Below are 57,671 nucleotides of genomic sequence, written 5' to 3'. Positions count from 1 at the left end.
GTGGTGGTCGACCTTGTCGGTCGGGCAGTCGATGATCATGCCCTGCTTGGTGGCGGAGGTGAGCTCGTCGTTGTCCGGGGTGGCGAGCATCTGGACCTGCCAGTCGCCGCCGGTGTTGTCATGGCCGTTGGCCCAGCGGTGGCCGGTGTAGTAGAACTTGAGGTCGCCGTTGTCGTCGATGACGGCGGAGCCGGAGAACACGCCGTCCTTCTCCTGCTCGAGCGAGGGGGCGAACATGATCGGCTCGCGCTTCCAGTTGAGCATGTCGGTGGAGGAGACGTGGCCCCAGTGCATCGGGCCCCACTGGGTGCCGTACGGGTGCAGCTGGTAGAAGACGTGCCAGCGGCCCTTGTAGTAGCACAGGCCGTTCGGGTCGTTGATCCAGCCGCCGTTGGAGGCGATGTGGAACTTCGGGTACCAGCGGTCGTTGCGCTTGGCGGCCTGGGCGGCGACGCCGGCCTCGGCCTTGGCGAGTTCCTCGGCGTGGTCGCGGATGGGGATGAGTACGGGGGTTGCGGGGGTGAAATCGGTCATGGCACGTCCTTGTGGGTCGATTGGTTGGTTTGGGTTGGGGTGAGGAGGAATGGAGGGGAGAAAGCGAGGATATGGGGTTGCGGCGGTCGCTACGGGAAAAAGGGGAAAACCGTGGACGATCGCCGCAACAGGTTCGGGGATTGCGCGGGATGGCCGGGATTCGGGGCCCCGCCCGCTCGGGAGAGGGAAGGGGCCCCGGCCGGGAAGGCGATCAGGCCTTGGCGGCCTCCATGGCCTTGAGCTGCTTGTCGGTGTAGAACGGGTCGCCGCCGACCTCCTGATCATCGCGCTTGATGATGAAGAAGCCGTAGATCAGGGCGAGCAGGACGATGCCGGAGATGCACCAGAAGGTGATGCGGGAGCCCATGTCGTTGGCCGGCATGAGGTTGGTCATGTAGTCGTGGAAGGCGCCCATCGGGGTGGAGAAGATGACCTGGCCGATCTGCGAGGCGATCTGGAAGCCGACCATGTACAGCGTGGCGGACAGCTTCGTGTCGAAGTGCAGGGTGAAGTAGCGGAACGCCGGCAGGCAGAACAGCGGGACCTCGATGGAGTGGAACAGCTTGACGATGGAGACGGTGATCGGGTCGTGGAACACGCCGCACAGACCGATGCGGGCGAACATGACGAACGCGCCGAGCAGCAGGGCGTTGCGCACGCCGATCTTCTTCATGATGATCGGGACGACGCCCATCATCGCGGACTCGAGGAAGACCTGGAAGCTGTTGAGGACGCCGTAGGTGCTGTTGCCCATCTCGGTGGTCGGGAACAGGCCGGCGTAGTAGTTCGGGAACATCTGCTGGTCGAACACCACGTAGAAGGTGTTGGTGAAGAGCATGAAGACGACGAGGATCCACAGGGTCGGCATCTTGAGGACGCTGAGCATCTCCTTGAAGGACGGGTTCGTCGGGGCGGCGTTCGGATCGGCGGCCTTCTTCAGCTCGGCCTTCTGCTCGGCCGGGACCCAGAAGGCGTAGACGAGGAGCATGCCGAGACCGCAGGCGGAACCGACCCAGAAGTTGATCAGCGGGTTGATGTTGAACAGGAAGCCGGCGCACAGGGCGACGATGGCGTAGCCGAAGGAGCCCCAGGCGCGGGACTGGCCGTACTCGAAGCCGAACTTACGGGAGTAGCGCTCGGTGACCGCCTCGAAGAGGGAGCAGCCGGACATGAAGCCCGCGGACAGCACGATGGAGCCGATCAGGACGCCCAGGAAGCGGGTGGTGCCGCCGGCGACGAGCATCGGCATGTAGATGAACTGGACGAACGGGCCGACCAGCGCGGCGATCACGGAGATGAAGATGACGAGCTTGCGCTTGATGCCGAGCTGGTCCTGGATGATGCCGTAGACGAACATGATGACCAGCGTGGCCAGCGAGTTGATGGAGTAGATCTGGCCCTGCTCGGCGGACGTCATGCCCAGGCCGTGCGTCGGGTCGGTGAGCCACCTGGAGAAGAAGGACCACCAGATGCCCCAGGAGCAGAAGAACATGAAGATGCCGAACGAGCTCTGCAGGTAGGAGGGGTTCCTCCATGCAGACTTGGATGCGCTTGCCATGCGTATTCCCTTGTCTCTCTCATCCGCGGCTGCGCGGATGACCTTGTGTATGGCGTTTCTTTCCTGTTTGCGACTTGCGTCGTCGTTGTCGGGTCGTCGCCTCCTCATGGAGGTTCCGGCGGGGTTCCTCCGCGGCTGCCGCGCCGCGTGGGGAATCGTGTTGACAGTTATCAATATAGCGCATCAAACGATTTACGTCAAACGTTATACGCAAACCGTTTCGATACGAGTGATTCCAGTACGTCAAACGATTGATTTACCGCCGTTTTTGGGGCATGTTCGGCGCACGTCGTCAGCCCCCTTCGGCGTGTCGCCCCCGTGGGATGCGCGTCCCCGTCAAAGGGGGTCGACGACGGCCGACCGGTGCATGAGGCGGAGAGCGACGGATGCCTCGCTCCCCACACCGTTTTGCGGCCGGCTTCCCGGAGAACGGAGCCGGATGGATAGAATACGGAAAGACCCCTCGCCGGGGTGCGAGGGGTCCGTGATGTCCGTAATCCATTGCGGTATGCGCTGATCCGCGTTCACCGCACGACCGACTCCTTCTCGATGAGCCGGCAGTGGATCTTCGCCGGGATTCCCGCGTCCAGCGGCGGCATCGGCGCCGTCGTCGACGGCCACTCGGACTCGTCGAGCGAGCGGTCCTCGATCAGCGAGATCAGCTTCGCCGCTGCCCAGTAGCCCATCTCGAAGTGCGGCAGCTCCACCGTCGTCAGCTGCGGGGAGAGCGTCTCGGCGAACACGCGGTGGTTGTCGACGCCCACGACGGACAGGTCGCGGCCCACCGTGAGCCCGCGGCGCGCCGCGCACTCGTACACGTACCATGCGCGCGCGTCGTTGAAGCAGAAGAAGCCGTCCGGCCGCTCCCAGTCGAACAGGTCGGACACGGCCTCGAGCGCCGGGCCGTTGTTGAGCACGTTGACGACGAGCCGCTCGTTGAACTTGCGTCCCGCGTCCTCGATCGCCGCACGGTAGCCGGCCAGTCGCCCCTGCTGGGCGATCATGCCCCCCTCCGAGCAGCCGACGTACGCGATGCGCCCGCAGCCGGCGTCGAGGAGGCGCCGCGTCGCGTCGTAGGCGATGCGGTACTCGTCCGGTTCGACGCTGGGGACGAGCCCGTCCGGATCGGTCGCGTCGACGAGCACCAGCGGGCAGTCGTTGAGCCGCCTGGGCACCTCGGTCACGCGGTTCGACATCTTCGCGTACAGGAAGCCGTCGGCGCCGTAGCGCTGGAGCGCCTCGATCTCCTCGTCCTCGTCCATGCCGCCGTCGGTGCTGACGGTGATGAGCATGTAGCCGTACTGGCTCGCGGCCGACTGCGCGCCCAGGATCATGCCGCCGGCGTACGGGGTGGTGGCGACCTCCTCGCTGATGAAGCCGAGGATGTGCGTGCGGTTGGTGCGCAGGGAGCTTGCCATCGGATTGACCCGATAGCCCAGCTCATCGGCCACCGCGCGCACGTGCGCCGCGATCGCCGGCTTGACGCGCCCCTCGTCGCGGTGGTTCATCACCAGCGACACCGTCGATACGGAGACCCCCGTCCGCTCCGCGATCTGCTTCATCGTAACCATATGTCAAACGATACACCCTGTGCGGCGTCCCGAGGCCGATTTCGCCGAGATGTGTACGAACGTACGCATATGTCCGGCATGCGTGCCCGCCCGCGGGAGATTCGTGCCACGTCATGGCGAGAATCTCCCATTGGGATGCCCGTCAGTGGGAGGTTGGTGCCGACATGTGGCAGGGATGTACCGCTGATGCGCCGGCGGCTACGATGGCGGCATGAGAAGTTTTCTGACGCAATGGCTGATACTGACGATCGCGGCGGCCGTGATGGTGGTGCTCCTGCCGGGCATGACGACGGTGGGAGAGCCGCCGATCCTCGGCGTGGCCGCGTTCTCCCTGTTCATGGCGCTCATCAACGCTTCCGTCAAGCCGGTGATGCACCTGATCTCCCTGCCGATCACGATTCTTACGTTCGGCGTCTTCTATCTGGTGGTCAACTGGCTGTGCATGCGCCTGGCCTCCTGGCTCGCGCTGAGCCTGTTCGGCGTCGGCGTCTACGTGCACGGCTTCCTGTGGGCGACGATCGGCTCGATCATCATGGCGATCGTCTCGGGGATCGTCGGCTCCATCGTCGGCGAGTGACCCATCCCGGTTCCCGATTCTCGGCCCCGTGGAATCGGGAACCGGACCCCTGTGCGATCGCACACCGGAATCCGCGGAATCATGCCGAAGTCCGATTCCGCGCGTGTGCGATTCCGTGCGTTTCGGGTTCCCGATTGCAAAGGCCGAAAAATCGGGAACCGGCGAAGACGACGATGGCCCGCCGTGGGTGCTCCACGGCGGGCCATCGTCGTCCAGGGCCTATCGATCAGGCGAGGCCGGAGAGCCTGTTGATGAGCTCCGGATCCCTGGTCGCGCCCTTGTCGGCGGAGCGGGCGAAGGCGGCGTAGGCCTTGAGGGCCTGCGAGACCTTGCGGTCGCGGTGCGCCACGTAGCCGTCGCCGGCCTCGAGCTCGGCGCGGCGCTCGGCGAGCTGCTCGTCGGTCAGCTCGACGTTCACCGAACGCGCCTCGATGTCGATGTTGATGATGTCGCCGTTCTTGATCAGGGCGATCGGGCCCTTGTTCGCGGCCTCGGGGGCGATGTGGCCGATGGCCAGACCCGAGGAGCCGCCGGAGTAGCGGCCGTCGGTGAGCATGGCGACCTGCTTGCCGATGCCCTTGCCCTTGACGAAGGAGGTCGGGTAGAGCATCTCCTGCATGCCCGGGCCGCCCTTCGGACCCTCGTAGCGGATGACCAGCGCCATGCCCGGCTTCAAGGTGTCGTCGAGGATGACCTTGATGGCCTCCTCCTGGGACTCGACGACCAGCGCCGGTCCGCGGAACTTCCAGATCTCCTGCGGCACGCCGGCGGTCTTGACGACGCAGCCGTCGGGCGCGAGGTTGCCGCGCAGCACGGCGAGGCCGCCCTCGTGGATCTCCGGGTGGTCGATGTCGTGGATCGCGCCGTTGACGCGGTCGGTGTCGAGCGAGTCGAACAGCGTGGTGTGCGTCCACGGCTCCGGGGAGATGATGTGGCCCGGAGCGGCCTTGTACATCTGCTTGGCCTCCTCGGTGCAGGTCGGGCGCATGATGTCCCAGTCGTCGAGCTTGGCCTCGAGCGACGGGTAGTCGATCGAGTGGACGTTCTGGTGCAGCTTGCCGGCGCGGTCGAGCTCGCCGAGGATGCCGGTGATGCCGCCGGCGCGGTGCACGTCGGAGATCTCCCACTTGCCGGACGGCGAGGCCTTGCAGATGCACGGCACGGTGTGGGAGATGCGCTCGATGTCGTCGAGCGTGAAGTCGACGTCGGCCGACTGCGCCATCGCGAGGATGTGCAGCACGGTGTTGGTGGAGCCGCCCATCGCGACGTCCATCGTCATGGCGTTCTCGAACGCCTCCTTGGTGGCGATGGAGCGCGGCAGCACGGAATCGTCGGAGTCGCGGTAGTACTGGTTCGCGATCTTGACGACCTGCTGCGCGGCGCGCTTGAACAGGTCCTTGCGGTAGGAGTGGGAGGCGAGGATCGTGCCGTTGCCCGGCAGGGCCAGGCCGATGGCCTCGGTCAGGCAGTTCATCGAGTTGGCGGTGAACATGCCGGCGCAGGAGCCGCAGGTCGGGCAGACGGTCTTCTCGTAGTTGAGCAGGTCCTCCTCGGAGACGTTGTCGTCGGCGGAGGCGTACATCACGGAGATGAGGTCGGTGTTCTTCTTGACGGTGCCGTCGGCGAGCACCGTGGTGCCGGCCTCCATCGGGCCGCCGGAGACGAACACGGTCGGGATGTTCAGGCGCAGCGCGGCCATGAGCATGCCCGGGACGACCTTGTCGCAGTTCGGGATGCAGATCAGGGCGTCGGCGCAGTGCGCGTTGCACTGGTATTCGACGGTGTCCGCGATGATGTCGCGGGAGGGCAGGGAGTACAGCATGCCGGTGTGGCCCATGGCGATGCCGTCGTCGACGGCCATGGTGTTGAACTCGCGCGGGATGCCGCCGGCCTCCTTGATGGCCTCGGAGACGATGCGGCCGACCTTGTTGAGGTGGACGTGGCCGGGGAGGAACTCGTCGAAGGAGTTGGCGATGGCGATGATGGGCTTCTTGCCCATGTCGTCGCCGCTGACGCCTGCGGCACGGTAGAGGGCGCGGGCGCCTGCGAAGACGCGGCCCGACATCAGTTTTGAAGATCGCATTTCAGTCATGGCATCTATTCAAGTCCCTAATCGGGACACGCGTTTTGTCAAGAGTCAGTATGTGGAATTCACGAGGATGTTACGTTGGCGCGGGGTTCGGCGGACGTTCCGGTCGACGCCTATGGAGCCCCGCGGATGGACGGAGGATGGACGCTCGACCCGGGGTGTCGCCTCGACCCGCGACCGCCGCGCGACTACACTGGTTCGCGTTTGCGAAACGAATCGCGTCCCGGCCGGCGAAGGAGAGCGCCGGCGGGGAAGTACGGGGCGCGGGGGAGTCGTGAATCGTGGCGGCAGCGATTGCCGCGCGCGGCGAAGGAGAGCGCCGTGCCAACCACAGGCAAACAATCCGAAGAAACGGTGATCTCCTCGTCATGTACGTCGATCCGGGAATCAACCAGAACAAGGGCAACGTCCGTTGGATCCTGCCCTACTGCACACCAGACCTGCCGCGCGTCGTCGGCGCGCTCGTCCTGTTCATCGCCAACAACGCGATGGCCCTGTCCATCCCGATCATCTCGGGCCTCATCGTCGACCGCGTCATCGTCGGCGGACGCACCGGCGAGCTGCCGGGCTTCTGCGCGCTCATGATCGCGATGACCATCATCCGCGTCGGCGCGCGCTACGGCTACCAGATGTGGATGGAGCGCTTCGGCCAGAACTCCGTGTACCGGCTCGTCAGCGACGAGTACGAGAAGCTGCATGAGCTCGACTTCACCTACTTCAACCACACGCGCACCGGCGACATCATGAGCCGCATGACCTCCGACACCGACGCGATCCGCCACTTTCTGAGCTGGGTCGACTATCAGATCGCCGACTGCGTGGTCATGTTCGTCGGCGCCCTGACCGTCATGTTCGCGATCGATTGGCGCCTCGCCCTCGCGCTCGCCTGCGTCACCCCGTTCATCTTCATCCTCACGCGTGGGCTCTCCTCGCATGCCCACCCGTTGTTCTTCGCGATCCGCAACTCGCTGGCCGAGCTCAACTCGATGGTCGAGGAGAACATCGAGGGCAACCGCGTCGTCAAGGCGTTCGCCCGCGAGCCGTACGAGACGCGCAAGTTCGACGAGCGCAACGACGACTACATGGAGCGCAACATGGCGCTCGCATACAACTCGCGCCGGTACATGCCCTGGCTCGACGGCCTCGGCTTCTGCCTGCAGCTCATCACGCTCGGCTTCGGCGGCTACCTCGTCATCGCCGGCGACATGACGCTCGGCAACCTCGTGAGCTTCAACTCCTTCCTGTGGATGATCGACGGGCCGGTGCGCATGTGCGGCTGGCTCATCAACGACTGGCAGCGCTTCAACGCCAGCTGCATCAAGATCAGGCGGCTCCTGACCGAGACGCCCCGCATCGTCGAACGCCCCGACGCGGCGCGGTCGGTCGTGGAGCAGTCGGGCGGCTCGGCCGTGGCGCGGACGGCGGCGGAGGGCCGGACGACGTCCACGCCCGCGGCTCCCGACCTGCGCATCCGCGGCGACGTCCGCTTCGACCACGTCTCCTTCGCGTTCCCCGACGACCCCGACACGCCGATCCTCGACGACATCGACTTCCACGTGCCCGCCGGATCCAAGCTCGGCATCCTCGGCGAGACCGGCGCCGGCAAGTCCACGCTCGTCAGCCTCATCTCGCGCTTCTACGACCCGACCGCCGGCCGCGTGCTCATCGACGGCGTCGACGCGCGCGACTGGCCGCTGGCCACCCTGCGCTCGCAGGTGTGCATCGTCGCGCAGGACACGTTCCTCTTCTCCGACACGATCGAGGGCAACATCTCCTTCGGCGCCGGCGGCGCGCCCGGGGACGAGACCGGCGGGCGCACCGGCTCGGGCGACGGCGTCGACGACGAGTTCATCCGCCGCATGGCCCGCATCGCCGGCGCCGACGGCTTCATCCGCGCGCTGCCCGACGGCTACGGCACGATCGTCGGCGAGCGCGGCGTCGGCCTGTCCGGCGGCCAGAAGCAGCGCCTGAGCCTGGCGCGCGCCTTGGCGGACGACCCGTCGATCCTCATCATGGACGACACGACCTCGGCCGTCGACATGGAGACCGAGGCCGAGATCCAACGGCATCTGCGCGAGATGGACGGCGACAAGACGATCGTGACGATCGCGCACCGCATCTCGTCGGTCAAGGACTCCGACCTGATCCTCGTGCTCGAGCGCGGGCGCATCGTCGAGCGGGGCACGCACGCCGAGCTTGTCGCCGCGCACGGGCGCTACTGGAGCATCTATTCGAAGCAGCTCGGCGCCCAGTCCGGCGCCGCGCAGGGATTCTGAGCCGGGGAAGGGGAGTCCGTCATGGCACAACGCAACACGTTCCGCGAGGACGAGGAGCTCGAGGAATCCATCAACCTGCACGACATCGCGCGCGTGGGCGTCTATCTCAAACCGTACCTGCCGGCCGTGGCCCGCATTCTGGCGGTCGTGGTCTCGATGAGCTGCATCACGGTGAGCGTGCCGTACCTGACCAAGATCATGATCGACGACGCGATCCCGAACAAGGACCTGGGGCGGCTGGGCCTGCTCGCGGGCGTGCTCGCGTGCCTGATCGTCGTGTACGAGCTCGCGCTGCGCTACCGCACGGTGGCGATCACGCGCGTCGGACAGCTCATGCTCAAGGACATGCGCCGCGACCTGTTCACGCACATCCAGACGCTGCCGTTCAGCTACTTCGACTCGCGTCCGCACGGCAAGATCCTCATCCGCGTGGTCAACTACGTCAACACCCTGTCGGACACGCTCTCGTCGGGCCTGATCAGCGTGTTCGCCGACGTGTTCACGTTCCTCGTCACGCTCGTGGTGATGTTCGCGATCGACTGGCGGCTTGCGCTGTGGAGCCTCGTGCTCTTCCCGGCGCTGATCGCGTGGGTGCGCGTGCTGCAGTACTTCCAGCGCCGCGCCTACCAGAAGCTGTCCAACAAGCAGAGCAACCTCAACGCGTTCATCCACGAGTCGATCGCCGGCGTCAAGACGACGCAGACGTTCGCGCGAGAGAAGGCGCAGTTCATGACCTTCCAGCAGCAGCAGGACGACGTGCGCACCGCGTGGATGGCGGCCAAGCACATCGAGTTCCTCATGTGGCCGGGCGTGCAGACGATCTCCGTGATGACGATCGCGTTCATCTACTTCGTCGGCATCACCGGCTTCGGCGGCGTGGACGTGACCACCGGCATGCTCATCGCGTTCGTCGGCTACGCGAACAACTTCTGGAACCCGGTCATCAACATCGGCAACTTCTACAACCAGCTGGTCACCTGCTCGGCGTACCTCGAGCGCATCTTCGAGACCCTCGACGTCCGGCCCGAGATCGAGGACCGTCCGGGCGCGCGCGACCTGCCCGAGATCCGCGGCCGCGTCGACTTCAACGACGTGGTCTTCCGCTACGAGGACGGCGGGCGCAACATCCTGAACCTCGTCGACTTCCACGTCGAGCCGGGCCGCACGATCGCGCTCGTCGGACCGACCGGCGCCGGCAAGACCACGATCGTGAGCCTCCTGTCGCGCTTCTACGACGTGACCGAGGGGTCGGTCGAGATCGACGGCCACGACGTGCGCGACGTGACGCTCGCCTCGCTGCGCCGGCAGATGGGCGTGATGCTGCAGGACACGTTCATCTTCTCCGGCAACGTGCGCGAGAACATCCGCTACGGCCGGCTTGACGCCACGGATGAGGAGATCGAGGCGGCGGCGAGGGCGGTGCACGCGCACGAGTTCATCATGGAACTGCCCGACGGCTACGACACGGTCGTGGAAGAGCGCGGCTCGACCCTCTCGGCCGGCCAGCGCCAGCTCATCGCGTTCGCGCGCGTGCTGCTGGCCGACCCGAGGATCCTGATCCTCGACGAGGCGACGTCGAACATCGACACGCGCACCGAGGAGGCGCTGCAGGCGGGACTCGCACACCTGCTCAAGGGGCGCACGTCGTTCGTCATCGCGCACCGCCTGTCGACGATCGAGAACGCGGACGAGATCCTCTACATCGACCACGGTCGGATCGTCGAGCACGGCTCGCACGCCGAGCTGCTCAGGGCCAAGGGGTCCTACTGGCGCCTCTACGAGTCCCAGTACGCCGCCATCCGGGCGTGAGAGCGGGCCTATCGCGTCGATTCGCGCACGACGAGGCGGGAGTTGGCGATGATCGCGTGCGGTGCGGCGTCGTCGCCGTTGATGCGGTCGATGAGCGCGTCGACCGCCTTGCGCGCGAAGTCGTCGAAGTCCATGGCGAAGGTGGTCAGCGACGGCACGCAGCACTCGCCCTCCTCGATGCCGTCGAATCCGACCACCGACACGTCCTGCGGCACGCGCACGCCGCAGTCCGCGAGTCCGCGCAGCACGCCGATGGCCGATTCGTCGTTGATGCACACCACGCTGTCGAAGTCGAGGCCTGTGCGCACGGCCTCGACGATGGTCTCGCGTGCGGATCGGCGGTTCCAATGCCGTTCGGGCAGGAACTGCCAGGGCTCCGGCGTGATGCCGTTGCGCAGCAGCGCCCGCTGGAATCCGGCCACGCGCTGCCATTTGGAGTCGGCGGAATCCCTGATGTCGTCGAAGTCCGCGTAGCGCGAGCAGTAGAACAGCGGCCTGCGGCACCCGCGCGAGAGCAGATAGGACGTGGTCGTGAAGATGCCCTGCTCGCAGGCGACCAGCATGGTGTCGTAGCTGTGGTTCTCGCACACCGGGCTGAGCAGCACCGACGGCTTGCCGTTGAGCTGGGCCATGATCTCCCTGACGTTCAGCTTGGACGGGGAGAAGATCACGCCGTCGCACATCGAGCTGACGATGTGCTGCAGGATCTCGGCTTCGGCGTCGCCCTCGTAGAAGGTCTGCTGGATGATCGTCTGGTATCCGCGCCGCCTTGCATACACCGAGATCGCGTCGGCGACCTGCGTCGAGTAGGGGTTGTGGAGGTCCTGCAGGACGAGGCCGATCGCGTTGGTCCTGCCGGAGCGGAGCGTGCGCGCGGAGACGTTGATGGAGTAGTTCAGCCGCTGCGCGACCCGCAGCACCTTGTCCCTGGTGGGCTTGGAGATGCTGGGGTCGTTGTGCAGCACGTATGACACGGTGGCCTGGGAGACGCCGGCTTCCCGGGCGATGTCTCGCATGGTGACCATTGGGGCTACTCCTTGCATGGATGAGGCCCGGCCGGGCTCATACATCGTCGTCCGTATACCGGGGCGGATTGATCGGTTATCAGTATAGTTCGCGCGTCGCCATCGCTGTTGAAACGTATAGGTGATCTATGACACGCCGACGTAAGTAGCCTATTTAAACGAATCAGCCAGTTTTTCAAGCCGTGCCTATCGCACCCGTTTGACAGCCATAATTGGTTGCGATAACATCTTTGCATGTCAACGGCTGATACGTATCAGTAAACAGTGGCTGTCAAGGTGTCACCGTGACAGGCTCCGGCGTGGTAGCCGGATGCACAGAGGAGCGATTTGGAACACAGGAGGTTTCAATGAAGTCTGGAATGAAGAGGATCGTCACCGCGGGCATCGCCGCTCTGGCGTCGCTGACGATGATCGGCTCGCTGGCCGCCTGCGGCTCCGACACCGCCGCCAGCAAGGACCTCGTCCTGACCATCTGGGGCGGCGACGTCGACAAGACCACGATGCAGCAGCGTCTCGATCTGGCCAAGAAGAAGTACCCGAACATCAACGTCAAGCTGCAGTACATCGCCAAGGACTACGACACCAAGATCCAGACGATGTTCTCCGGCGGCACGGCCCCCGACATCCTCGAGATCGCCGAGAACGTGAACGCCTACTCCACCCGCGGCCAGCTCGCCGACCTGACGTCCTCCTTCCCGGACGCCAAGACCGAGTTCGGCAATGCCAACGTGAACGCCTACTCCTACGACGGCAAGATGTACGCCGCCCCCGACCGCTCCGCCCCGGGCGTCGTGTACTACAACAAGGACATCTTCGACAAGGCCGGCGTCGAGTACCCGTCCGAGAGCTGGGACTGGGACACCTTCCTGACCAACGCGCAGAAGCTCGTGAAGAAGGACGGCGACACCACCACGCAGTGGGCCTACTGCGAGGGCGACTGGTGGGCGTGGTACATGACGTGGATGTACCAGAACGGCGGCAGGCTCCTCGACGACAACGGCAAGGCCACCGTCAACTCCAAGGCCAACGTCGAGGCCATGCAGTTCTACCAGGACCTCATGTACAAGTACGGCGTGATGCCCAAGCCGGAGCAGATCACCGACACCGGCGCCGACCCGCTGTTCCACCAGGGCAAGCTGGCCATGGAGGTCACCGGCTTCTGGAACATCAGCGCCCTGCAGGACGTCGACTTCAACTGGGGCATCGCCCCGATGTGGCACGGCAAGGACACCGCCGTCCCGATGTTCTCCAACGCGCTCGCCGTCTCCTCGCAGTCCAAGCACAAGGACGACGCCATCAAGATCGTGAAGTTCCTGACCTCCAAGGAGGGCCAGAAGCCGATCGCCGAGAACGCGCTCGACGTGCCCGCCAACCTCGAGGCCGCCGCCGACAAGTCCTTCACCGAGGCCAAGTGGAACAAGAACGGACTTGATCTGAGCGTGTTCTCCAAGTCCCAGTCCATGACCTACGCCCCGCCGTTCATCCCGAAGTGGAATCAGCTGACCCAGGCCATTTCCGACGGCATGTCCCAGACCTGGAACGGCAAGCAGAGCGTCAAGGCGGGCCTCGACAAGGCGCAGAAGACGGTCGAGACGGCGCTCAGCGAGTAGTTCCGTCGCGGATCGCACAGGGCGGCCGTCCGGCCCGTCCGGACCCGTCGGCCGCCCATCCCGCCCTCCGGCCCGTCCGTGCCGGAGGGACGCAATCCACATCGAACATGTCGAGTATTTCGAGTCAGAGGTCATTCTCATGAGTGCATTCACCAAAGCCGCCAAACCGCGCAAGGAGCGCCGCGGCATGACGCGCAGGACGCGCGAGGCCATCGCCTTCTACGCATGCGTCTCGCCGTGGATCTTCGGTTTCGTGGTGTTCACCGCGATCCCGATGGTCGCCTCCCTGTATCTGTCCTTCACCGACTGGGATTCGTTCCAGTCCCCGAACTTCGTCGGATTCGCCAACTACATCAAGGCATTCACCCAGGATCCGCTGTTCTGGAAGGTGCTGGGCCACACGTTCTACTACGCGCTGGTGTCCGTGCCGCTGTCGCTGCTGATCGCCCTGTACCTGTCCAACCTGCTGGCGAACAACTTCCGCGGCAAGCGTGCGTTCCGTACGATCATCTACCTGCCGTCGCTGGTGCCGCTGGTCTCCGCCGGCCTGATCTTCAAGTGGCTGCTCAAGCCCGAGGACGGCCCGATCAACGCCTTCCTGTCCATCTTCGGCATCAAGGGCCCCTCCTGGCTGCTCGACACCCACTGGGTCATCCCCGCGATCATCCTCCTGTCGCTGTGGCAGGTGGGCGGCGGCACCATCCTGCTCATCTCCGCGATCAACGGCGTGCCCAAGGAGCTGTACGAGGCCGCCGAGATCGACGGCGCCGGCCACTACCGCATGTTCTGGAACATCACGTTCCCGATGATCACGCCGATCCTGTTCTTCAACCTCGTGACCGGCATCATCGGCGCGTTCCAGGTGTTCGACCAGGTCTACATCCTGACCGCGGGCGGCCCGGACAACGCCAGCCAGATGATGGTGCCCTACATCTACACCACCGCGTTCAAGAACTTCCAGATGGGCTACGCCTCCGCGCTGGCGTGGATCCTGTTCGTCATCATCATGATCATTTCCGCTCTGGTGCTGCGTTCGTCGAGCGCCTGGGTGTTCTACGAGTCCGAGGTGAAGAAGTGAACAACAACTACAAGACCCCGGGTGCGAAGGCCCGCCGCTACGCCATCCTGACCGTCGTCTCGGCGATTCTGTGCGCCCCCGCTGGTGTTCGTGGTGTCGATCGCCCTGTCGAGCGACGCGACCACGAACGCGATGAGCTTCTCCTTCTTCCCGACCGAATGGCATTGGGAGAACTTCATCCGCGTGTTCGACTCCGGCCTGCCGATCGGGCGCTTCATCGTCAACTCGCTGTGCATCGTGCTGCCGGCCTGCCTGTTCATGACCCTCTCCAGCGCGCTCGTCTCCTACGGCTTCGCGCGACTGCGCGCGCCGGGCAAGAACGTCCTGTTCCTCATCGTCCTGTCCACGATGATGATCCCCGGCCAGGTGCTCATGATCCCGCAGTTCATCCTGTTCCGCTCCCTCGGATGGGTGAACACCCTGCTGCCGCTGGTCATCCCCAACCTGTTCGCCAACGCGTACAACGTGTTCCTCATGCGCCAGTTCATCACCCGCATCCCGACCGAGCTGGACGAGGCCGCCGAACTCGACGGCCTGGGCTACTTCGGCATCTTCACCCGCATCATCCTGCCGATGATGACGCCGGTGCTCGCCGCGGTGTGCGTGTTCACGTTCTCCGCCAACTGGGGCAACTTCTTCGGACCGCTCCTCTACATCAACGACGAGGAGAAGATGCCGCTCGCGCTCGGCCTGCAGGTGCTCTCCGCCCAGAGCTCGGGCGCGCAGACCCCGCCGTGGAACATGATCATGGTCGGCTCGCTGATCCTGATCATCCCGGTGCTCATCGTCTACTACTTCTCCCAGAAGTACATCTACGAGAGCGGTCTGGGCGTCGGCTCCGCCGGCATCAAGTAAAAGACCTCGGCGCCCCCGCGCCGATGGGCACGGCCCCGCACGGTGTTCTCTCCTACCGTGTGGGGCCGTGGTTTTCCTCCGTAACCGGGAAGGTCGATCATGAACGAATCCGTATATCTCGATCACAACAGGCTGGTCATCGACGGGACGCCGCGCGTGCTGCTGTGCGCGTCGCTGTTCCCGTTCCGCGTGCCGCGGGAGCAGTGGGGGCAGCGCCTCGAGGCCGTCAAACGCCTCGGGTACCACGCCATCGACGTCTACATCCCGTGGAACTTCCACGAGACCGCGCCCGGCGTATGGGATTTCTCCGGCCGACGCGACATCGACGAGTTCCTGCGTCTGACCCACGAGGCCGGACTGTACGCGATGGTGCGTCCCGGCCCGTACATCTGCTCGGAATGGGACGGCGGCGCGATCCCCGCATGGATCGCCACCGACCCGGCGCGCGGCGGCGGGGACGCGCTGCGCCAGAACGATCCGGCGTTCCTCGACGCCGTGCGCGGCTGGTACGACCGCATCCTGCCGATCATCGTGCGCCGGCAGTACGGCCACGGCGGCCCGGTCATCGCCGTGCAGGCCGACAACGAGCTCGACTTCTTCGCCTGCCGCGATCCGCGCGGCTACATCGGCGCGCTCGCCGGCATGATGCGCGAGGCCGGCGTCGACGTGCCGATCGTCGCATGCGCCGGTCAGGGCGACATGGCGCGCGCGTTCGGCGGCGCGGACGGCGTCGTGCCAGCCGTCAACCTGTACGCCGACGACGACGGCGTCGACATGGACGCGCACGTCCGCTACTACCGCGCGGCCGCCGACCGGTACGACGCGCCGCTGATCGTGACCGAGACGAACCGCCTGCACCGCACGCTGCGGCGCATGGTCGGCTCGGGCGCGCGGTTTGTCGGCCCGTTCCTGCAGGTGTCCGGCTGGGACTTCGACTACGGTACGTCCGTGAACAACTGGGGTGCGCTCGAATCGTACATGACGCACGACTACGACTTCGGCGGCGTGATCGATCCGGCCGGCCGGGAGCGTCCCGATGCGGACGAGGCCCGACGGCTCTCCGCGATCATCGCGGCGCTGGGGGAGCGGCTCGCGGAAGCCTCTCCCGCCGCGGACCAGACGGTCGGGTGCCATGAGGCCGTCTCCCCGTGCCTCGACGGGTGGGACGGAACACCGCCGGACGGCATCGTCTCCCGCGACGGCGGGGACGGCGAGCTCGGCGTCGGCGTCCTCGACCTGGCGGGTGGAGGCCGGCTGCTTACCCTCACCAACGTCTCCGGATGCGATCTCGCGGTGTCGTCCGGATCCGCCGCCGTATCGACGCCGTCGATGCCGGACGTCGTCGTGCCGGCCGGCGTCGGCGTGATGGTCGTGAGCGACCTTCCCGTGGACGACCGTCTGACGCTGTGCGCGACCAACGGGGAGCTGATCGGACTGGACGTCGCCGACGAGGGCGCAAGGATCACGCTGTCCCCGCCGGTCACGCGCGAGGACGGCGTGTGGGCGACGTTCGTCTCCGGCACGGGCGCCGACGTGATCGCCGTGCGCGAGCAGACCGGCGACACCGAGACGCGCATGTGCGGGGACGTGCTGTTCGTCTCCGGAAGCGACGGCAGGATCTCCTTCTCCGCTGACAACGGCGAACGGGTGTACGAGATCGTCATCTCGCGGCCCGACCGCCGGTACGTACCGTCGTCCGCGCCGCTCGCGACGGTCGACGAACTGGACTCCTCCGGCGAACGTCCGGCATGGTCGCCGGTCGCGGACGGCACCGACGGCGGGCGCGCCCTGCCGGCGGAGGACGTCGGCGTGTACGCCGGCGCCGTGCGGTACACGGCCGACGTGGACGGCGCGACGACCGGCGTCGTGCTGCGCGACGCCGCCGACACGATCAGCGTGCGGTGCGGCGGCGTACGCACGGCGTGGCGGGCCAACGGCGGCGCCGCGCTGTACGTTCCGTTCGACGATGCCGATCGGACCCATGCGGCGCCGGACGATGTCTCCCCGACGACGCGCACGCTGGAGGTGACCGCCCGCATCTGGGGCCACAGCAACTTCGACGACAGCCGGCTGCTGTCGCTGCGGTTGACCGCCAAACGCGGCATCACCGGCGCGCTCGCGGTGAGCGGCGTCCACGACCTCGGCTCCGGCTGGCTGACCGGGTACGATCCCCACGATCCCGCGTATGCGCGGTCGCTGCGCGACGCCGGTCTGGAGATCGGCGAGGATCCGCGTCCGCGCGGCGGGTTCGGCGGTTGGTCCACCACCACGTGGCCGCATCGGCTGGCCTACATGCGCACGCTGCACGTCGGCGACACGGTCGCGGCTCTGCATGTGGACGGCGGCCGGGCGCGCTGCGACGTGCGGCTGAACGGCCGCGACATCGGTTCGATCACCCCGCTGCGGCCGACCCTGTGGCTCGGCGACGTGCACGACGGCGACGAACTCGCCGTCATCGTATGGCGCACGTGGGGCGAGGACGCGGGACGTGCGACCCTGCTCACCGGCCGCGAGGTCGTCGGCTGGACGATGGCCGCGCAGGGCCTGTCCGAACTGCGCGCCGCGGCGGACGCCTTCGCCGGCGCCGGCGACCGAGACGGCGAACCGGCGACGACCCGTACGACGCTGCCGCTGACGGTGGAGCCCGGCGCGGCGATGTGGCTGCGCGTGCCAGCCGCGGCGCTCGCCGAATCCGCATGCTCGATGAACACGGTGGTGCGCTTCGACGGCGACGGCCTGCAGCTAACCGCGTTCACCGACGACCTGTGCCTCGGGCGCGTAGTGCTCGGCGGTCTGCCGGGGACCACGTTCGCCGGCGGTCGCGGCGACCTGTTCCTCGTGCCGGAGCATGCCGGCGATCTGCTGCTGTACGTCGAGGCCACGCGCGACGTCGCCGGCCGTCTCGACGCCGTCACGCTCGGCGGTCCCGTCGACCGTGGCTGATGGTCACCCACCCATGCGGCGTGCCGCGCGATGGCGGCATCGCGTGGTGCGCCGCATGCCCCCCGTTTTATTTGGAAAGGCAAATCCAATCCCATGAAGACCCCCATCGATCTCAATGACCCGTACGGCTATCTGCTGGTGCATTTCATCGAGGACCCGGCGCACTACACCGAGCGCATCTACCTCGACCTGTCCGAGGGCGACGATCCGGAGCGTTGGCATCCGCTCAACGGCGGGCGCCCGATCCTCACCTCGCCGCTTGGCACCAAGGGCGTGCGCGACCCGTACCTCGTGCGTAACCCGGAGACCGGCCGCGTGTACATCATCGCCACCGATCTGCAGGTATTCGCCGGTGGCGGCGGATCGGACTGCGGCAGCGACTGGTACGCGTTCTCGCACCACGGCAGCACGAACCTCATCATCTGGCACTCCGACGATCTGGTCCACTGGAGCGAGCCGCACGCGTTGGATGTATCCCGTAGGACGGACGGCACGCATGCGCAGCTGGGCATGGCGTGGGCGCCGGAGGCCCTGTGGGTGCCGGACTACTATCCGGCGGGCTCCGAGACGAAGCATGGCGGCGGGCGCGGGGCGTTCGTCCTGTACTGGTCGAGCACGCTGTTCGACGACTCCGACGTCGATCATGCGGACCCGGACGTCTACGACCGCGTCCTGTGGGGCGCGACCGCCGATTTCACCGACGCCACGTTCGAATTCGGCGGCGTGCTGATCGACCGCGGGCATGCGGCGATCGACACGACGATGCTTCAGCGTGTCCTGCCCGACGGTCGCGTCCGCACCTACCGCGCGACCAAGGACAACGGCCCGGACTCGAACATCTGGCTCGACGCGACCGATGCGCCGCGTTGGTGGGAACCGGGTGCCGAATGGCGCGTCATCCAGAAGGACATCGGCGTCGGGTGGGTGCCGGACGGCAATCCCGGCGGCGTGGAGGGGCCGGCCCTGTTCGCATCGCACTCCGACGACCGCGTGTTCCTGTACGTGGATGTGATCCCGTCGATCGGCTATCGGCCGATGGTCACCACCGATCCGGACAAGGGGTTCGACTACCTGCGTTCGGACGGGTTCTTCATGGCGCCGCACACCAAGCACGGCGGCGTCATGTCCCTGACGCGTGCCGAATACGATCGGCTCAGGGCCGCCGACGGCACCATCGGGTGAGCGCGTACGCCTGGGATGGGCGTCCGGACGGGACCGGGCGTGGTCGGTTCTTCGGCGAGGCGTACACGCCCGCAGGCGGGTGTCCGGACGGGGCCGGGGCGTGGGCCGGGCTGGACGTCGCGTCCGGGGCGGAATCGGTCCTTCCGGGTGTCGGGTTGACTTTGTTTAACGTTAACCATAGGATGTGATGTGAGCGGTAACAACCGGCGGATGACGGAGCCGCCGGCTGCGACGCCCGGTCCGATGTCATGCCCGGCGCCGGACGGACACGCCGAACATGATGTCGAAGGAGCATATGACCATGACCGATTCCGCGATGGGGCACAGCACCCCGCTCAAGCTCGGGGACGTGACCGTCACCGACGCGTTCTGGCACGCCGAGCAGGAGCTCGTGCGCACGGCGGTGCTGCCGTATCAGTGGAGGGCCCTGAACGACGACGTGCCGGGCGCGGCCCCCAGCTACTGCATGCACAACTTCAGGGCCGCCGCCGCGCAGAACGCGCGCAAGGGCGCCGAGGGCAAGCGGTTCGTGCCGCCGGCCTACTCCTACCGCGGCTTCGAATCCAAGCCCGAGGACCCGGCCCATCCCGATCCGGACACGTTCTACGGCTTCGTGTTCCAGGACACCGACTTCTCCAAGTGGATCGAGGCGGTCGGCTACTCGCTCGCGCATCATCCGGACGCCGAGCTCGAGGCCACGGCCGACAGGGCGATCGACGTCGTGTGCGCCGCCCAGCTCGACAACGGCTACCTCGACACCTACTACATCCTCAACGGCATGGACCGCGCGTTCCACAACCTGCGCTGGCACCACGAGCTCTACTGCCTCGGCCACCTCATCGAGGGCGCGATCGCCTACTGGGAGGGCACCGGCAAGGACAAGCTTTTGAAGGCCGCCGAGCGGTTCGCCGACTACACCGCCTCGTACTTCGGCCCGAACCCGGGCCAGTGCAAGGGCTACCCGGGCCACGAGATCGCCGAGATGGCCCTCGCCCGCCTGTTCGAGGTGACCGGCGAGAGAAAGTACCTCGACCTCGCGAAGTTCTTCATCGACCAGCGCGGCACCGAACCCAACTACTTCCGCTACGAGGGCGAGCGCGACAGGAAGGACGGCACCGCCGATACCGCATGGCAGTTCGACTGCCCGTACGCGCAGGCCCACGAGCCGGTGCGCGAGCAGCAGGAGGCGGTCGGCCACGCGGTGCGCGCCGGATACCTCTACTCCGGCATGGCCGACGTCGCGCGCCTGACCGACGACCCGACCCTCGCCGAGGCGTGCGGGAACCTGTGGCGCAACATCGTCGACAAGAAGCTGTACGTCACCGGCGGCATCGGCGGCACCCGCGAGGGCGAGGCGTTCTCCTACGACTACGACCTGCCCAACGACACCGCCTACTCGGAGTCATGCGCGGCGATCGCCCTCGCGTTCTTCGCCCGCCGCATGCTCGAGCTCGAACCCAAGGCCGAGTACGCGGACGTCATGGAGCTGGCCCTGTACAACACCACGCTCGCCGGCATGGCCCTCGACGGCAAGAGCTTCTTCTACGTGAACCCGCTGGAGGTCGACCCGTACGCCTGTCGCCGCGACAAGCGGCTCGACCACGTCAAGCCGGTGCGCCAGAAGTGGTTCGGCTGCGCCTGCTGCCCGCCGAACATCGCCCGCATCGTCGAATCCGTGCAGGAGTACGCGTACACGCTCGCCGACGACGGCTCCACGCTCTACACGCACCTGTACATGGGCGGCGAGGCGAAGGCGACGCTCGCCGGCGTGCCGGTGCGCCTCGACGTCGACGCCGACCTGCCATGGCACGGCGACGGCTCGGTCGTCGTCCACCTCGACGGGCCGGCGACGTTCACGCTCGCGTTCCGCCTTCCGGGCTGGGCCGGTGCGCCCACCGTCGCCGCCGGCACGATCGCCACGACCGGCGAGTCCGGCGCCTCGCCGCGCGTCGCGCGCGAACTGCGCGACGGCTACCTCTACCTCACGGGCGAATGGCATGACGGCGACGTCGTCTCCTTCGACTTCCCGATGCCGGTGCGCATGCTCAAGGCCAACCCGCTCGTGCGCGAGGATGCGAACAAGGTCGCGTTCTCACGCGGCCCGATCACGTTCTGCGCCGAGGAGAGGGACAACGGATCCAACCTGCACCTGCTGCACGCCGACGTCGCCAAGGTCCTCGACGACCCCGAGTCGGTGCGCGTCGACGAGTTCGACTTCCAGGCCGGCGCCAAGGGCATCGACGAGCGAGGCCAGGGCGAGGTCGAGCCCGTCGTCCGGCGCATGGTCAAGCTCGAGGTGCCCGCCTGGCGCGAGCCCGTGCCCGAGACCGTCGCCGCCGCTCCCGCGGGCGCCGAGGCCCCCGCGTTCGCGCCGCTCTACGCCGACTACGCGCCGGCGGAGCGCAAGCCCGTGACCGCGACGCTCATCCCGTACTTCGCCTGGGCCAACCGCGGCGAGAACGAGATGACCGTCTTCCTCAACGTGTGACGTGGACCGCCGGACTCGCGCGCATTGCTCGTGCTGACGCGGACCGGCTGATCGGGACCATTCCGTCCGGCCGACTTGCGCGCCGGGTCAGCGGGTCGATTCGCGAGCGATCAGGGCGAAGCCGACGGTGGTGGCGGTCGGGCGCCAGTCGCCGTCCGGGTCGTTGATCTGGCGCAGGAGCTGGCCGACGGCGATCTGCGCGAGCTGGTCGAGGTCGACCGAGACCGTGCTCAGCGTCGGCACGGAGTAGGCGCCGGCGACGATGCCATCGAAGCCGATGACGCGCACGTCGTCGGGCACGCGCACGCCGCGGTCGGCGAACCCGCGGATGAGTCCGAGGGCGAGTGAGTCGTTCATGCACAGGTAGCCGTCGAATCCGGCGTGGGTGTCGGCCAGCCGATGCGCCGCGTCGATGCCCTGGGGCTCGTTCAATCCCGTGACCCTGATGACATGCTCGGGGTCGTAGGGCAGGCCGTTGTCGATGAGGGCCGAGCGCGCGCCGCGCAGGCGGACCGGGTCATTGGAGACATGGTCCCTGAGCAGATCCTCGACATCCATGTACGGGCAGACGGTGACGATGCCGATGTTGCGGCAGCCACGGTCGATGAGGTGCTGCACGCCGGCCCTGGCGCCCATCTCGTTCGGCCAGTTGACTGTGCTGACGGCGGGGTTGGCGGCGCAGTCGTCGAGCAGTACGGTCGGATTGCCCGATTTGAGGATCCCCGCCTCGGTGACGCCCGACGCGTGGGCGATGGTGCCGTCGAACATGCTGCCGGAGAAGTACGGGCTGCGCATGGCCTCGGCCGCCGATTCGGCCGAGTAGCCGGTCTTCTGCAGGAACGGCGTGAGCCCGTTGCGCCTGACCTCGTCGGACAGGGCGTCGATGAGCTGCGCGTAGAACGGGAGCCGGTACTCGTTGACCATGATGCGGATGATGCCGCTGCGGCCCGACTTGAGCGAGCTCGCCTGCACGTTGACCCGGTAGTTGAGCCGTTCGGCCACGGCGAGCACCTTGGCGCGCGTGGACGCCTTGACGCCCGGCATGCCCCGCAGCGCCTTCGACACGGTCATGGGGGTGACGCCGACCTCCTCGGCGATGTCCTTGAGCGTGGGTGCCTTGGCGTTCATGTTCATGCCGTCCTTACTTCACTGCCTGCGGCTGCCTGCGGACGATACGGTTCGTGACCGGTCCGCGTCGCCCTATGATCAGTCCCAAGCATATCGCCGTGCCGGAATAACGATAACCATCCAGCCTGTCGAACCGCTATCCGTCGGCACGGCGTCGACGGGTCGTTCCGCTTCCGGTTTGTGTCCGTGAGATGCTCGTCCTATGATGATTATCGTTAATCTTGATAAGGCAACCAATGGCTCCGTCGACGAAGTCATGCCACCTCTCCTTTCTGATTCCGTCGGCGGGAACCGGGCGTGCTGCCGGTCAGTGCGGACGGCGCGCAGATCATGTCACGGCACGGTGATGCCGATCGCCGCCGCCGAACGCGACCGCTTGATCACTGTCTTTGGGGGAGTAACCGATGCTGCTGATTGATGATCGCCGCGCTCCGGTGGATTTGGAACCAGGGACCACTCCGGTGCTGCGCTGGCGGGATGACGCCGCCTCCGGTCCGGAGCATGGGGGAGACCCGGTCGCCTATCAGATCGTCGTCGACGCGACCGCGGCCGAAGCGGCGGCGGGGCGCGGTGCGGTCTGGTCGTCCGGTGATGCGTGGGTACAGGGCGACGCGTGGTGCGGCGTGCCGCTGGACGGTCTCGACATGGCGCCGTCGCGGCGCTACTGGGCGTCGCTGCGCTGGCGGTACGCCGACGGCTTCGAGGGCGACTGGGCCGAACCGGTCATGTTCGGCACCGGCGCGGGGCGCGCATGGCACGCCTCGCCGATCTGGGGGCCCGAGCAGGCCGATTCCCTCGGCAACGCGGCCGGCTGGGCGTTCCTGCGCGGCTTCGTCCGTCTGCCGGACAAGCCCATCCGCTGGGCGACGCTCAACGCGACCGCCGCGTCCACCCGCCCCGCACGTCAGTTCGTGTACCGCATGTGGGTCAACGGCGCGTTCGTCGGCGTCGGACCGACCTTCCCGATCGGCGACGAGACCCGATACGACGGCTACGACGTCACCGGTCTGCTGCGAGCCGGAGAAGGCAACGCGATCGGCGTGATCGCCTACACGATGGAAGACCGTCGCTTCGTCGCCCAACTCGACGTGTGCTACGAGGACGGCGTGATCGCCCACTACGGCACGGGTGCGGGCGGTGCCGGTGCGGATGATGCCATGGTCTGGCGTGCGCTGCCCGAACCATGGAACGTCTACCCGCCGTCCACGTCGATCGGCACCCGGTACTTCGAGGCGCCCGCCGAGGACCTGCGTGCGGACCGCTTCCCGCGCGGCTTCTCCCGCTCCGACTTCGACGACTCCGCATGGGTGCCGGTGCGCGGGAAACCCGCGTTCGCGCGGTTGGCCGCCACCCCGACCGACAAGCTGGCCGCGGTGGACGTGCACCCCGTGACGTTGCGGTGCGTGACCCGCACGTATGTGGCCGGGGCCTCCGCCGCCACGGACGACATCGCCGTGAGCAAGGGGAGCGCCGGCTTGGGGCCCGCCGTCGGGGGCGCCTCCCGCCTCGTCGGCGTCGTCGCGGACTTCGGCGCCGGGTACATGGGCGGAATCCGGCTCGATCTCGACCCGCGCGAGCCGATCGACGTCGTCATCCGCTACGGCGAGACCCTCAACGGCGACGGATCGGTGCGCCACCACCTGTCCGCCGGCAACGTGTACGAGGAACGCTGGCACGTCACGCCCGGCTGCGGGCCGTTGGAGACATGGGGATTGCGCGTCTTCCGCTACGTCGAGATCGACGTCGCGCAGCCGCCGGAGCAGCCCTCCTCGTGGGACGAGCCCACGCCCACCGGGCTCGACGAACGGGCCACGGCGATCGGACGCATCATGTCGCGCGGCATCGGGGTCGGCGGGGCTCTGACCGCGGTCGCACTCGTCCACCCGGGCGTGGCAGGAGCCCCGGGAATCGTCGAAAACGCGCATGGTCGAACGCGGACGTGTCCGGCCCTTCCCGCGTACCCCGGTTCGTTCCGGTCCTCGGACCCGGCGCTCGACGCCGTCTGGCGACTCTCCGCACACACCATCAAGGCGTTCAACGGCAACATCTACGCCGATTCATGGACCCGCGAACGCGCTCCCTACGAGGCGGACGCGTGGATCCAGCAACGCGCGCACCTCGCGCTCGATGACTCGCCGGCGCTCGCCGGCTATACGATCGACTGGCTCGCCTCGAACCGCACCTGGCCCACCGAATGGCCGCTGTACCTGATCCTCACCGCGCACGACGCGTGGATGTTCACCGGTTCGGCCGCGCCGCTCGATCACCTCTACGACAGACTGGCCGCACTCCTGCCCGACCGGTACGTCGACGGCGCGACCGGTCTCGTCATCAAGGAGCCCGGCGAATCAAGCCAGATGGACGGCGACCTCGTCGACTGGCCTCCGTCCGAACGCGACGGATTCATCTTCGGCGAGATCAACACGGTGGTCAATGCGCTCGCCTCGCGGGCCTACGCCGACATGACCGACATCGCCCGCGTGCTCGGGCGGTCGGATGATGCCGAACGCTTCGCGCGGACCGCCGCGCGTATGCGCGAGACCATCCACGAACGGCTCTACGACGCCGATCTCGGCGCCTACCACGACGGGCTGCAGGTGGTCGCACAGGCGGAACCGTCCGCCGGGGCGGAGGCGGGGGTAGGTCGGGATTCCGGGCCGACACATCGGGACTGGTCGTTCGCCCCGATCGAGCACGCCTCGCTGCATGCGTCGGCGTTCGCGCTCGCCTTCGCCGAAGTGCCCCAAGCGCGCGTCGGTCGTCTCGCCGCGTTCCTCAAGGGCAAGGGCATGGCATGCAGTGTCTACACGGCCGCCGCGTACCTGCTGGGCCTGTACCGGGCCGGGCTCGGCGCCGAGGCGACCGCGATGATCGCGGACCCGCGCACCACGCACTCGTGGGCGTACATGCTCGTGCAGGACGCCGGCGGCACGATGGAAGCGTGGGACATCGCGCGCAAGCCCAACGCCACGTACTCGCATCCATGGGGCGCGTCGCCGGCGTTCCTGCTGCCCGCGGGTCTGACGGGCATCCGCCCGATCGAGCCGGGCTACCGCCGTTTCGAGGTCCGTCCGCAGCCGGGGGAGCCGGGCGCCGCCGGGTTCGTGCCCGAGGCGAGCGTCGTCGTGCCCACCCCGGCCGGCGACATCCACGCCTCCTACCGTGTGTCCTCTGAAGCGGCCGACGGTGACTCCGCCCCGGCCGTGACCGGACGGATTCGTGCCGCCCGGCCCGGTGTCGGCCGTAGGCAGGTCCTCGAGCTGGACCTGACCGTCCCGTCGCGCACCCACGCGGACGTGATCCTGCCGTCCGCCGCCTACCGTGGCCTCGCCCCCGGCCGCCATCATCTCGTCGCCGGCCTGTGACCATGGGCCACAGGTTTGGGTGTGTTTGCCCCGGCGATTATGTAGCGCTATAATTGTAGCGCTACATACACATGCGAAGGAGCGAAGTGAATGACTTCCAGCAGCAGCACTCCGAACGGGAACGAGTCCGCGGAGCAGCCGGAGACTCAGCCCGGATCCGAGGCCGGGGCGACCAAAGCCAAGGTCAAGACCGCGTCCGCCGACGTCAGCGTCGAGAACGCCGGGGCCGCAGCCGAGGCATTGGACCTCGCCGGGATCGTGGCGCAGATGTTCACGATCCGTGACGCGACCGCGATCGAATGGACCGCCGACGGCGAATACGTGCGCGTCGAGGCGTGGGGCGCGAACTCCGTGCGCGTGCGTTCGCGACTCATGGACCGCCCGCTCGACGTCGACTGGGCGCTCCTCAAGCCCCCGGCGGACGCCCCGAAACCGACCATCACCATCGGCGAGACGGGCGCCACGCTCGTCAACGGCGACATCACCGTGCGCCTCGACGTCTTCGGTTGGGCTCACGACCACGTGCGTCTGTCCTTCGAGCACACCCGCATCGGCAGGGTGCTCATCCGCGAGGCATCCGACGGCGGCGCCCTGCACTTGAGGGCCCGCAATCACCGTCCGCTCGAATCCGGCGCCGAGTCGCCGATCGCCTCGTTCGAAAGCCCCGCCGGCGAGCACCTCTACGGCATGGGCGAATACCAGCAGAGCGTGCTCGACTTGAAGGGCTCCACGCTCGAGCTCGCGCACCGCAACTCCCAGTGCTCGGTCCCGTTCGTCGTCTCCTCGGCCGGCTACGGCTTCCTGTGGAACAACCCCGCCATCGGCCGCGTCACGTTCGCGAGGAACCGCACCGAATGGCACGCCGACGTCGCCGACCAGATCGACTACTGGATCACCGTGGGGGACACGCCGGCGCAGATCGAGGCGCAGTACGCCGACGCGACCGGCCATGCGCCGGTCATGCCCGAATGGGGCATGGGCTTCTGGCAGTGCAAGCTGCGCTACTGGAACCAGGAGCAGCTGCTCGAGGTCGCCCGCGGATTCAAACGCCGGAACATCCCGATCGACCTCATCGTCATCGACTTCTTCCATTGGCCGCTCATGGGCGACTTCCGCTTCGACGAGGAGTTCTGGCCCGACGTCAAGGCCATGACCGACGAACTGCATCGGATGGGCATCAAACTCATGGTCTCCGTGTGGCCGCAGATCGACCTGAAGTCCGAGAACTACGACGAGATGCGCCGCCGCAACTTCCTCGCCAGGACCCGCACCGGCAAGGACGTGGGCATGTGGTGGCCTCGCGACAGCCAGTTCTTCGACGCCACCAACCCCGAGGCGCGCGAGTGGGTGTGGGGCAAGATCAAACGCAACTACACCGACCGCGGCGTCGACGCGTTCTGGCTCGACGAGGCCGAACCCGAATGGGGCGGCGACTACGACTACGCGCACTACCTGTTCCACCTGGGGCCGGTCGGCAAGGTCGGCAACATCTACCCGGTCCTGTACAACAAGACCTTCTACGACGGTCAGCTCTCGATCGGGCGCAAGGACGACGCCGTCAACCTCTCGCGTGCCGCGTGGGCCGGCGCCCAGCGCTATGGTGCGCTCGTGTGGAGCGGCGACGTGCACTCCACGTTCGACGACCTCAAGGCGCAGATCACCTGCGCGATCCACATGGGCGCGGCCGGCATCCCGTGGTTCACCACCGACATGGGCGGCTTCGCCGGCGGCGACATCACCTCCGACGCGTTCAGGGAGCTGTTCGTTCGTTGGTGCCAGTTCTCCACGTTCCTGCCCGTCATGCGCAACCACGGCGACCGTGGTCCGGACCATCACGAGGTGAGGGACGAGCGCGGCAACGAGATCACGCACGTGCACACCGGCGACGACAACGAGCCGTGGAGCCTCGGAGCCGAGGTGGAACGGACGTTCGTCAAGTACATCAGGCTGCGCGAGGCGATGCGCCCGTACACGCGCGAGCTGTTCCGCGAGGCGCACGAGTACGGGCAGCCGCTCGTGCGCGGCCTGTTCTACGAGTTCCCCGGCGAGGAGGCGGCCGCCGACGTCGCCGACGAGTACACGTTCGGCCCCGACCTGCTCGTCGCGCCCGTGACCGAGCCCGGCGCCCGCTCGCGCGAGGTGTACCTGCCCGGCGGCGAGTCGACCACGTGGACGAACCTCCACGACGGCCGCACCTACGCCGGCGGGCAGTCGGTCACCGTCGACGCACCGCTCGACGTCGTGCCCGTCTTCGCGCGCGACGGCCGCGATCACGGCCTCAAGGGCCTCATCTGATGGGATCCAGATGACCAGGGTTTGATTGACCTGTAAGTGACGGAACGCGCGAATGATTTGCGTAAATCGCAAATCATTCGCGCCGAGGATTGGAGGCGACCATCGCCGAACTCACTAGACTGGTCCGCATGGTCACTTTGGATGATGTAGCGGCACGCGCCGGGGTCTCGCGCATGACCGCGTCGAACGCGATCCGCGGCAAGTCCGTGGTCAAGGCGTCCACCGCGAGACGCGTGCTCGAGGCCGCGGCCGAACTCGGCTACAAGCCGAACCTGGCCGCCCGCCAGCTGAGCTCCGGCCGCACGCACATCATCGGCATGTCCGTCGCGGACCTTGATCTGCCGTTCCCGGCCGCGCTCGCCGCGAGCCTGTCCGACGAGGCGTTCCGGCGCGGCTACCAGCTCATTACCCAGCAGACGCGCATGTCGTCCGACTACGAGCAGGCGATGCTGAACAGCGCCAGCACGCGGATCTGTGACGGCACGATCGTCTGCTGGCCGAGTTCGGACGTCGGCGGTACCGACGCGCTCGTTGGTTTCGCGGCGACCCACCCCGTGGTGGTGCTCGACGGGCATGGACTCGAAGGACGTGTGGACACCGTGTTCACTCCCAATCGCGAGGGGGCCCGGGCGGCCGTGTCGCATCTCATCGCGCAGGGCGCCCGGCGGATACTGGTGCTCGGCGCGCCATATCGTTCGCCGCAGGAGTTGGAGCGGCTCGCACTCCTGCTCAAGGGGGACGGGAGCCTCGTCGAATCCGATGCGCATGCCGGGGCCGAGGCCGGAGAGGACGTCAGGGCGCAAGCCGAGGCGCGACCCGGTAATGGGGTACTGCGGCTGCTCGGCGCGTGGGAGGCGATCCGTGACGCCCGGGCCGCGGGCGTGGATGTGGCATACGGGCCCGGGAACGTATGCCCGGCCGGATGGGATTTCCATGGCGGCTACGAGGCGATGTCCCGCATACTCGCCGCATCCGGACGTTCGCCCGATACGCCGGACACGAAGGCGGCAGGCTCGGGTTCCGCGGGCTCGTCGGGCTCGCCGGATCCGAGCTTCGACGCCGTGTTCGCGCTGGCCGACGCGATGGCGATCGGCGCGCTCAAGGCGCTGCTCGCCGCGGGCGTGCGTGTGCCCGAGAAGGTGATGGTCATCGGATTCGACGGCGTCGACGGCGGCGGATACACCGACCCCGGCCTGTCCAGTGTGGCGATCGACACCAAGGAGATCGCACGCGTCGGCCTCGATCTGCTCATCGCGCGCATCGAGGCCGGCCTCAGCACCGGCGAGCGGACGCACGCATCCCCACGTTCCGCGACCACGCCAGCCGGCGCCCCGCGCACTCACGTCCTGTCCTTCCGCCTCGCGCACCGGGGCAGCGCCGAACGCTGAAAAAGGCAGCACGGTCAACCAATCACTGCCACCGGCCCCAATCCAGTCGTTATCACCGTCAGAGCGCATAGGCGGTCTCTATCGCGTCGTATTCGGCGGCGGTGATCGGCAGGATCGCGCCGTGGCGCTTCTTGAGTCCGCCGAAGTCGATGTCGCCGGCGACGGCCCAGTCCGCCGGCTCGCGGCTCGACAGGTCGGCGGAACGGAACGGCAGGTAGCCCTTGGCCTCGGCGTACTGGTCGCACATGAGGCCGTAGCGCATCTCGCGGCCGTTGATGACCTTCACGTCGGCGTCGTTGTAGCGGAACAGCTCCGGGCCCTCGAGGTATCGCCACGAGTAGCGGCCGTTGCCGAGGATGTCCGTGAGGGTGCCGACATACGACCACTCGTCCGGGGCGTCGGTGCGCAGCACCTCGTAGGTGGTCGCGTACGGGTTGCGCGTGCGCTCGATGGTGATCTCGGAGTCCTTCGAGGCGCGGTACCACCAGCCGTCCTCGTCGCGCAGCATCGTCGTGTCGATGATGCCGTTGCGGCGGTCGATCCACTTGACCGGGTTGGAGAATTCGCGGAAGTCGACGGTGGTCGCGTAATACATGTTGCAGCGGTCGCCGAGCTCGTTGTTGAGGGGGCTTCCCGGCTCGTCCGTATTGGTCATCGTGGCCCAGAACACGATCCACTGCTTTTTGTCCGGGTCCCAGCAGGCCTCCGGCGCCCACGCCATGCCCGCGCCCGGGATCTTCGAGGCGACGTCGACGAGGTACGGCTCGTCCCAGTGGACGAGGTCGGGGGAGTTCCAGATGACGAGACCGGTCGAACCGTCGGTGGTCGCGCCGTCGTGCGGGCCCCAGCCTCCGCGGTGGTGGATGGACAGGTCGGTTGCGACGATGTGGAATCCGCCGCGCGGGTCGCGTTCGATGTGCGGGTCGCGCACGCCCTGCTCGCCGCCGAGCCAGGTGAGGGCCGGTTTGCCGGCCGGGCGCAGGTCGTGCCAGTGCACGCCGTCGCGGCTCAGGGCGAAGTAGATCTGCTCATCGGTCGGCGTCTGCTCGTCGCCGATGAAGTGGACGAAGATGTAGGCCTCGGTCCTCGGGGATGCCGGGGCGGCGGTCGGAATGGTGGTGCTGACGGTCATAAGTGCTCCTTGCGTTGCCTGATGCATGTGTCGGCCGACCATGCGTATCGGTCCATGGCGGCCCGCATGCCGTCGGCGTTGCGGACATCGGGGGCCGGCGGCGGTTCGTGATCGAGTATAGGTCATATTGATGGTTATCGCTAACCATCGTGTTTGCGATGCTGAGCGCTGATGGTGGTCCAGGGCCGTTTCGGGGTTGTTTGCCTACTGTCTCACCAAAACGTATGTCAAACACGCCGATTCAGCGCGGGTTGCCCAGATGGCACTCCGCATGACTGTGGGGCTGGCGCTTGCGGAAAATATCGCTACAATAATTAACGATAACTTACCGATAAGGCAGGATACGATGACGAATCAGACACGAGGATCCGAAACGGGCCCGGCGCTCCCCAAGGCATGGTGCCCGCCGATGGGCTGGAACAGCTGGGACTCCTACGGCACGACGGTCACCGAGGACGAACTCCTCGCCAACGCGCGCTTCATGGCCGAACACCTCAAGACCGTCGGCTGGGACACCCTGGTCATCGACATCGACTGGTACGACCCGACCGCCCGCGCCCACGGCTACAACGCCGACGCCCCGCTCATCCTCGACGAGTACGGCCGCCAGCTGCCCGACCCGGTGCGCTTCCCGTCCGCCGCCGACGGCAGGGGATTCAAGCCGCTCGCCGACAAGGTCCATGCCCTGGGACTGAAGCTCGGCGTCCACATGATGCGCGGCATCCCACGCATCGCCGTCGACAAGGACCTGCCCGTGTACGGCACCGACTACACCGCCAAGGACGTGGCCGACCTCGAGCACGTGTGCAAATGGAATCCGGACAACTACGGCCTGAACCAGAAGCACCCGGGCGCGCAGGCCTGGTACGACGCGCAGCTCGACCTGTTCGCCTCGTGGGGGCTCGACTTCCTCAAGGTCGACGACATGCAGACACCGTTCCACTCCGACGAGATCGCCGCCTACCATCGCGCGATCGCCAAGGCCGAGGCCAAGTACGGCCGTACGATCGACCTATCCCTGTCTCCGGGCGGCTGGGTGTCGACGAACTATGTCGACTTCCTGCGCGACAACGCCCAGATGTGGCGCATCTCCGACGACCTGTGGGACCGCTGGGAGGACATCTACCAGCAGTTCGCCCGCCTCGCCCGCTGGGCCCCGTTCCAGACCACCGGCCACTGGGCCGACGCCGACATGATCCCGTTCGGCCACATCGGCCTTCGCGCCGAGCGCGGCGACGACCGCCAGTCGCGCCTGACGATCGACGAGCAGAAGACGCTCCTAGCCCTGTGGTGCATGGGCCGCTCACCGTTGATGGTCGGCGGCGACCTGCCCACCAGCACCGACGACACGATTACGCTGCTGTCCAACCCGGCACTGCGCGAGGTGACCGCAGGCTCGACCAACAACCGCGAACTGGTCCGCGAACGGCAGTTCACGCACTGGTGGGAGGACAACTCCTACCGCGGCGAATTCATCGTCTGGGCCGCCGACGCCGCCGACTGGGCCGACGGCACGCCGTCCGCGCACGCCGGCGGACACTACGCCGCGCTGTTCTGGACCGGCGACGACACGTACGAGATCGGCCGCAACATCCAACTGCAGTCGATCGTCGGACTCGACGCGCGCGACGACGACTGGACCCTGACCGACCTGTTCGCCGGCGCGCCGGGCGGGCCGAGCGACGTGCGCATCGAGGGCGAGGGCGCCGACCGCGTCATCACCGGCACGATCCCCACCCACGGCGCGCTGTGGATCGCGCTGGACCGCCATTGACGGCTCGTCCTGGTTCCCGATTTCCCGTGCCGCGAAATCGGGAACCGGAACCTGACAATACCGAACAAGACATGACCATCGGCCCGTTGGTATGAAGCCGTTCCGGCGGGTGAATCGCACATCGTCCGGTTCCCGATTTCACGGCACGGAAAATCGGGAACCGGGAAGGGGGACCTTATGGCCGACAAACTCACCGCGACGCTCGACAAGGCGGGCGTGCGCCGCATCAGCACCGACCTGTGGGGCGTGTTCTTCGAGGACATCAGCTACGCCGCGGACGGCGGCCTCAACGCCGAGCTCGTGCAGAACGGCGCGTTCGAGTACGACCGCGCCGACCGCGAGGGCTGGAGCAACTACAGTTTCTGGCGCAAGGTCGTGCCGGCCGGCTCGTTCGCCGCGTTCGCGATCCGCGACAAGGCGCCGGTCGCCGACGAGAACCCGCACTATGCGACGGTCGAGGTCGGCTCGGTCGCCGGCGGCGCGCCCGCCCTGGAGAACGTCGGCTTCGACGGGATGACGCTGCGTGCGGGGGAGACGTACGCCTTCTCCGTATGGACGCGCGCGCACGGGGAGGCGCTGCCGGTCGAGGTGTCCCTGATCGGCGATGACGGCGTGACGCTGGCGTCCGCGACGCTCGAGGCTCCGGCCTCGACATCGGACGGCGCGTGGACGCAGGTGCACGCCGAACTGACCGTGCCCGCGGCGCCGGCCGTTGCCGGTTCCGGTGAGGGAGCGGCGTCCGACGTCTCGGCCGCGGGCATCGCCGATCGCATGGATGGTCGTCCCGCCGATGCGCCCGATGCCGGGCCCGCTGCCGATGATGCCGTGTCCGACGGCGGCTCGACCGTGTACGCGGGCAAGCCGGTCGTCGCGCGTCATGCCGTGCTGCGCCTTGGTTTCCCGAAGACCGGCGTCGTCGACCTCGACTTCGTGAGCCTCGAGCCGCGCACGACCTACAAGGGATTGGAGCACTTCTGCCCCGACCTCGTCGAGGCGCTCGCCGACCTCAAGCCGCGGTTCATGCGCTTCCCCGGCGGTTGCGTGGCGCACGGGCTCGGCCTCGACAACATGTACCACTGGGATCGCACGATCGGTCCGGTCGAGCATCGTCCGCACGACTTCAATCTGTGGGGCTACCACCAGTCGTTCCGTCTGGGCTACTACGAGTACCTGCGCCTGTGCGAGACGATCGGCGCGAAGCCGCTGCCGGTGCTCGCGGCGGGCGTGAGCTGCCAGAATACCGCGCAGGGTCCGGTGCCTATCGCCCTCGAGGACATGCCCGCGTATATCGACGAGGTGCTCGCCCTCATCGACTTCTGCAACGCCGACCCGGCCGACAACGCATGGGCCGCCAAGCGCGCCGCGATGGGACACCCGGAGCCGTTCGGCCTCGAATACCTCGGCATCGGCAACGAGGACCTCATCGACGACGTGTTCAAGGACCGCTTCGAACGCATCTTCGAGGCCGTCAAGGCCAGGCATCCCGAGATCACCGTCGTCGGCACGATCGGCCCCGCCCCGTCCGGCCGCGACTACGAGCGGGGCTGGGCGTACGCGCGCAAGGCCCGCATCCCGATCGTCGACGAGCATTCCTACCAGTCGTCGAGCTGGTGGTTCCACAACCTCGACCACTATGACGCGACGGACCGCGAGGGGCCGAAGGTGTACCTCGGCGAGTACGGTTCGTGGGGCACGGGGCTCATCAACGCCCTGTCCGAGGCGGCGTTCATGGGCCGCGCGATGGAGCTCAACGGCGACGTCGTGCACATGGCCTCCTACGCGCCGCTGTTCTGCAAGAACGGGCACAACAGCTGGGACCCCGACCTCATCTACTTCGACAACGAGCGCGTCTACCATCCCTACAGCTACTGGGTGCAGAAGCTGTACGCCAACACCACCGCCGACACCGCCTGGCCCGTCGCGCTCGACGGTCCCGTCGCGCTGCGCCGCGACCTGCCGAACCGCATCGGGCTGCGCATCGAGGGAGGAGCGACCGTCGACTTCACCGATCTCTCGATCGATACCGCCGACGGGCGGCATGTCGACCTGCCCGACGTCGCCTACCGCAACGGCAGCGGGTCGATCGATCTGCCCGTGCCGGCCGACCTCGCGGCCGACGCGTACACGATCCACGCCACCATCACCTACCGCGAGGGCATGTGGGGCGTGGGGATCGTCTCCGGCGACGTCAAGGGGCCGAACCGCAACAGGGCGTCCTTCGGTCGCGGTTTCGCGCTGCAGCTCGTGCGCGACGGCTCCGGCTACAACCTCGCGAACACCGAGACGTCGATGGACGCGGTGACTCCCGGTACCACCTGGCACGTGCGTCTCGAGATCGCCGACCGCGGCGAGTCGATGAAACTGTTCATTGACGACGAACCTGTGCTCGAAGGCCGCGAGACCCCGGACGAACCGCGCCGTGTGATTGCCGTTTCGCGCGACTCGACGGCCGGCGTCGACTACATCCGCATCGTCAACGCGCTGCCCGACGCGGCGGACGTGGATCTCACGCAGGTGCTCGACGTGCTCGACGTGCCCGACGCCGCCCGCGTGGGTGTGAAGGCGACCGTCCTCACCGGCGACGACCCGTACGCCGGAACCAGGGGCGAGGAATCGCCCACCGCGCCCATCGAACGCGACGCTGACCTGACCGGCGGCACGTACACGGCCCCCGCCTGGTCCTTCACCGTCCTCGTCATCCGTCGGTGACCGGCGCATGGCCGACCGGTTCCCGATTTTTCGCGCCGTGAAATCGGGAACCGGAATCCGATAATACCGAACATGACATGAACATCGTCCCGTTGGCGTGAAGCCGTTCCGGCGGGCGAATCGAACATCGTCCGGTTCCCGATTCCGAAGCGCGGAAAATCGGGAACCGGGAAGGGGAACAACCACATGACCGACGGCGACAGTGACGCCCTGCGCGGCGCGATCGGCTCGTCGAAGGGCCGCCGCATCACCTTCAGACAGGCGCTCGGCTACGGCGTCGGCGACTTCTACGGCGGCGGCCAGCTCACGCTGATCGCCACCTACCTGTCGCTGTTCTGGACGCGCTTCTGCGGGATGGACATCGCCACGTCGCAGTCGGTGATCGGTCTGAGCGCGCTGATCTCAGCGGTCGCGGCCCTCCTGTTCGGCGTGCTCGACGACAACCTCTACCGCTACGACGTGGGGCGCCGGTTCGGCCGTCGCCGCCTGCTGCTCATGCTCGCCTCGCCGCTGCTGCTGACGGGCGTGTTCCTGTGGATCCCCGGACTTCCGATCGCCGTCTATTTCGCCGCGTACGCGCTGTGGGTCGTGCTCGCGCAGATGTTCGCGACCTCCTACAGCGCGCTGCCCGGCGAGATGACGGCTGACTTCGCCGGACGCACGAAGCTGTCGACCGTGCGCCTGTTCATCTCGACCGGCGCCGCCACCGCGATCCCGCTGACGGGCAGCGCGGTGCTGTCGGTCGTCGGCGAGGACCGGCCGGTCGGGTACATGGTCTTCACGATCGCCACGACCGTGCTGTTCTCGGTCGCCGTGTTCGTCTGCTGGCGGCGCACCTGGGAGATGACCCCGGAGGCGGCCGGCTTCGGCGCCTACGCGCGCGGCGAGATGCGAGACGGCCGTATCGGCGCCGCGGGATGGGCGCGTCGCGCCGTCAAGGTGCTGCACGAGTACGCGACGACCCTCAAGGTCAAGGAGTTCCGCAAGCATCTCGCGATCTACCTGCTCATCCAGGTGTCGATGGACGTGTTCGGCCAGACGTTCGTCTTCTTCGTGGTCTTCGACTGGGGCAGCACGGCCGCGTTCGCCTCGCTCCTGCTCGGCTGCGCGGCGATCTCCCTGCCGCTCATGCCCCTGTTCGGCATCGGCATGACTAGGCTGGGCCCGCGCCGCATGTACGCGATCAACTTCGCCGGATGCCTGCTCGGCGTGGGCGGCCTGCTCGTCGTGTGGGCGACGGCCGGCGGAATCCCCGGGCCGCTGTGGACCGTGCTCGCCGTGGCCGCGTCCCTGTGGTTCTTCGCGTTCAAGTCGTTGTGCGGGTATCTGCCGTGGGCGGTGTTCCCGTACATGGCCGACGTCGACCAGGTCGTCACGCGCCGCTACCGCTCCGCCACGTTCTCCGCGATCCAGGCGTCGTTCCGCCAGCTCGGCTCCGGACTCGCGACGATCGCGGTCGGCGTGGTCCTCGGTGCTGTCGGTTTCGACTCGACCCGTGCGACGCAGATTCCATCCGCGCGCATCGGCGTCGGCGCGGTGCTGCTCGGCTGGTTCGGCGTCTCGATGGCCGTCTGCTGGCTGATCTCCTCGCACCTGCGCATCGACAAGCGCACCGACGGCGTCGTCCTGACCGAGATCGACCGTCTGCGCGACGGCGGCTCCAAGGCGCGCGTCGACGCCGAGACCCGCCGCACCATCGAGAAGCTCACCGGTCTGCCCTACGATCAATGCTGGCTCAACGGCTCCCGCTGATCGGCGGAACGACCACACGACCATGAAGGGAACGTCATGACCATCTACCGCGACGCCCTGCCGTCCGAACACGACGACATCGTCGACCTCATCAACTACGCGTTCGGCATGCAGGCGCAGCAGGCGCTCGCCAAAGCGTACGGCGACGGCGAGGTGCTCGAATCGCGCCACAAGGTCGCCGTCGACGAGACGACCGGACGCATCAAGGCATCCGTCGCCGTCTACCCGCAGACCGTCCACGTAGGGGACATGACGTTGCACGCCATGTTCCTCGGCTGCGTGTGCGTCCACCCGCGCTTCCGCGGCGAGGGGCACATGGGCCGTCTCATCCGCATGTGGCACGACGAGCTCAGGGTCGAGGGCGACGTTGACATGATGGTCCTGTGGGGGCTGCGCCACCGCTACGCCCACTTCGGCTACGCGCCGTGCGGGTACGGCTACACGTACGAGATCAACCGGTCCTGCGTCAAGCACGCGCTCGCCGATCCGGCCGAACCGCGCGGACTCGCCGGACGCGACCCGGCCCGGCTGTCGTTCCGGCCGTTCTTCACGCGCGACGGCGACGCCGAACTCGCCGTACGCCTCAACGACGCCCGCCTCGTCCATGCCGAACGCCCGCTGCCGCTGGTCGGCCGCATCGACTCGTACCTCAACAGCGAGGCCGTCGCCGTCGACCGCGACGGCGAAACCATCGGCTACCTCGTGCGCGCGGTCGGCGACCCGTCCGTCGTGCGCGAGATCGCGCTCGCCGACCCGGCCGATGCCGGCGCCGTGAGCGCGCGGTATCTGGAATCGCTGGAACCGCGCGGCAGGTCGTCGTTCACCGTGAAGGTCACGCCCACTGACGCCGCGCTCAATGAGCGGTTCTCCGGATTCTCGGAGACCGCGACGGTCGGTACCGTCTGCCGGTGCCTCGTGTTCGACTACGCGCGTCTGCTCGCATGCTGGCTGCCGGTCGCCGCGCGCCTGTGGCGGCTCGAACCGGGACGGTTGTCTCTGGTGCTCGGCGGCCAGCCGGTCACCGTCGAGGTGGGTGGGGACGGATCGGTGCACGTCGAACGCTCCGCCGACCCGGACGCCCCGGCCCTGTCCGACGCGGACGCGCAGGACCTCATCATGGGCCTCGGCGCGCGCTACCGCCGCGACCTGCCGTCCGCTCCCGCCGGCTGGTTTCCGCTGCCGGTCGACTGGTACTGGCCCGACCTCAACTGACGGCCTGTCCGGCGGGCGGTCCTACGGCCGTCGGCCGAGAGGTCGGGAGGCTATCGCCGGGTCGACTCGCGTTGGATGAGGCGGTAGTCGGCGGTGAGGCGGCGGACGCCGGCGCGCTCCTCCTGCGGCAGGTTGCGCGCGTCCTCGTCGAGCCGGTCGAGGAGCAGGCCGACCGCCTTGGCCGCGAGGTCGTTCAGATCCGTGCTGACGGTGGTCAGCGACGGCACCGAATACTCGCCCTCGTTGATGCCGTCGAAGCCGACGATCGCGACGTCGTCGGGCACATGCACGCCGGCGTCGGCGAAGCCGCGGATGGCGCCGAGGGCCAACGAGTCGGTCATGCAGAACATGCCGTCGAACGGCAGTCCGCCCGCGGTGTCGGCCAGTTCGCGCGCTGCCTCCCGCGCCCCCGGGGTGCCCCAGTGATCGACCGGGATGAAGTTGCGCTCGTCCACGTCGATGCCGGCCTCGTCGAACGCCCTGAGCGCCCCGGCGAGGCGCCGGCCCGAGACGGTCGTCGACTGCCGGTCGTCGACCAGCGCGTTGTAGTCGACGCCGAGCACGCCGATGTGTTCGCAGCCAATGTCGATGAGATGGCGGATCGCCGCGGCGGCACCGTCCTCGCACGGGGTGAACACGCAGTCGAACAGCGGCTCGTCGGAGATGTCGTCGAGCAGGATCAGCGGCTTGCCGCCGTAGAGCGCGGTGATCTCCTCGGGGGAGATGTTGCCCGGGCTGAAGATCGTGGCGTCGCACAGCTGGCTGGTGACCTTGCGCAGGATGGAGATCTCGCGCTCCTTCGAGTTGGAGGTCTGCTGCACGATGGTCTCGAGATCGTGCCGGGCGGCCTCGCGCGACACCGCGGCGCTCATCTCGGACGGGTAGGGCTTGTCGAGCTCGAAGATCGCCACGCCGATGACGCCGGAGCGCCCGGAACGCAGGGACCGCGCTGACAGGTTGGTGGTGTAGTGCAGATCCGACGCCGCGCGCCGCACCCGCTCGGCGGTCTCTGGGGCGATGCGCGGATCGCCCCGCAACGCGTAGGACGCGGTCGCCCGCGACACGCCGGCGGCCTTGGCCACATCGCTCATCGTCGCCATGATCTCAAACTCCCTGATTCGGCTTTGTGGAGCCGTTTCCGCCCGTCTCCGCGCGGCGGCTCCCGTGATGACGACCCCAGTGTAGCGCACAAATTTGACACGATTCAACAAAGGGGTGTATAACGGTAACCATCCGAATTGAATCGAGTAAATTAATCGATTCAACGAGGGCGTAGTGGTGAAGCAGCCAACGACGAACTCCGGACGCAGCCGCCCGGGGCAAGGAGGAGACATGAAGTTCAACAAGACGATCAAGACGGCGCTCGCCGCGATCGCCGCGGGGGCGATGCTGTTCCCGCTGGCCGCGTGCGGCGGTGGATCCAGCGCCGATTCCGGCAAGATCAAGCTCAGCTACCTGAGCTGGAACAACGAGCAGATGTCGAAGCCCTACATCGACGAGTTCGAGAAGGAGAACCCCGACGTCGAGATCGACTTCAGCTACTCGCCGCCGACCCCGGAGTACATCCAGACCCTGCAGACCCGACTGGTCGGCAACCAGGCCCCGGACGTCTTCGTCATCACCTCCGAGAACAAGACCGACCTCATGGACAACGGCTACGTCAAGGACCTGACCGACGAACCGTTCATGAAGAACATCTCCCAGGCCAACAAGGACTTCGTCTCCCGCGACGGCAAGGTCTACGGCATGTCCACCAGCTCCTGGGCCTCCGGCATCGTCTACAACAAGGACCTGCTCAAGAAGGTCGGCGTCAGTGAGCCCCCGGCCACCTGGGACGAGTTCCTCGCCCTGTGCAAGAAGCTCAAGAACGCCGGCATCACCCCGTACCTCGAGACCGTCGCCGACGGTCTGAGTCGCATCCCGGACGCGTTCCAGGGCGCGATCTTCGCCAAGAACGGCGTCGACGTCACCAAGCTCGCCACCAAGGACAAGCAGACCCCGGGCGCCGACGAGAAGGAGGCCGTCAAGGCGTGGATGGAGATCTACGAGCAGGGCCTCGTCACCCGCGACACCGTCGGCATCAGCGGCGACGACATGAAGACCCAGTTCGTCAACGGCCAGGTCGCGATGATCTGCACCGGTCCGTGGGACTTCGGCACCTTCCAGGAGGCGTCCGGCCTCAACTGGGGCTACGCCCAGATGCCGGCCCTCGACAAGGACCACGAGAACTACGCGCAGGGCTCCCCGTCCCCGGGCCTCGCCATCTACTCCAAGCTGAGCGGTGACAAGCTCAAGGCCGCCGAGAAGTTCCTGACCTTCATGTCCAGCAAGAAGGCGCTCGAGATGAGCTCCAAGGAAGGCAACGCCATCACCGTCGAGGGCTTCGACTCCTCCGTGATCGACCAGTTCAAGGACGTCTACGCGAAGAACGTGCAGACCGGCAAGTACTACCTCAACACGAACTTCTACAAGAACCCCGACGTGCTGAACACCGCGCTGCAGGCCGAGACCCAGCAGCTGGTCCAGGGCCAGATCACGGTCGACCAGTGGGCCAAGAACGTCGACCAGAAGATGGCCGCCGCCCAGTGACGCGGGCGACGTCCCTGACGACAACAACAACCAGTCCCGAATAAGGACCTCCTGAGTCTTGGCGGGCGGTGCTCTCCTGCCGCCCGCCAATTTTTATGCCTTTTCCCGCGGGAATCCCCGCGCGATCCCGGAATTCCGGACACACAGACAGACACATAGACAAATCCCCGAAACGGGCACGATGAACAAGGAGGATGTTCATGAGTGAATCGATCGCGGCGGCGAGGAACCTCCCGCCGCTGAATGAGCAAGCATACCGCAGGCGTCGCAGGATGAAGGGCCTGCGCGACGATCTGACGTCGTTCTGGTTCCTGCTGCCGATCCTGGCGGTGTTCGTGGTCCTGTTCCTGGTCCCGCTGGTCCAGACGCTGATGTTCTCCTTCACGGACTTCAACGGCTACAGCATGAACATGAACTGGGTCGGCCTGGAGAACTACAAGAAGGTGTTCTCCGACTCGTCCACCCTGCAGGGCCTCGGCTTCACGATCCTGTATGCGATCGTGGTGATGGTGGGTGTGACCGTGATCGCGATCCCGCTGGCCGTGGTGCTCAACCGCAAGTTCGTGGGCCGCAACTTCGTGCGTTCCCTGTTCTTCTTCTTCTCGGTTCCGTCCCTGGCGATCATGGGCATGGTCTGGAAGTACATCTTCTCCCCGATGCAGACCGGCGTGGTCAACAGCGTGCTGTCCGTGTTCGGCATCGGCCCGGTCCCGTGGCTGAGCAACTCCAAGCTCGCCCAGTTCTGCGTGATCTTCATCGCCATCTGGGCCCAGATCGGCTGGCACGCGACCCTCTACCTCGCGTTCCTGCAGGCCATCCCGGCCGACCTGTACGAGCAGGCCACCGTCGACGGCGCCAACAAGCTCCAGCAGTTCGTGCACATCACCCTTCCGCAGCTCATGCCCGGCATCGTGACCTCCACCTTCCTGCTGATGAGCGGCGGCCTGAAGGTCTACGACCTGCCGTTCACGATGACCAAGGGCGGTCCGGGCTACTCGACGTACACCGTGACCCAGTCCATCATCCAGCAGGGCATCGGCCAGTCCCAGTACGGCATCGGCTCCGCCCTGGCCGTGCTGTTCTTCATCGCCACCGGCGTGGTGGTGTTCCTGCAGATGGGCATTTCGAACCTGATCTCGAGGAGGTTCCAGTGATGAGCAACGCAACCGATGACACCAAGACCGTGGAATCCAAGGGCTCCAAGGGTTCCGGCATGAACTTCACCACGCGCCGCCGCATCGGCTCGGCCGTCACCAGCGTCGTGATGATCGTGATCGCGCTGCTGTGCGCGGTGCCGCTGTGGTACATCTTCATCAACACGTTCAAGACCATCCCGGACATGGCCGCCAACCCCCTGGGCCTGCCGAAGCAGTGGACGTTCGCGAACTACGTCAACGCGTTCGAGACCGTCCCGATCGTACGCTCCCTGATCAACACCGTCATCGTCACGTTCTTCGGCGTGGCCATCCAGGTGATCGTCGGCGCCCTGGCCGCCTACGGCATGATCCTGAGGAAGTCGGTGTTCACCGCCGGCGTCGGCGCGATCCTCATGGTCGCGTTCGTCGTGCCGGCCCAGTCCACCCTGATCCCGCTGTACCGCATGGAGGCGCAGGCCGGACTGGTCAACACGTTCGCGGGCCTGATCATCATCTACCTCGGCGGCGCGGTGTTCTGCTACTTCCTGACCGTGGGCTACATGAGGAGCCTGCCGTTCGAGCTCATCGAGGCGGCCCGCATCGACGGCGCCGGCCCCCTGCGCATCTTCTGGAACATCGTGATGCCGCTGATCCGCCCGATCCTGACGACCGTGGTCGTGTTCCAGACCATGGGCACGTGGAACGACTTCATGAACGCGAACGTGTTCCTGTCCTCCTCCGATCTGCGCACGATCGTCCTGCAGGTGTACAACGCGGTGGGCCAGTTCTCGACCGATTGGCCGAGCTTCATGACCATCACCGTGCTCGCCCTGCTGCCGGTCCTGATCTTCTTCGTCATCTGCCAGAAGTGGATCGTCTCCGGCCTCGTCGCCGGATCCGTCAAGGGCTGACCGTCCCGGTCGCCCCGACCCCGGTTCCGCAGACATGAGACCCGTCCCCGTGCGGGGCGCGCGCAAATCCTCCTTCCCGCCGCCCCGCACGGGGACACCCGTAAAGAAAGCCGTTAGCATCATGACATCCATTCTCGAATCCCCGACCGTCTCTCCGCCGTCCGCGAAGCCGCGCGACCCGTCGCGCGAGGCGCTTCCGCACCGCGTCAACGACACGCCGCTTGCCACCAATCCGCTCCACCGCTACTGCGCGGACCCGAACCTCGCGATCTTCGACGGCCGGTACTTCCTGTACTGCACCGACGACGGCGTCGACGACTGGGGCACCACCTGCTTCAGCGTGTACGTCTCAGACGACCTCGACACGTGGGAGCGCCACCCGGCGCTCGACCTGCGCGACGTACCGTGGTGGAACGGCGAGGACGGCGCGTGGGCGCCGAGCGTCGTGCGCCGCGCCGACGGCAGGTACGTGTTCTACTTCGTCGCCGCCTCCGCGATCGGCGCCGCGGTCGGCGACAGCCCGTACGGCCCGTTCGTCCCCGAGCCGGAGCCGATCGTGCGCCGCGGCACGTTCGACTGCCACACCATCGACCCCGGCGTCTTCGTCGACGACGACGGCACCCGCTACTTCCTGTGGGGCAACGGCCGTGCGTGGATCGCGCCGCTCGCCGACGACTGCCTGTCATTCGACGAATCCCGCGCCGTCTCCTGGATTCCGGGCGACTTCCGCGAGGCCATCTGGATCCACAAGCGTGATGGGCTCTACTACGCGAGCTGGTCGGAGAACGACGCGCGCGACCCGGAGTACTGCGTCAGGTACGCGACCGCGACCTCCCTCGACGGACCGTGGAGCGAGCCGCGCACGCTGCTCGAACAGGATCCGGAGCACAAGCTGTACGCCACCGGCCACCACAACATCGTCAACATCCCCGGCACTGACGAGTGGATCATCGCCTACCACCGCTTTGCCTACAACCCGGCCGGACGTTGGGCCGGCGGCGACGGATGCCACCGCGAGGTCGTGTTCGCGCCGCTGACGCACCTGCCCGACGGCTCGCTCGAGCAGGTCAGGCCGCAGGTCGGCTCGTACATCCGCTCGCTCGCGTTCTGACGTCCCCGACGTCCGGATCCATGGCGCCGTAGGTTCCCCGTCCGAGGGGAGTCTACGGCGCGTCGAAGCAGGGTCGGCGCATCCCCGCCGGCATGGCAACAAACGGCAAACGCGGTTTCACGAAGCATCGGAAGGACATAATGGCGGACATGAACATGGGGGCACACCAGCAGCTGATCGCGGTCAACGACGATCTGACGCAATTCCATCTGACCAACCGGCGCGTGAGCATGATCCTCGACGTCGTCGAGGGCAAGCTCGTCAACCTGTACACGGGCGCGGCGGTGCCGTACCGCGACGACTTCGGGTACCTCGTCGACGACTCGTTCCGCGTGCAGGCGACCACCGCCGACGAGCACGGCGAACACCGCATCGAGCAGCTGCGCCAGGAGTTCCCCGAATACGGCCGCGGCGACTTCCGCGGGTCCGCCGTCACCATCCTCCAGTCCAACGGCTCGCGCATCACCGACTTCCGCTACGTCGGCTACCGGGCGGTCAACGGCAAACCGGCGCTCGAGGGACTGCCGTCCACGTACGCCGGGACGTACGCGGGGCCGGCGGCGGGGGAGTCCGGACCCGACGGGCCTGATGCCGCCGCAACCACCGTCGACGACGCGGCCGCGACCCTGTCCATCGACCTGAAGGACGACCTGACGGGACTGACCGCCACCCTGAACTACACGATCTTCCGCGACGAACCGGTCATCGCCCGCAGCGTGCGGCTCACGAACGGCGGCGACGAGCCGGTCACCGTCGAACGGCTCGCGAGCCTCAACCTCGACCTGCCGGACAGCGACTACACGATGACCGAATTCACCGGCGCATGGGCGCGCGAACGCACCCCGCACACCCAGCCGCTGCATCCCGGCGTGCAGTCGGTCGCCTCGATGTGGGGCGCGAGCGGCCCCTACTTCAGCCCCAACGCGATCCTCGCCCGTCCCGGCGCCGACGAGGACCAGGGCGAGGCGTTCGGCCTCGCGTTCGTCTACTCCGGCAACTTCGACCTGCACGCCGAGGTCGACGCATACGACGCCACACGCCTCCAGCTCGGCATCAACCCGTCGGGATTCGCGTGGCGGCTCCAACCGGGGGAGTCGTTCCAGAGCCCCGAGGCGCTGCTCGGCTACAGCGCGCACGGTCTGGGCGCGCTGAGCCGCACGTTCCACCGCATCGTGCTCGACCACCTCGAGAACCCGCGCTGGGCCCGCCGCGAACGGCCGATCCTCATCAACAACTGGGAGGCCACGTACTTCGACTTCACTTCAGACAAGCTGCTCGAACTCGCCCGGCTCGCCAAGAGGGCCGGCGTCGAGCTGTTCGTCCTCGACGACGGCTGGTTCGGCCGCGGCGGGCACGCGCGCGTCGACGACCGCGCGGGACTCGGCGACTGGGTCGCCAACCCCGAGCGCCTGCCCGGGGGCGTCGCCGGCATCGCGGAGAAGATCAACGCGATCGGCCTGCAGTTCGGCCTGTGGTTCGAGCCGGAGATGGTCAACCGCGCCTCCGACCTCTACGAGGCGCACCCCGACTGGGTGATCGCGACGCCCGGCCGCGCGAGCGCCGTCTACCGCCAGCAGTACGTGCTGAACTTCGCGAACCCCGACGTCGTCGACCACATCTACGAGAAGATGCACGCGATCCTCTCGACCGCGAACGTCGCGTACGTCAAATGGGACATGAACCGGTTCATCACCGAGGTCTACGACGTCACGCGCGGCGCCGAGCGCCAGGGAGAGCTGTTCCACCGCTACATACTCGGCGTGTACGCGCTCTACCGCCGTCTGCTCGCGGCGTTCCCCGACCTGCTCATCGAGGGGTGCGCGTCCGGCGGCTCCCGATTCGACATGGGTATCCTCGCGTACTCGCCGCAGATCTGGACCAGCGACGACACCGACGCGGTCGAACGCCTGTCCATCCAGTACGGCACCAGCGCCTTCTTCCCGGTCTCGGCGATGGGCGCGCACGTGTCGATCACGCCGAACCACCAGACCGGACGGTCCGAGTCGCTTGCCATGCGCGGTGCCGTCGCGATGTTCGGCACGTTCGGCTACGAGATGGACCTGACCCGACTGGGGGAGGGCGAGCTCGACGAGATCGCGCGGCAGGTCGCGTTCTTCCGCAAGTACGCGCCGCTGCTGCACGACGGCGACCTGTACCGTCTGCGCGCGCCGTACGACCATCGCCGGGCCGCGTGGATGACGGTTTCGTCGGACCGGCGCCACGCGATCGTCGGCGACTACGTGATCCTCGGCGTGCCGAACCGGCCCAAGTCGCGCGTGCGGCTGCGCGGGCTCGACGAGGACGCGCTCTACCGCGTCACGTCGCTGTCGCGGCTGGAGATTCCGGACGGCGATGCGGCCGACGGCATCGCCGGGGCGGCGACCGATGGCGCCGGCGTGGTCCGCGGACCCATCCCAGACGGCGTCTCCGTGGTCCGTTCCGGCGGCGAACTCATGCGCATCGGCATCGACGACACCAACATCGGCCCCGATTTCGCCGCCCGCATCTACCTCGTCGACCGGATCGACGAGGAGTGAGGCGGGCATCCGTAACCCCGAATTTGGCGTTCGGCGCCGGATCATCGATCCTGCGCCCGGGAGAGGGATGCGTCCCCTTTGCATGCGGGGCTGCTTGCGGTCCAGCCGGCCTGACCTTGCTCGTGGCGATGCGTCCCTTTTGCATGCGGGGCTGCTTCAACGCGGCATCGCTGGTGTCCCAGGTTATCCCGGGATATCCATCGGGCATGTTGTGGTACTCAGTGAGGATTCGGGGCACTTCGGTGCTTTGTGCCGCGATTCCGTGGTACTCAGTGTCGGAATCGGTCGTATGGCTGCTGAGTACCACGGCCATTATGGGAATCGCCAGCCGCATGGCGTTGACATGCTGTCAAAACCTTGAAAAATCAGCATTTTGACAATGCGTCAATATTGTGGAAGGGTGTCGCTTCGGCATGACGCCGGTACTCAGCGTCGGAATCGGCCATATGGCCACTGAGTACCGCTATTCGGCGGGACTCAGCGTCGAAACGCCCCGAATCCCCGCTGAGTACCGCAGGAATGACGGGATCGAGGCCTCCCATGCCCCGTGCGGGGTGTCCGAGCATGGGAAACACTATGGCCGCACGGGATAGAAACCCCATTCCTCATACGGGTGTGTCGTCCAGCGGACTAACCGGATCGAAGCCACGCCCCCGTGCGCGTCGCGGTCGCGGCGACGCCTGGATCGCGGAGAACGTGGCGGAGCGCCCGTCTCCATGCGCGTCGCGGTCGCAGACCAAATCAAATGTATTCATGTCACATTTCTCACCTGCCCCTGTGCACGTCATGGTCGCGGAGCGAGAGGTTTCCACAGGACGTTTTTGATAATCCCGCCCCGTGCGCGTCGTGGTTCACGCACCACTCAGCGGCATGAGTAATCACGCGACGACCCGCCCTCGTGCGCGTCGTGGTTCACGGCGACTCTTGTTGCGAATGCTCTTCACGGCGTTACCTGCCTCCGTGCATGTCGTGGTTACGGCGCCATTGACGATGGGTTCGCTCCCGCGCGGGCGTGTCGCGGTGTTTTCCTTGTTTTGGTAAGCCTTTACAGATTTTTTCCGAAATCGTTCGACAGATGCCCCGGAACGCTGTACACTTAATCACGGTAAGGGCTTACCGCAAAGTGGCGAAAGGACACAGCGATGACGAACGTCGAAGACAAGAAGTATCAGCGTGGAACCGCTGAGAACACAGCGTTTCTCGATGAGGAGACCAACGATCTCCTGAACTTTGGAAAGCGTTTCCCATACAAGGACGGCGGCTCCACCTGGCTGGACAGCGACGGCAACCCCGATCTCTCCCACGGCGTGGAGACCTGGATCACCTCCCGCATGGCCCACGTCTACGCGCTGGGCACCCTCTACGGCGGCCACCCCGGCTCCGAGGAGCTCGTCGACGCCGCCCTCAAGGGCCTGACGGGGATCCTGCACGACGACAAGAACGGCGGCTGGTACCCGCAGGTCTTCACCGACGGCACCCACGCCCCGGGCAAGGTCTGCTACGCGCACGCCTTCGTGATCCTCGCCGCCACCTCCGCGGTCTACATCGGCCGCCCGGGCGCCAAGGAGCTGCTCGACGAGGCCCTGAAGACCTACGACGAGCACTTCTGGGACGACAAGCTCGGCCTCGCCGTCGACACGTGGAACACCGAGTTCACCGAGCTCGACCCGTACCGCGGCCTCAACGCCAACATGCACACCACCGAGGCCTTCCTCGCCGTCGCCGACGTGACCGGCGACGAGTCCTACCGCGTGCGCGCCGGCCGCATCATCGACCACGTGCTCGGCTGGGCCAAGGACAACGACTGGCGCATCCCGGAGCACTTCAACTCCGACTGGGAGCCGCAGCTCGAGTTCAACGCCGACAAGAAGGCCGACCAGTTCAAGCCGTACGGCGCCACCCCGGGCCACGGCATCGAATGGGCGCGCCTGATCACCCAGTGGGCGCTGTCCACCTACCCGGACGACGAGGCCGCCCGCAAGCCGTACGTCGACGCCGCCGAGCACCTGTTCCGCCGCGCCGTGACCGACGGCTGGAACGCCGACGGCCAGCCCGGCATCGTCTACACCACCGACTGGGAGGGCAAGCCGGTCGTCCACGACCGCATGCACTGGACCCTGGCCGAGGCCATCAACACCTCCGCCACCCTCGCCAAGGTCACCGGCGACAAGTACTACGACGAGCGCTACGCCGAGTTCTGCAAGTACTGCGACGACTGCGTGATCGACCACGTCAAGGGCTCCTGGTTCCACCAGCTCGACCACAACAACCACGTGCTCGACACCGTCTGGCCGGGCAAGTCCGACCTGTACCACGCCACGCAGTCCACGCTGATCCCGCGCCTCGACCCGGCCCTGTCCGTCGTGCCCGCCCTCGGCGAGGCCCGCAAGGCCGGCAAGGCCATCTGAGCGAATCGGCCGATCCCCGTCCATAATCAAGTATCAAGAGCAACGAAACATCAGAAAGAAGCACACGCAACCATGACCGAATCCAAGCCGAACGTCGTCCTGACCATGCAGCCGCCGGAGCTCGTCAACAAGCTCATGAACGACACCCAGTGGGCGCGCCTGAACGCCGTGGCGAACGTCGACCGCAAGGTCATCACCGACTTCCACGCCGACGGCGTCGACGAGCAGATCAAGGACGCCGACTACATCTTCTCCGGCTGGGGCCCGGACGCCCGCATCGACGCCGACACCCTCGCCAAGATGCCGAACCTCAAGGGCATCGCGGCCGCCGCCGGCAACGCGTGGCGCCTGCTCACCCCGGAGGCGCTCGAGGAGGTCCGCAAGCGAGGCATCCTCATGTCCAACTCGGGCTACGTCAACGGCATCCCGGTCGCCGAGTACTGCATGGCGATGATCCTCATGGCCAACAAGGACTTCTTCCGCGCCGAGCGCATCTACCGCGAGCGCCGCGAGTACATCAACCGCGAGGTCGAGTTCCCGACCGCCGGCAACTACGAGAAGACTGTCGGCCTCGTGACCGCCGGCTCGCGCATCGCCCGCCACCTGCTCGGCCTGCTCAAGGGCTACCGCCTGAACGTCCTGGCCGAGTCCCGCTCGATGAGCGAGGAGGAGACCGCCGCCCTCGGCGCCAGGAAGGCCGACCTCGAGACCGTGTTCCGCGAGTCCGACATCGTCTCGCTGCACACCCCGAGCCTGCCCGCCACCAAGGGCGTGATCGGCGCCAAGTACTTTAAGATGATGAAGGACGGCGCCTGGTTCATCAACTCCGCCCGCGGCGCCGTGGTCGACGCCGACGCGATGATCGCCGAGCTCAAGACCGGCCGCATCAACGCGATCCTCGACGTCACCGACCCGGACGAGCCGCTGTCGGCCGACTCCCCGCTGTGGGACATGCCGAACGTGGTCCTCACGCCGCATATCGCCGGCTCCGAGGGCACCGAACTGCAGGGCATGGGCGAGAACGTCGTCAGCGAGCTCACCCACATGATCAAGGGCGAGTCGCTCGACTTCGGCGAGGAGTGATCGCTTCTCCCGTGCGCAGAGAACGGTTCTCAATAGCAAACGTGCGACCCGCATCGGGCCGAAAACGAACGCGGGGATGTCCGGAACGTTGGAATTCCAGGTATTCCCGCGTTGTTCGTTTGTGCGGTCATGTGCGTTCGGCGCACACGTTTCCTATTGAGAACCGTTCTCTGCGCACGGGGAGGAGAGGGTGCTGCCTCCCGTGCGCTCATTGTGGCTTGTGAATCGTTCTCAGTGCGCGTTAAGGGGCACGTCAACGGCGCACAGCCAGCGTCCGTCCTCCGATGAGACCTGCACATGCCCGCCGAGAGGCGCCGCCAGCTTTCGCAGACGCTTCAGCCCGCTGCGCCCGCTCAGCAGCGGTTCGGCCGCGCCCGCATCACCGCGTATGACATTGGACGACTTCATGTGCAGCATGCCGTCGACGACGCAAAGCGATACGCACCAGCCCCTGTCCTTGTTGGCGTATTTGGCGATGTTGCCGTACAGCTCATCCAAGGCGGAGATGGTGAATCGGCGGATCGGCGCCGGAATCCCCTCCCATACCTCGCGTGGGATCGATGGCAGGGAGCCGCCGGCGAATCCCAGGGAAGCCAGCCGCCCGTCATGTCCGGATATCGCGTCCTGCAGGTCGTTCCAGGATCCCTCGTCGCCGGATCTCTCCTCGGCTCCCGCGGACGGCAGGCTCTCCCCGATCTCCTGTGCGTCGCTCTCCAGGGAGGCGATCATGGCACGCACGTCGGCGAGGGTGCGCCGGATGGTCGACTTCATCTCGACGATATCGGGATCGTCCCGGTTCTGCTGTTCCGTGATGAACAACAGGTACGTCAGGTCGTTGCAGATGGCGTTGTGCAGATGGTTCGCGGTCGCGATGCGCTCCCGTTGCCTCGACAGCAGGTCCTGTTCCCGCTTGCGCAGCCGATGTTCGTTGCGCAAGCGCCATGTGACGCCGGCGAGCGCGAAGAACAGGAACAGGACGAATGTGAAACCCGACTGCGCCGCGAGCGCGAACTCATAGTCGACCATGACCGCCGAATGATAGGCCGCCGGGAGCATGGCGAGCGCGCAGACGGCGGCGGCGACTAACCCCAGGACCCAATCGGCATTGGCGAGCAGGGCCGAAGCGGCCAGCATAATTGCCACGGCGCCCGACGGGACGGCGCTCCAATGCGCATAGACGAACAGCATCACAGCGTTCGAATAGTATGGGAGCGCCTTGATCGTGACCCAGAGCGCCGTAAGCAGCAACGCGCCCGCACGCACTCGCCACACCGTGACCGCCGCGCCGATCAGCAGCGGCGTGACGGAGCTCAGGGCGAGAAAAGAACCGGTGCGCGCGATTTGCGAGATCGCGGCGTACAGCGAGGGCGCAGCCGACAGCAGCATCGCTATTGCGCGAGGCATCCACGGGGATATGGATATGGTCCTTCCGAAGAACGGAAGATGAGGACGGATGGCGTTCACGTTCGGCTCCCGGCCGTCATGGCAGCAGATGCAGGCGGACGCACTTGGCCACGGCCTCAATGCGGTTGCGGGCGCCCAGTTTGCTCAGTGCCCGGGATTCGTACGACCAGAGGGTGCTTTTGGACAATCCCATGAGATCCATGATCTCCCTCGTCGTGCGCCCGTCCGCGTAATGCCCCAGAACCTCCAGCTCGCGCGGGGACAGCTCATGGCGCGTCGCGTCGTCGGATGCGTCGTCGTCCGGCGACGCGAGCGATCCGGCTCGGTACGCGTCGACGATCGTCCGCGGAAGGCCGGTGAAGTCGTCCTTTCTGACGATGGCGTACAGGTCGTCGCGATGCTCCCGATCGTCGTACGGGGCCGGGTCGTATGCGGTGACGCCGACGAATCGTACGTCGGGAACAGCCTGTCGGATGCGATGGCAGACATCGATGCCGGTGGTGCCGTCCAACGCCATGTCGACGAGTAGTACGTCCGGTCTGCTGACCCGGTCGATGCAGGACTGGACGGCGACCGCCGGGAACCGGGTGTCCCACAGGAAGTCGAACGCCCCGTGCCGCTGTAGCAGCATCCGGAACATCTTCAGCGACAACAGATCGTTGTCCAGCACCGCCATGCGGATCCGCGGCGTATCGTTCATAGTCATAACCCCCATTATTCACCGCTTCGAATCTCATGCCGGTCAGCGTCCGGCACAAGCTGGCGTCCGTGCCTCTTTGGCTAGCACAATAATCATCAGATCGCGAGCGTAGCGATCAAGGAGAATATCTAATGAGCAAGAAAACAGTTTCCTTTATGTTGGCAGCACTGCTGGCCATTACCTCATCTGTCGGGGCGGTCACCGCGCAAGCAGAGGACTATGGTGACGATGTAGATTCTGGCATGGTAGCAAATGTTCCAGAAGGAAAATTTACTGTTGACGACACCAATCCGATTCTCCGAACCACTAGAATAGTAGGCGGTGGTACATGGGTTTATGGTAGTTACATCACGCGTGGAGAGAAAGTATGCTATTCACACTACAAGAATAATAAGGTTTATCATTGGGCCTCCGTCTCCATTGGTGGCAAATCGGCAACCGGTACTGCACCGGCCGGACAATGGGCGTATATCTCGGAGACGGGACCTATTTTCAGTACTTGCGATGCCTTCTGGGGTAAAAATAATTAACGAGTAGCTGTTGTCTATATCAATCGATATAGACAACAGCCACAACATATTAGAGGATAAGACCATGTCTCGTCGATTTGTCATAGCGGCCTTGATTCTTTGTTTTTCATTTTTTTCCGTTTCTGGTTGCGGCTACACTGTTTCATCTGAGCAAAAAAATGCTGGCAATTCATCTAACGAAATTTCCACTTCTGATGGAACTTCTTTCAGAGGTATTTACGCATCGCAATTTCGCAAAGCGTATGACGGCACCAAGAGCGATTTGGTGAAGAAGATCCTCAAGGACGGCGGGATCACCAAGGCCGAGATCTCCGAATTCGAGACGACGTATGCGCAGTGCCTCGCAAGCAAGGGGCTGAAGCTCACTAACCATCTGGACGCCTCATCTGAAGTCCATACCTCCATGATCGATAACAACATGTCCGCCGATGAGGCGAACAACGCAAGGGAATACTGTGATACGACGACGGGATACGACAATCTCATGCCCTTGTACCAGCAAATCAGCACGAACCCCAACAACATCAGCGCCGATGCGTTCGACGGAAAGATCGTGGATTGCCTGAAGAAGCACAACCTCGTCGACAAGTCCATGACCGTCAAGGACTATAAGCAACTGATGAACGACGACGAGGAATACGCGAAGCTCATGGAGAAGATGCCGGATAAGCAGCAGCAATTCCATGAGTGCGAAGTCAATCCGATGGATCTGCAATGAGCGTCAATCATTCGTGGCCGTCGCGCCGCTTCCGCATCCGCGCGAACGGCAACGGCGTCGTCTGGTCGGTGAGGGCGCTGCTCGCCGTGGTCCTGATCGCGTCGGGCGCGTGCGCGGCGTTCCTGATCTCACCCGAGCCCACGCCCGGGGAACTGGACAGCACGTCCGTGCACGCCGTCGCGGTCCGCGCGTCCAGCGAATCGTACGACGACTCGCGCGATGTCAAGGTGACCGTCACCCCCGGCTCCGGCCAGAACGTGACGTTCCCGACATCCGGAGTGGTCACGTCGATCGACTGCACCGCCGGAGCGACCATCGCCTCGGGCACGAGCTTCGTGTCCGTCGACGGCGTACCGCTGCTGGCGCTGGCCACGGACACCCCGCCGTACCGCGATCTGACGTCCGGTGTGAAGGGCGACGACGCACGATCGCTCAACGATGCCCTGCGCACGTTGGGATACGCGGCCCCGAACGGCAACATGGTGACGTGGAACACGATCACGGCGTTCAATCGTGCCGCCGGCAAGGTCGGCGCCGCGCAGGTCGACGCGGCCGACGGCTGGACCATCACCCCGGAATCGTTCGTCTGGCTCGATGCTCCGTCCGCGACGCTCGTTTCCTGCCAGACGGCCAAGGGATCCACGATCGCGGCCGGCGGCGCCATGATGACGGTACGCACTCAACCCGCGCGGGCCACGGTCGCGGCGCCGTCCGATGAGACCGTGACCGGCAAGCGTGTGCTGGTCGTCGACGATCAGCCATACGATCTGCCCGCCGCGGACGGGGCGGGGGCGATCGCACTTCGCGACCCGTCCGTCATCGCGGCCATCGTCGGCAGCGACGCATACCGGTCGGCGGCGTCCTCCGCGACGTCGGGCTCCGGCTCGTCCGACTCCTCGGCATCGTCATCCGGCGAATCCGGCGCCGATTCCGGCGGGGCTACCGTGGACGGCGGTTCCTCCGACTCGCAGACCACGGCAACGGCGCCTTCCGCTACCGTCACCGTGACGCTCACAAGCCGACTGCAACACCCCGTCACCGTATGGGACGTCCCGCCGTCCTCGATCTACGGACTCAACGGTACGGGCGGCTGCGTGGTCTCCGACGGGAAGAACCGACATGTCACGATCGTCGCCTCCGAACTCGGCAAAACCAAGGTGACCGTGGCCGGAAATGGCCGGCTCGGCCGGGTGCTCGCCGAACCGGCGGGGAGCCGGACATGCTGACGCGCGACATCGCAGACACGGCCGTCATGGCCGACGCCGACGACATGCGGGACCCCCGTGAACCGCGCGTCGTCCTGCGTGACGTCGGCCACGGATTCCACGGCCCGCACGACCTGTTCCGTGGCATGACCATGACGTTGCTGCCGGGACACGTGTACGCCCTGGTCGGTCCGTCCGGTTCGGGCAAGAGCACGCTGCTGTCCATCATGGCCGGATGGTGCGCGCCCGCCGAAGGCAGCGTCGAACGGACCGACATCGACAAGGTCACATGGGTGTTTCAGAATCCGCAGGGCGTGGCGAGGCGGACCGCGCGCGACCATGTTGCGCTGCCGCTTCTCGCGCAGGGGCTCGCCCCAAACGAGGCCGACCGGCGCGCCGACGAGCTGCTGGCGAGATTCGGCCTCGAACAGCAGGGCGACCGACCGTTCCGCGACCTGTCCGGCGGCGAGGCCGAGCGTCTGATGCTCGCCCGCGGCATCGCCACGCACGCCGGCCTGCTGCTGGTCGACGAGCCCACTGCGCAGCTCGATATGCATATGGCCCGGACCGTCAACCGTCATCTGGGCGCGCTGTCGTCGGCCGGCGTGATCGTGGTCGTCGCCACACACGACGAACGGACGCGCGACGCCGCGACCGACGTCATCGACCTGAAGGACTACCAATGACATCGCCGATGCGATTCGACGCCATCCTGCGCGAGGCGTGGCGCAACGTGATCAGCGGCACCAGCCGCATCTGCTGCTGCGCGCTGGCCTTCGCGCTGTGCGCCGGAGGCTGTGCGCTCGCCGACTACACCCAGATCGACGCATCGATTGCGCAAGCCGATCGGTGGGTCTCCTCCGGCGCGTCCACGTACCTGATCTCCGCACCGGGCGGAATCGACGGACAGGCGTGCGAGCGTCTCGGACAGGTGAGCGGCGTGCGTGCCGCCGGGGCCGTGCGACTGCTGGGCCGGAAGCTGACGTTCGCCACGCTGCCGTCATCAGGCATCCCCGAATATGAGACGACCCCACATGCGGCGCAGGCGTTGGGCATGACCGGGGCGACGGCGCGACAGGACGACGCGGCGAACGGCAGCGTTATCCTGTCGCGCGAGGCCGCCGATGCGCTCGGCACCGAGGCCGGCAGCATGCAGCGACTGGCGAACGGCGGAACGGTGCGCATCGCCGGCATCTACGCCTATCCGGATGACGGCAGACAGAACGACTTCGAATACGCGGTTCTGAGCGAGGTCTCCTCGGACAGCGCGTTCGATACATGTCTCGTGCGCGCGTGGCCCGTCCCGGACGACATCGAATCGCTGCTCTACCTGACCGTTCGGAGTGCGGCGTCGTCGGACGACGACCGGCCGCAGGTGCGGCAGCTCAACACCACGCTGGGAAGCACGCCTCCCGATGCGGCCGGCTATCATGCGCGGCTTACATCATGGGCGCCGGCGGCCATGCTCGCGCTCGGCGTGCTGTCGGGATGGGCGCTCACGTATGCGCGGCGGCTGGAGCTCGCCAGCGCCCTGCACGCGGGATACCCGAAGACCGGTCTGCTCGCGCAGTGTCTGATTGAATCGGGAATCGCCCTTGCGGCCGGATGCACGGTGACCGCTCCGGTCCTCGCCTATGCGGTTGACGGAGCGGGGGCGTCGGACGGGATGATGATGTTCGCGACCCTGACGCGCATCCCATTGGCCGGATGCTGCGGCGTGCTGCTCGGCACCGCGATCGTCGTGCTGACGGTGCGGGAGAGCCGACTATTCGCCTACTTCCGGGATAGGTGAGTCGCCCCTACCGCCGCGGCAGGGAGCCGCGCAGGACCACGTCGGGCGCGCTCTGCACGTAGATCAGGCGGTTGGCGGACCCGCCGTCCGCCGCCTCGTCGCGCTTGGCGAGGATGGCGTCGACCGCGGCCTGCCCCATCTGGTCGAGCGGCAGATGGACGGTCGTCAGCGGCGGGTACACGTCCGCCGAGTAGGGGATGTCGCCGAATCCGGTGACGCCCACGTCCTCGCCCGGCTCGATGCCGTTGGCGCGCAGAGCCGTCATCGCGCCGATCGCCATGACGTCGTTCAGGGCGACGACCGAGTCGATGCCTCGCCCGTCGTACAGCGCCTCGTCGCCGGGCTTGAGCAGCCCCGAGCGCGCCATCTGCATGATGGCCGCGTAGCCCTCGGTGCGGCTGAACTTGCCGTTGGCGACGGCGCGCGGGTCGATCTCGATGCCGGCGTCGGCGAACACCTCGCGCACGGCCGTCAGACGCTCGTGCGACGAGCGGTGCGTCTCGTCGCCCCTGAGGATCACGGGCCGCGAGTAGCCCGAGTCGACGATGAGCTTGGCGACGGCGCGGGCGCCGACGTCATTGGCCACGTCCACGGCCGGGAACGGCAGGTTGCGGTTGAGGATGAACACCGCGCGTCCGCCGGTCGACTCGTACTGCCGAAGCTCGTTCGTCAGGTCGTCGCGTTCGGGCGCGTTGACGTATTCGCTCTCCGAGATGATGATGCCGCGCGGGCGGGTGGCGGTGGCCTTGCGCACGGCCTCGAGCTCCTCGTGCGGGGTGGCGGCCACGCCGATGGTCACGGAGATGCCGCGTTCGGCCGCGGCCTTGACCACGCCCTGCGAGACGGCCGCGAAGTACGGGTCGGAGATGTCAGAGACGAGCAGGACGATGTTCGGCGCCGTGCCCTTGGCGACGGCCTGCGCGTAGGCGTTGGGCCGGTAGTTGAGCTTGGTGGCGGCCTCCATCACCTTCACGTACGATTGGTTGCGCACCTTGCGCGTGCTGCCGTTGAGCACGCGGGATGCGGTGGCGATGGAGACGTTGGCCTCGCGGGCGACGTCCATCAGCGTCGCGGGCGACTGCGCCTTGTCCTTGTCGTTCTGAACTGCCATGATTCCCTGCCGGTCCGATTCTGTTGTTCCGTGAGCGCTCCCCGCCGTCCTCCATGGACGCGCGGCCCGCGATGTGTGGACGCGCG

At 66.7% G+C, this 57,671-nt stretch carries 39 protein-coding genes (1 of these 39 only partly in view); 28 read left to right on the top strand and 11 right to left on the bottom strand.

Annotated elements, in window-relative coordinates; translation table 11 throughout:
- From JS528_RS05350 to JS528_RS05340, 3 genes are all read right to left on the bottom strand, one after another.
- Positions 1 to 534, bottom strand: the start of a protein-coding gene (locus JS528_RS05350) for a glycoside hydrolase family 32 protein (protein ID WP_214358062.1). 1,023 nt of this gene lie to the left of the window's left edge; only the first 534 of its 1,557 coding nucleotides appear in the window; the start codon lies at positions 532 to 534; its stop codon lies beyond the left edge, outside the window.
- Positions 535 to 745: 211 nt separating this feature from the next.
- The gene (locus tag JS528_RS05345; protein ID WP_214358061.1) at positions 746 to 2,092 is read right to left on the bottom strand and encodes an MFS transporter; all 1,347 of its coding nucleotides are present in this window, start codon (positions 2,090 to 2,092) and stop codon (positions 746 to 748) included.
- Positions 2,093 to 2,616: 524 nt separating this feature from the next.
- Positions 2,617 to 3,663 (bottom strand): LacI family DNA-binding transcriptional regulator, encoded by a 1,047-nt coding sequence (locus JS528_RS05340; RefSeq protein WP_214358060.1) that lies wholly within the window; start codon positions 3,661 to 3,663, stop codon positions 2,617 to 2,619.
- Between the two features lie 211 nt (positions 3,664 to 3,874).
- Between JS528_RS05340 and JS528_RS05335 the strand changes: the two genes are divergently transcribed.
- Complete coding sequence (locus JS528_RS05335; RefSeq protein ID WP_214358059.1) at positions 3,875 to 4,240, top strand: phage holin family protein; 366 nt, start codon at positions 3,875 to 3,877, stop codon at positions 4,238 to 4,240.
- A 226-nt stretch (positions 4,241 to 4,466) separates the two neighbouring features.
- Here JS528_RS05335 and ilvD read toward each other — a convergent pair whose 3' ends face one another.
- A complete protein-coding gene (gene ilvD, locus JS528_RS05330; protein ID WP_214358058.1) occupies positions 4,467 to 6,332 on the bottom strand; it encodes a dihydroxy-acid dehydratase in 1,866 nt (621 codons plus the stop codon).
- A 365-nt stretch (positions 6,333 to 6,697) separates the two neighbouring features.
- On the opposite strand from ilvD, the gene JS528_RS05325 reads away from it, so the two are divergent.
- Both JS528_RS05325 and JS528_RS05320 read left to right on the top strand, forming a co-directional pair.
- The gene (locus JS528_RS05325) at positions 6,698 to 8,605 is read left to right on the top strand and encodes an ABC transporter ATP-binding protein (RefSeq protein ID WP_214358057.1); all 1,908 of its coding nucleotides are present in this window, start codon (positions 6,698 to 6,700) and stop codon (positions 8,603 to 8,605) included.
- A 21-nt stretch (positions 8,606 to 8,626) separates the two neighbouring features.
- Positions 8,627 to 10,414: an ABC transporter ATP-binding protein gene (locus JS528_RS05320; protein WP_214358056.1), complete on the top strand. Its 1,788-nt coding sequence runs from the start codon at positions 8,627 to 8,629 to the stop codon at positions 10,412 to 10,414.
- A gap of 8 nt (positions 10,415 to 10,422) precedes the next feature.
- Here the strand turns inward: JS528_RS05320 and JS528_RS05315 are convergent, their stop codons facing one another.
- Positions 10,423 to 11,439: a LacI family DNA-binding transcriptional regulator gene (locus JS528_RS05315; RefSeq protein WP_214358055.1), complete on the bottom strand. Its 1,017-nt coding sequence runs from the start codon at positions 11,437 to 11,439 to the stop codon at positions 10,423 to 10,425.
- 347 nt (positions 11,440 to 11,786) lie between these two features.
- Here JS528_RS05315 and JS528_RS05310 point away from each other — a divergent pair, with 347 nt between their 5' ends.
- The 6 genes from JS528_RS05310 to JS528_RS05285 all read left to right on the top strand — a co-directional run bounded on the left by JS528_RS05310 (position 11,787) and on the right by JS528_RS05285 (position 21,595).
- On the top strand, positions 11,787 to 13,049 hold the full coding sequence (locus tag JS528_RS05310) for an ABC transporter substrate-binding protein (RefSeq protein WP_214358054.1): 1,263 nt from the start codon (positions 11,787 to 11,789) through the stop codon (positions 13,047 to 13,049).
- A 139-nt stretch (positions 13,050 to 13,188) separates the two neighbouring features.
- Positions 13,189 to 14,127, top strand: coding sequence for a carbohydrate ABC transporter permease (locus JS528_RS05305; RefSeq protein ID WP_214358053.1), 939 nt, complete (start codon positions 13,189 to 13,191; stop codon positions 14,125 to 14,127).
- A gap of 90 nt (positions 14,128 to 14,217) precedes the next feature.
- Positions 14,218 to 14,982, top strand: a complete 765-nt coding sequence (locus JS528_RS05300; protein WP_214358052.1) for a carbohydrate ABC transporter permease — start codon at positions 14,218 to 14,220, stop codon at positions 14,980 to 14,982.
- 99 nt (positions 14,983 to 15,081) lie between these two features.
- Complete coding sequence (locus JS528_RS05295) at positions 15,082 to 17,925, top strand: beta-galactosidase (protein ID WP_214358051.1); 2,844 nt, start codon at positions 15,082 to 15,084, stop codon at positions 17,923 to 17,925.
- Between the two features lie 93 nt (positions 17,926 to 18,018).
- Positions 18,019 to 19,107 (top strand): glycoside hydrolase family 43 protein, encoded by a 1,089-nt coding sequence (locus JS528_RS05290; RefSeq protein ID WP_214358050.1) that lies wholly within the window; start codon positions 18,019 to 18,021, stop codon positions 19,105 to 19,107.
- A 301-nt stretch (positions 19,108 to 19,408) separates the two neighbouring features.
- The gene (locus tag JS528_RS05285) at positions 19,409 to 21,595 is read left to right on the top strand and encodes a glycoside hydrolase family 127 protein (protein WP_420838191.1); all 2,187 of its coding nucleotides are present in this window, start codon (positions 19,409 to 19,411) and stop codon (positions 21,593 to 21,595) included.
- Between the two features lie 87 nt (positions 21,596 to 21,682).
- Here the strand turns inward: JS528_RS05285 and JS528_RS05280 are convergent, their stop codons facing one another.
- Positions 21,683 to 22,723: a LacI family DNA-binding transcriptional regulator gene (locus JS528_RS05280; protein WP_214358048.1), complete on the bottom strand. Its 1,041-nt coding sequence runs from the start codon at positions 22,721 to 22,723 to the stop codon at positions 21,683 to 21,685.
- Between the two features lie 404 nt (positions 22,724 to 23,127).
- On the opposite strand from JS528_RS05280, the gene JS528_RS05275 reads away from it, so the two are divergent.
- The 3 genes from JS528_RS05275 (at position 23,128) to JS528_RS05265 (ending at position 29,771) form a co-directional block, all read left to right on the top strand.
- Positions 23,128 to 26,088: an alpha-L-rhamnosidase-related protein gene (locus JS528_RS05275; RefSeq protein WP_214358047.1), complete on the top strand. Its 2,961-nt coding sequence runs from the start codon at positions 23,128 to 23,130 to the stop codon at positions 26,086 to 26,088.
- Between the two features lie 90 nt (positions 26,089 to 26,178).
- The gene (locus JS528_RS05270) at positions 26,179 to 28,383 is read left to right on the top strand and encodes a glycoside hydrolase family 31 protein (RefSeq protein WP_240541345.1); all 2,205 of its coding nucleotides are present in this window, start codon (positions 26,179 to 26,181) and stop codon (positions 28,381 to 28,383) included.
- A gap of 128 nt (positions 28,384 to 28,511) precedes the next feature.
- Positions 28,512 to 29,771: a LacI family DNA-binding transcriptional regulator gene (locus tag JS528_RS05265; RefSeq protein ID WP_214358046.1), complete on the top strand. Its 1,260-nt coding sequence runs from the start codon at positions 28,512 to 28,514 to the stop codon at positions 29,769 to 29,771.
- A gap of 58 nt (positions 29,772 to 29,829) precedes the next feature.
- On the opposite strand, the gene JS528_RS05260 is transcribed toward JS528_RS05265, so the two are convergent.
- Positions 29,830 to 30,903 (bottom strand): alpha-arabinofuranosidase, encoded by a 1,074-nt coding sequence (locus JS528_RS05260; RefSeq protein ID WP_214358045.1) that lies wholly within the window; start codon positions 30,901 to 30,903, stop codon positions 29,830 to 29,832.
- A gap of 409 nt (positions 30,904 to 31,312) precedes the next feature.
- Between JS528_RS05260 and JS528_RS05255 the strand changes: the two genes are divergently transcribed.
- The 4 genes from JS528_RS05255 (at position 31,313) to JS528_RS05240 (ending at position 38,350) form a co-directional block, all read left to right on the top strand.
- On the top strand, positions 31,313 to 32,677 hold the full coding sequence (locus JS528_RS05255; RefSeq protein WP_214358124.1) for a glycoside hydrolase family 27 protein: 1,365 nt from the start codon (positions 31,313 to 31,315) through the stop codon (positions 32,675 to 32,677).
- A 177-nt stretch (positions 32,678 to 32,854) separates the two neighbouring features.
- Entirely contained in the window at positions 32,855 to 35,386 is a 2,532-nt protein-coding gene (locus JS528_RS05250) for an alpha-L-arabinofuranosidase C-terminal domain-containing protein (protein ID WP_214358044.1), read from the top strand.
- A 186-nt stretch (positions 35,387 to 35,572) separates the two neighbouring features.
- Positions 35,573 to 37,138, top strand: coding sequence for an MFS transporter (locus JS528_RS05245; protein ID WP_214358043.1), 1,566 nt, complete (start codon positions 35,573 to 35,575; stop codon positions 37,136 to 37,138).
- 36 nt (positions 37,139 to 37,174) lie between these two features.
- Positions 37,175 to 38,350 carry a GNAT family N-acetyltransferase gene (locus tag JS528_RS05240; RefSeq protein ID WP_214358042.1) on the top strand — a complete coding sequence of 392 codons (1,176 nt, stop codon included), beginning with the start codon at positions 37,175 to 37,177 and terminating at the stop codon, positions 38,348 to 38,350.
- Between the two features lie 50 nt (positions 38,351 to 38,400).
- On the opposite strand, the gene JS528_RS05235 is transcribed toward JS528_RS05240, so the two are convergent.
- On the bottom strand, positions 38,401 to 39,450 hold the full coding sequence (locus JS528_RS05235) for a LacI family DNA-binding transcriptional regulator (RefSeq protein ID WP_214358041.1): 1,050 nt from the start codon (positions 39,448 to 39,450) through the stop codon (positions 38,401 to 38,403).
- A 232-nt stretch (positions 39,451 to 39,682) separates the two neighbouring features.
- On the opposite strand from JS528_RS05235, the gene JS528_RS05230 reads away from it, so the two are divergent.
- The 7 genes from JS528_RS05230 to JS528_RS05200 all read left to right on the top strand — a co-directional run bounded on the left by JS528_RS05230 (position 39,683) and on the right by JS528_RS05200 (position 50,125).
- Positions 39,683 to 40,939: an ABC transporter substrate-binding protein gene (locus tag JS528_RS05230; RefSeq protein ID WP_214358040.1), complete on the top strand. Its 1,257-nt coding sequence runs from the start codon at positions 39,683 to 39,685 to the stop codon at positions 40,937 to 40,939.
- Between the two features lie 200 nt (positions 40,940 to 41,139).
- Positions 41,140 to 42,093 (top strand): carbohydrate ABC transporter permease, encoded by a 954-nt coding sequence (locus JS528_RS05225; RefSeq protein ID WP_214358039.1) that lies wholly within the window; start codon positions 41,140 to 41,142, stop codon positions 42,091 to 42,093.
- Between the two features lie 59 nt (positions 42,094 to 42,152).
- On the top strand, positions 42,153 to 42,986 hold the full coding sequence (locus JS528_RS05220) for a carbohydrate ABC transporter permease (RefSeq protein ID WP_214358123.1): 834 nt from the start codon (positions 42,153 to 42,155) through the stop codon (positions 42,984 to 42,986).
- A 121-nt stretch (positions 42,987 to 43,107) separates the two neighbouring features.
- Positions 43,108 to 44,097, top strand: a complete 990-nt coding sequence (locus JS528_RS05215) for a family 43 glycosylhydrolase (protein ID WP_214358038.1) — start codon at positions 43,108 to 43,110, stop codon at positions 44,095 to 44,097.
- Between the two features lie 149 nt (positions 44,098 to 44,246).
- Positions 44,247 to 46,634: an alpha-galactosidase gene (locus tag JS528_RS05210; RefSeq protein ID WP_240541343.1), complete on the top strand. Its 2,388-nt coding sequence runs from the start codon at positions 44,247 to 44,249 to the stop codon at positions 46,632 to 46,634.
- 1,142 nt (positions 46,635 to 47,776) lie between these two features.
- On the top strand, positions 47,777 to 49,042 hold the full coding sequence (locus tag JS528_RS05205; RefSeq protein ID WP_214358037.1) for an AGE family epimerase/isomerase: 1,266 nt from the start codon (positions 47,777 to 47,779) through the stop codon (positions 49,040 to 49,042).
- A gap of 72 nt (positions 49,043 to 49,114) precedes the next feature.
- Positions 49,115 to 50,125 carry a hydroxyacid dehydrogenase gene (locus JS528_RS05200; protein ID WP_214358036.1) on the top strand — a complete coding sequence of 337 codons (1,011 nt, stop codon included), beginning with the start codon at positions 49,115 to 49,117 and terminating at the stop codon, positions 50,123 to 50,125.
- 231 nt (positions 50,126 to 50,356) lie between these two features.
- On the opposite strand, the gene JS528_RS05195 is transcribed toward JS528_RS05200, so the two are convergent.
- Both JS528_RS05195 and JS528_RS05190 read right to left on the bottom strand, forming a co-directional pair.
- Entirely contained in the window at positions 50,357 to 51,511 is a 1,155-nt protein-coding gene (locus JS528_RS05195) for a sensor histidine kinase (RefSeq protein ID WP_214358035.1), read from the bottom strand.
- A 94-nt stretch (positions 51,512 to 51,605) separates the two neighbouring features.
- Positions 51,606 to 52,205, bottom strand: coding sequence for a response regulator transcription factor (locus JS528_RS05190; RefSeq protein WP_214358034.1), 600 nt, complete (start codon positions 52,203 to 52,205; stop codon positions 51,606 to 51,608).
- A gap of 155 nt (positions 52,206 to 52,360) precedes the next feature.
- On the opposite strand from JS528_RS05190, the gene JS528_RS05185 reads away from it, so the two are divergent.
- The 5 genes from JS528_RS05185 to JS528_RS05165 all read left to right on the top strand — a co-directional run bounded on the left by JS528_RS05185 (position 52,361) and on the right by JS528_RS05165 (position 56,474).
- Complete coding sequence (locus JS528_RS05185; protein ID WP_214358033.1) at positions 52,361 to 52,759, top strand: lactococcin 972 family bacteriocin; 399 nt, start codon at positions 52,361 to 52,363, stop codon at positions 52,757 to 52,759.
- A gap of 64 nt (positions 52,760 to 52,823) precedes the next feature.
- Positions 52,824 to 53,477: a hypothetical protein gene (locus JS528_RS05180; RefSeq protein ID WP_214358032.1), complete on the top strand. Its 654-nt coding sequence runs from the start codon at positions 52,824 to 52,826 to the stop codon at positions 53,475 to 53,477.
- The gene (locus tag JS528_RS05175) at positions 53,474 to 54,703 is read left to right on the top strand and encodes a hypothetical protein (RefSeq protein ID WP_214358031.1); all 1,230 of its coding nucleotides are present in this window, start codon (positions 53,474 to 53,476) and stop codon (positions 54,701 to 54,703) included. The genes JS528_RS05180 and JS528_RS05175 overlap by 4 nt, the downstream gene beginning before the upstream one ends.
- The gene (locus JS528_RS05170) at positions 54,697 to 55,368 is read left to right on the top strand and encodes an ATP-binding cassette domain-containing protein (protein WP_240541342.1); all 672 of its coding nucleotides are present in this window, start codon (positions 54,697 to 54,699) and stop codon (positions 55,366 to 55,368) included. Before JS528_RS05175 ends, JS528_RS05170 begins: the two co-directional genes overlap by 7 nt.
- The gene (locus tag JS528_RS05165) at positions 55,365 to 56,474 is read left to right on the top strand and encodes a hypothetical protein (protein WP_214358030.1); all 1,110 of its coding nucleotides are present in this window, start codon (positions 55,365 to 55,367) and stop codon (positions 56,472 to 56,474) included. The genes JS528_RS05170 and JS528_RS05165 overlap by 4 nt, the downstream gene beginning before the upstream one ends.
- Positions 56,475 to 56,481: 7 nt before the next feature.
- Here the strand turns inward: JS528_RS05165 and JS528_RS05160 are convergent, their stop codons facing one another.
- Complete coding sequence (locus JS528_RS05160; RefSeq protein ID WP_214358029.1) at positions 56,482 to 57,585, bottom strand: LacI family DNA-binding transcriptional regulator; 1,104 nt, start codon at positions 57,583 to 57,585, stop codon at positions 56,482 to 56,484.
- Between the last annotated feature and the right edge of the window lie 86 nt (positions 57,586 to 57,671).

Origin of the sequence: Bifidobacterium santillanense (assembly GCF_018555385.1) — a bacterium.
GTDB lineage: Bacteria > Actinomycetota > Actinomycetes > Actinomycetales > Bifidobacteriaceae > Bifidobacterium > Bifidobacterium santillanense.
The sequence above is the reverse complement of the archived record's forward strand: the minus strand, read 5'-3'. Positions and strand labels throughout refer to the sequence as shown.

Coding starts and splice junctions, on each gene's coding strand:
- JS528_RS05335 (WP_214358059.1), top strand. CDS start 3,875: ATGAGAAGTTTTCTGACGCAATGGCTGATACTGACGATCGCGGCGGCC.
- JS528_RS05245 (WP_214358043.1), top strand. CDS start 35,573: ATGACCGACGGCGACAGTGACGCCCTGCGCGGCGCGATCGGCTCGTCG.
- JS528_RS05195 (WP_214358035.1), bottom strand. CDS start 51,511: ATGCTGCTGTCGGCTGCGCCCTCGCTGTACGCCGCGATCTCGCAAATC.
- JS528_RS05260 (WP_214358045.1), bottom strand. CDS start 30,903: ATGACCGTCAGCACCACCATTCCGACCGCCGCCCCGGCATCCCCGAGG.
- JS528_RS05170 (WP_240541342.1), top strand. CDS start 54,697: ATGCTGACGCGCGACATCGCAGACACGGCCGTCATGGCCGACGCCGAC.
- JS528_RS05295 (WP_214358051.1), top strand. CDS start 15,082: ATGAACGAATCCGTATATCTCGATCACAACAGGCTGGTCATCGACGGG.
- JS528_RS05180 (WP_214358032.1), top strand. CDS start 52,824: ATGTCTCGTCGATTTGTCATAGCGGCCTTGATTCTTTGTTTTTCATTT.
- JS528_RS05190 (WP_214358034.1), bottom strand. CDS start 52,205: ATGGCGGTGCTGGACAACGATCTGTTGTCGCTGAAGATGTTCCGGATG.
- JS528_RS05315 (WP_214358055.1), bottom strand. CDS start 11,439: ATGGTCACCATGCGAGACATCGCCCGGGAAGCCGGCGTCTCCCAGGCC.
- JS528_RS05255 (WP_214358124.1), top strand. CDS start 31,313: ATGGGCTGGAACAGCTGGGACTCCTACGGCACGACGGTCACCGAGGAC.
- JS528_RS05275 (WP_214358047.1), top strand. CDS start 23,128: ATGCTGCTGATTGATGATCGCCGCGCTCCGGTGGATTTGGAACCAGGG.
- JS528_RS05345 (WP_214358061.1), bottom strand. CDS start 2,092: ATGGCAAGCGCATCCAAGTCTGCATGGAGGAACCCCTCCTACCTGCAG.
- JS528_RS05235 (WP_214358041.1), bottom strand. CDS start 39,450: ATGGCGACGATGAGCGATGTGGCCAAGGCCGCCGGCGTGTCGCGGGCG.
- ilvD (WP_214358058.1), bottom strand. CDS start 6,332: ATGACTGAAATGCGATCTTCAAAACTGATGTCGGGCCGCGTCTTCGCA.
- JS528_RS05165 (WP_214358030.1), top strand. CDS start 55,365: ATGACATCGCCGATGCGATTCGACGCCATCCTGCGCGAGGCGTGGCGC.
- JS528_RS05305 (WP_214358053.1), top strand. CDS start 13,189: ATGAGTGCATTCACCAAAGCCGCCAAACCGCGCAAGGAGCGCCGCGGC.
- JS528_RS05325 (WP_214358057.1), top strand. CDS start 6,698: ATGTACGTCGATCCGGGAATCAACCAGAACAAGGGCAACGTCCGTTGG.
- JS528_RS05210 (WP_240541343.1), top strand. CDS start 44,247: ATGAACATGGGGGCACACCAGCAGCTGATCGCGGTCAACGACGATCTG.
- JS528_RS05240 (WP_214358042.1), top strand. CDS start 37,175: ATGACCATCTACCGCGACGCCCTGCCGTCCGAACACGACGACATCGTC.
- JS528_RS05230 (WP_214358040.1), top strand. CDS start 39,683: ATGAAGTTCAACAAGACGATCAAGACGGCGCTCGCCGCGATCGCCGCG.
- JS528_RS05340 (WP_214358060.1), bottom strand. CDS start 3,663: ATGGTTACGATGAAGCAGATCGCGGAGCGGACGGGGGTCTCCGTATCG.
- JS528_RS05225 (WP_214358039.1), top strand. CDS start 41,140: ATGAGTGAATCGATCGCGGCGGCGAGGAACCTCCCGCCGCTGAATGAG.
- JS528_RS05265 (WP_214358046.1), top strand. CDS start 28,512: ATGGTCACTTTGGATGATGTAGCGGCACGCGCCGGGGTCTCGCGCATG.
- JS528_RS05270 (WP_240541345.1), top strand. CDS start 26,179: ATGACTTCCAGCAGCAGCACTCCGAACGGGAACGAGTCCGCGGAGCAG.
- JS528_RS05280 (WP_214358048.1), bottom strand. CDS start 22,723: ATGAACGCCAAGGCACCCACGCTCAAGGACATCGCCGAGGAGGTCGGC.
- JS528_RS05310 (WP_214358054.1), top strand. CDS start 11,787: ATGAAGTCTGGAATGAAGAGGATCGTCACCGCGGGCATCGCCGCTCTG.
- JS528_RS05220 (WP_214358123.1), top strand. CDS start 42,153: ATGAACTTCACCACGCGCCGCCGCATCGGCTCGGCCGTCACCAGCGTC.
- JS528_RS05185 (WP_214358033.1), top strand. CDS start 52,361: ATGAGCAAGAAAACAGTTTCCTTTATGTTGGCAGCACTGCTGGCCATT.
- JS528_RS05175 (WP_214358031.1), top strand. CDS start 53,474: ATGAGCGTCAATCATTCGTGGCCGTCGCGCCGCTTCCGCATCCGCGCG.
- JS528_RS05160 (WP_214358029.1), bottom strand. CDS start 57,585: ATGGCAGTTCAGAACGACAAGGACAAGGCGCAGTCGCCCGCGACGCTG.
- JS528_RS05290 (WP_214358050.1), top strand. CDS start 18,019: ATGAAGACCCCCATCGATCTCAATGACCCGTACGGCTATCTGCTGGTG.
- JS528_RS05215 (WP_214358038.1), top strand. CDS start 43,108: ATGACATCCATTCTCGAATCCCCGACCGTCTCTCCGCCGTCCGCGAAG.
- JS528_RS05200 (WP_214358036.1), top strand. CDS start 49,115: ATGACCGAATCCAAGCCGAACGTCGTCCTGACCATGCAGCCGCCGGAG.
- JS528_RS05320 (WP_214358056.1), top strand. CDS start 8,627: ATGGCACAACGCAACACGTTCCGCGAGGACGAGGAGCTCGAGGAATCC.
- JS528_RS05285 (WP_420838191.1), top strand. CDS start 19,409: ATGACCGATTCCGCGATGGGGCACAGCACCCCGCTCAAGCTCGGGGAC.
- JS528_RS05250 (WP_214358044.1), top strand. CDS start 32,855: ATGGCCGACAAACTCACCGCGACGCTCGACAAGGCGGGCGTGCGCCGC.
- JS528_RS05205 (WP_214358037.1), top strand. CDS start 47,777: ATGACGAACGTCGAAGACAAGAAGTATCAGCGTGGAACCGCTGAGAAC.